This is a genomic window from Streptomyces atratus (assembly GCF_900119365.1).
Lineage (GTDB): Bacteria > Actinomycetota > Actinomycetes > Streptomycetales > Streptomycetaceae > Streptomyces > Streptomyces atratus_B.
This window is the reverse complement of record NZ_FPJO01000037.1, coordinates 1-55,417: the sequence shown is the minus strand read 5'-3', so window position 1 is coordinate 55,417 and position 55,417 is coordinate 1. Positions and strand designations below refer to the sequence as shown.

The window sequence follows — 55,417 nt, the reverse complement described above, 5'->3', positions numbered from 1 at the left end:
CAACTTGATTGGTTAAGGCTCCCAGTAGACGACTGGGTTGATAGGCCAGATGTGGAAGCCCGGTAACGGGTGGAGCTGACTGGTACTAATAGGCCGAGGGCTTGTCCTCAGTTGCTCGCGTCCACTGTGTTAGTTCTGAAATAACGAACGGCCGTGTTGTTCCGGTGTTGTTTATTTCATAGTGTTTCGGTGGTCATTGCGTTAGGGAAACGCCCGGTTACATTCCGAACCCGGAAGCTAAGCCTTTCAGCGCCGATGGTACTGCAGGGGGGACCCTGTGGGAGAGTAGGACGCCGCCGAACTCCTTTTACGGGAAAGCCCCGTGCCCTTGTGGCACGGGGCTTTTCTGCGTTTGCGGAGAGATGAGAAACCCCTTTCCTCAAGGAAGGCTTGGTACGTCGTAGTGGTGGGTTGCGTCAGAGCCGCCCTGCGCTCTTGAGTGCCAGGTAGGCATCGGCGAGGGCCGGAGCGAGGTTGTCCGGAGTTGCGTCGACAACCACCGCGCCGTGTCGCTGGAGCTGCTCGGCAGTGCGGAGCCGCCTTGCTTGGGCCTGTGCCCCCGCGGCAGCTTCGTAGATCGCGGCCACTGTGCCTCTCGCACTCGCCATCTGCTCGACGTGCGGATCCGCCACCGAAGCCACCAGTACGGTATGGCGCTGGGTCAGACGACGGAGTACAAGAAGCAGGCCTTCTTCGACAGGGGCTGCATCCAGGCCCGTGAGAAGCACGATGAGGGAGCGACGAGGCGCACCGGCGAGCACGGCGGCGGCGAGACCTCGGGCATCCGTCTCCATGAGTGCCGGCTCGATGGGCGCCAGGGCGTTCACCATGGCCGACAGGACCTCTCCTGCGGACCGGCCCCGAACCTGTGCGCGGATGCGACGGTCGTAGGCGAGCAGATCCACGCGGTCGCCCGCACGAGTGGCAAGAGCCGTGAGCAGCAGGGCCGCGTCCAGAGAGGCATCGAGACGGGGTACGTCACCGACACGTCCCGCCGAGGTGCGGCCGGTGTCCAGGACGATGAGGATGTGACGGTCCCGCTCGGGGCGCCATGTGCGTACTGCGACGGCGGACTGACGTGCGGTAGCTCGCCAGTCGATGGAGCGGGTGTCGTCGCCGGGCACATACGCACGCAGGCTGTCGAATTCCGTGCCCTCGCCACGGGTGAGGACACTGGTGCGGCCGTCGAGCTCGCGGAGTCTGGCGAGGCGGGACGGCAGATGCTTCCGGCTGGTGAAGGGAGGCAGGACCCGAACCGTCCACGGGACCTGGTGATTCCCCTGCCGGGCGGCAAGTCCAAGAGGGCCGAACGAGCGGACGGTGATGCGTTCGGCCTGGCGGTCGCCCCGCCGTGTCGGTCTCAGGAAAGTGGTCAGCCGGCGGCGTTCGCCCGCCGGGACCGAAAGTGGGTGGCGTGAGGAAGCCTGGTCCGTGCCGGTGGGCCAGCTGCTGGGAGGCCAGGCGTCGCGAAGGTGTGCCCGCAGCTTGCGACGGGAAGGATTGGTTACGGTGAGTTGCACTTCGGCGGTTTCGCCAAGTCGAACGCTTGTATCACCAGATCGGGTGAACTGAAGCGTTCGCACTGGTGCTGCCAGGGCGTAGTCGCACAGAATTGCCAAAGAGAGCGGTGCGTTGACTGCCAGCATCCCGGTCCAGCTGGGGGCCAGGATGCCTACAGGGAGTGACCCCAGAGCGGCCAGCAAGGCGGTACGTCCAGTGAGGGCCACGGTCACCGCCTCATCGGGGTACGGGGACGTGGGCGAGGACGGCTGTGATGACGGAGTCGGGGGTGACACCCTCCATCTCCGCCTCGGGCCGCAGCTGGATGCGATGACGAAGCGTGGGGAGCGCCAGGGCTTTCACGTCATCCGGAATGACGTAGTCACGGCCGGTGAGCCAGGCCCAGGCGCGGGCGGTCGACAACAGGGCGGTGGCGCCTCGGGGAGAGACGCCGAGGGAGAGCGAGGGGGATTCACGCGTGGCACGGCAGATATCGACGACATAGCCGGCGATCTCGGGAGAGACCTTGGTCCGGGCGACTGCGTGGCGGGCGGCCTCCAGATCGGACGGGCCTGCGACGGGACGTATGCCGGCTGACCTGAGGTCACGTGGATTGAAGCCCTCGGAATGACGGGTGAGGACGTTGATCTCCTCTTCCCGCGAGGGCAGGGGCACTGTCAGTTTGAGGAGAAACCGGTCCAGCTGGGCCTCGGGGAGAGGGTAGGTGCCCTCGTATTCGACGGGATTCTGTGTGGCGGCAACGAGGAAGGGGTCGGGCAGTTGCCGGGGGGTCCCATCGACGGTGACCTGGCGCTCTTCCATGGCCTCCAGGAGGGAGGACTGCGTCTTGGGAGGGGTGCGGTTGATCTCGTCGGCGAGAAGCAGATTGGTGAAGACGGGCCCGGGCTGGAACGAGAACTCGGCCGTGCGGGCGTCGTAGACCAGTGAGCCGGTGACGTCGCTGGGCATCAGATCGGGGGTGAACTGGACGCGCTTGGTGTCGAGTTCGAGTGAGGCGGCGAGAGCCCGGACCAAGAGGGTCTTGGCTACTCCGGGGACACCTTCGAGGAGGACGTGGCCCCGGCAGAGCAGAGCGACGACGAGTCCGGTGACGGCAGGGTCCTGACCGACCACGGCCTTGGCGATCTCCGAGCGCAGCGCGTCCAGGGACGCGCGGGCTGTATCGCCGTTCCCGAGGGGATCGGTGGTCTCGGCGGGCACTGGGGGCGGGGCGCTCATGACGTGCGTACCTCTCTTTCGAGGGTGTCGAGTTGGTCTGCCAGTTGGACGAGAGCGGCATCGTCGGACGGGGCGGGTCCGAAGAGCAATGTCTGGACGCTGTCGTCAGTGCTGTTCAGGCGGGTGGAAACGGCAGGGACGAGTGTTGAGGGGGAGTGGGCGTCGCGTGAGGAGACGCCGATGAGCGGGGCAATGCGGGTGCGGGTGGCGGAGCGCAGCGAGTCGGCGGCCCGGTCCCGGGCGTTCGCCTTGCGGTAGAGGCGGGCACGGCCCTCGGTGGATTCAGAGGCGCGGATGGCCACAGGCAGTCGCTCGGTCACCAGGGGGCCGAGACGGCGGGCGCGCCAGATGGCGGCGAGCACGGCGGCCAGTGCGAGTTGCAGCGTGCCCCACAACCAGCCCCGGGGGATCAAGTCGGCGAAGCTGCGGTCGCCGGAGGTGCCGTCGCCACCGGTTCCCCCGTCCTCGGCGGTGGCCGATGAATCAGCGAGTGAGGGGAGGTACCAGATCAGATGACGGCGGGAACCGAGAAGCTGCAGGGCCAGGGATGCGTTGCCCTGGTTGGCGAGTCTGTCGTTGTGGAGAAGGTCGGGGGAACCGAGGAGCACGGTCTCGCCCGCTCCCTGTTCGACCAGGAGCACGGTGGGAAGGCCGCCGCTCGGGAAACAGCCGACGGTGTCGAGTCCGTACGAGGTGTAGCGGAAGCCTCCCGTTTCGACGTCGCCGGCGCTGCGGGCGGCGGGCAGGGAGCATTCGGGGGCACGGGGGGCTACCGGTCCGGCGGACTCTGCCGTGACGCCTGGGACCAGCGTGCGTACGGAGGGCGGGCCCGGTGCGAGCAGGACGGTGCGGCCGGCCGCGTTGTCGGTCGCGGCACGGAGTTCGCTCTGCCGGCGCGGTGCCAGCAGATTGGGGGACGTGACGAGCAACGTGGTGTCGGGGCCGAGCTTGGCGGTGGCGTCGTCGAGCGTGGTGACCACGTCGACGGAGACGCCGCGTTCTTTGAGGAGCTCGGCGACGGCCCGGCTGCCGTAGCGGTCGGCGGAGCGAGGATCGAGGCGGCCGTGCTGGTCGCCGGAGCGGACGGTTGCCAGGGCGATTCCGGCGACGACGAGTACCAGGAGGGCGAGGAGCAGACCGCGGACGCGGACCCAGATCTGGTGAGGGGTGAGGGCCGCTGCGGTGGGGGCGGCGGTGACCTCGGTCATTCGGCTGCTCCCCGGGCCGCGGTTGTCAGGAGAGGCTTGGCGGCTTCGAGATCGAGGTCCAGAGCTCGTACGGCCAGATACGCCTGCTGGTCGGCGGTGCGGCCGCCGTATGTGACGTCGTCGAATTCTCTGGCAGCGGCGTGGAGCCGCGTTGCGTGTGCGGGCAGTGGGCGGCCTGCTTCTGCGGCGGCCTCGTCGGCGGTGCGCCCGGGGCGGGGGTCGAGCAGGGCGCGCTCTTCCAGGGAGCGGACGATGGCACGCATCCGCTCCTGGACCGCCTCGTTCCAGCGTTGGGCGGCGGCGTGCGCCTCGGCGGCCTTACGGTGTTCGGCCGCGCTGCGGGGGCTGTCGTCGAAAAGGGCGTCCGCGGAAGGCACGGTGCGGCGAGGAGTGCCCAGTCGCCACCAGAGTGCGGCGACCAGGCCAATGACGAGCAGTACGAGCACGATCAGGCCGATCGGTCCACCCGGTGCTGCGCCGGAGGCTGTGGCCAGGAGGTCGCCGATCCAGTCCCAGAGCCGGTCGAGGCCCCGCTGGAGAAGGTTGGGATCATTCTCGTGGTACATCGGTTTGGACAGTTCGTGCTTCGCTGCCTCGCGGGCGGGGACACGTGGAGTGTCCACGGGTATGTCGCCGCTCGCATGGATCAGTAGCCGTACTGCTGTGGTGCCCCCCGCCCCCGACACGGCATCAGCTCCTGGTGTCGTATCCCGGCAGGCCTGCTGCCCGGGCGAGTTCGAGGTCGAGTGCTTCGCGGCGGATGCGCTGGTCGATGTAGAGCAGTGCCATCACACCGGCGGAGAGCGGGTAGGTGATCGTCGCGACGATCACCTTGCCGATGCCGGAGACGATCAGGAAGGGCCAGCCGAAGTCCGCGGAGCCGTTCGTGAGGGCGGAGCCGATCCCCTCGCCGTCCACAGCCATCGCGATGACACCGAACGGGATGGCAATGATCAGGGCCACGACGAAGGTCAGCAGCCCGGTCAGCGCCAGGACGCCGAAGGTCCGCCACCAGGCGCCCCGGACGAGCTTCGCGGAACGGCGCATGGAGGCCGTGATCGACTGCCGCTCCAGCATCAGGGCCGGCGAAGCGAGGCAGAAGCGGACCATCAGCCAGATGACGACGACGAACGCGGCCATGAACCCGACAAGGACGAGTCCGGCGCCCGCGGCGGAGCCGATGAGCATGCCCGGCAGCAGGCCCACCGCCATGATGGCGGCGCTGATCAGGGTCAGCAGCAGCGTCAGCCCCAGCAGCTGAGGAAGCCGGGGCCGGGCCTCGGCCCAGGCGTCGGAGAGCGTCACGGGACGGCCCAGCACCGAGCGGCTGATCACCACGGTCAGCACAGACGTCGTGATCAGCGTGGCGATCATGGTGATGAGCATGGACGGCACGCTGTTGAACACGGTCGACTGGGCCGAGTCGGCGGCCTGCCGCAGCGCTTCCGTGCCGGTGGCGTTCGGATCGATCTGCGCAGGCTCCGGCAGCAGGAAGCGTTCCACGAGGGTGATCGCTACCTGGGCGATCACGGACACGGTGAGTGTGATGCCGAGGACTGTGCGCCAGTGGGCGCGCATCGTGGAGACCGCGCCGTCGAGGATCTCGCCGACGCCGAGAGGCCGGAGCGGGATGACACCGGGCTTGGCCGCAAGGGGCGGCTGTCCCCAGCCGGGCCCCTGCGGCCCGCCGCCCCAGCCCGCAGTGGGGGGCGGTGCGCCAGGACCTGTGCCGGGAGCGCTCGGTGGGGACCACTGCCCTGCGGGCGGCTGCGTGGGAGACCAGTTCCCTGCCGGGCCGCTGCCGTCGACGGGCTCGGAGGGCCGGGGGACGCCGGCGCCCTGGCCGTCGGAGGGGGCAGATCCGGGCGAGGCCCAGCCCGGAGTGTCGTTCATTCTCGCTCCTTCATGGTCCTGTCCGCTCATCGGCGCGGCAGGTTGGCAGCCATCGTGCCACGCGTTGCTCCGCTATGTGCCGGGCGCTCCATCTCCTTCGTACCTTCATTTGTGGGCGGCTCACCGGGCAGACTGGACGGATGGCTGATCAGGACGCGCAACCGCCGGTGGGCACCGAGCCTCCCTCGCTTCCCGTACTTCGCTGGGCCGAGCCTCCGGAAGGTCCCGCGCTGGTGCTTCTCGACCAGACGCGGCTGCCGGCGGAGGAGGCCGAGTTCGTGTGCACCGATGTGCCCGCTCTGGTGCGGGCGATCCGGACGCTCGCGGTGCGAGGCGCCCCGTTGCTGGGTATCGCGGGTGCCTATGGTGTGGCGCTCGCGGCCGTGCGGGGGGACGACGTGGCGGAGTCCGCGGGGCTGCTGGAGCGGGCGCGGCCCACCGCGGTGAATCTCGGTTACGGGGTGAGGCGGGCAGCCGCGGCGTATCGGGAGGCCATCGGGAAGGGGGCGGATCCGGAGCGGGCCGCGGCGGTGGCGCTGGCCGAGGCCAGGGCGCTGCACCGGGAGGACGCCGAGGCCAGTGGGCGCATGGCGGGGTACGGCCTTGCCCTGTTGGACGAGCTGCTGCCCGGTGGCGGTGGGCATCGCCTGCTGACGCACTGCAATACCGGGGCGCTCGTCTCCGGTGGTGAGGGCACCGCCTTCGCGGTGGCGCTCGGGGCGCACCGGGAGGGGCGGCTGCGGCGGTTGTGGGTGGACGAGACGCGTCCGCTGCTCCAGGGGGCCCGGCTGACGGCGTACGAGGCGGCGCGCAACGGAATGCCGTACAGCCTGCTCACGGACAACGCCGCGGGGTCGCTGTTCGCTGCGGGGGAGGTGGATGCCGTGCTCATCGGGGCGGACCGCATCGCCGCCGACGGGTCGGTGGCGAACAAGGTGGGGAGCTATCCACTGGCGGTGCTCGCGAAGTACCACCACGTACCGTTCATCGTGGTCGCGCCGACCACGACCGTGGATCTGGACACCGCGGACGGGGCGTCGATCGTCGTTGAGCAGCGGCCGGGCGCCGAAGTGACGGAGTTCACATCGCTGCAGGTCGGGGTGGTGGGTGCGGATGCCGGCGGACTGCTCGTGGCACCGGTGGGAACCACCGCGTACAACCCCGCGTTCGACGTCACGCCGCCGGAGCTGGTCACGGCGATCGTCACGGAAGAGGGCACGATTTCCCCGGTCACGGGGGTCGGGCTGACAGAGCTGTGTGCCAGATCATCGCAGGTAACGATTAGCTAATGGGATGATGTCGATTATGAAGGGACGCGTCCTTGTCGTCGACGACGACACCGCACTGGCCGAGATGCTCGGGATTGTGCTGCGTGGTGAAGGGTTCGAGCCGTCGTTCGTAGCGGACGGCGACAAGGCACTTGCCGCATTTCGTGAGGCCAAGCCGGACCTGGTCCTGCTGGATCTCATGCTGCCCGGTAGGGACGGCATCGAGGTCTGCAGGCTGATCAGGGCCGAGTCGGGTGTGCCGATCGTCATGCTCACTGCCAAGAGCGACACGGTTGACGTGGTGGTGGGTCTGGAGTCCGGGGCCGACGACTACATCGTCAAGCCGTTCAAACCTAAGGAGTTGGTCGCCCGGATCAGGGCACGTCTGCGGAGGTCCGAGGAACCGGCGCCGGAGCAGCTGGCCATCGGGGACCTGGTCATCGATGTGGCCGGTCACTCGGTGAAGCGGGAGGGGCAGTCGATCGCCCTCACTCCGCTGGAGTTCGACCTGCTGGTCGCGCTCGCCCGTAAGCCGTGGCAGGTCTTCACCCGTGAGGTGCTGCTCGAGCAGGTGTGGGGATACCGCCACGCAGCCGACACCCGGCTGGTGAATGTGCATGTCCAGCGACTGCGCTCCAAGGTCGAGAAGGACCCGGAGCGGCCGGAGATCGTGGTGACCGTCCGAGGGGTCGGTTACAAGGCCGGACCGAGCTGACATGCCCCCGAGTAGCGCTGCTCCGCAGCCCGGGGAGCCGGGAGCCCGTGCGGAGCGGGCTGCCGGTCCGGGACACAGGGTGTTCCGGATCGGGCGCTTTCTGCAGGGCGGCCGGTTGTTCCACGACCGGGCGCCCGGCGGACCTGTGCCGCGATTGCTGATGCGTTGGGTGCGGCGTCCGCTGCTGCCCGCCGTAAGGCTCTGGCGGCGCAACCTGCAGCTGCGGGTTGTCGCGGGCACGCTGCTCATGTCGCTCGGTGTGGTGCTGCTCCTCGGGCTGGTCGTGATCGGGCAGGTGCGCAACGGCCTGCTCGAGGCCAAGGGCAAAGCCGCCCAGACGCAGGCGGCCGGTGGTTTCGCCGCTGCGCAGGAGAAGGCGAACGCTCCACTCACCCCAGGTGGTCAGGGCGGCGACACGACGGACGGCACCACTGCCAACAACTCCTGGCGGACCGAGCTCGTCGACCAGCTCGCCAGCGGCGGGAAGAACGCCTTCAACGTGGTGGCGCTCAGCGCCGACGAGGGAACGCGTGCCCCGCGCGGCTCGGGCAGCGTGGAGGCGGTGAGCATTCCGCAGCGCCTGCGGGACGCCGTGAACAAGGGGCCCGGGGCATTCCAGACGTACTCCGAGATCCAGTACGCGAACGGGCAGGACCCGCAGCCCGGACTTGTCGTGGGCAAGCGGCTCTACGACATCGACCACAATCCGTACCAGCTCTACTACCTCTTCCCGCTGACACAGGAGGAGAAGTCACTGACGCTGATCAAGGGCACGCTGGCGACCGCGGGGCTTTTCGTGGTCGTGCTGCTCGGGGCCATCGCCTGGTTCGTGGTGAGGCAGGTCGTCACTCCCGTACGCATGGCGGCCGGCATTGCCGAGCGGCTCTCCGCCGGCAGGCTCCAGGAACGGATGAAGGTCACCGGCGAGGACGACATCGCCCGACTCGGCGAGGCCTTCAACAAGATGGCGCAGAACCTGCAGCTCAAGATCCAGCAGCTGGAGGAGCTCTCCCGGATGCAGCGGCGCTTCGTCTCCGACGTCTCCCACGAGCTGAGGACGCCGCTGACGACCGTACGGATGGCCGCCGATGTCATCCACGAGGCCCGCAGTGACTTCGACCCCGTGACGGCGCGCTCGGCGGAGCTGCTGGGGGACCAGCTCGACCGGTTCGAGTCGCTGCTCTCCGATCTGCTGGAGATCAGCCGGTTCGACGCGGGCGCCGCGGCGCTGGAGGCGGAGCCGATAGATCTGCGGCAGGTCGTACGACGGGTGATCGGCGGGGCCGAGCCGCTGGCCGAGCGCAAGGGCACCCGGATCCGGGTGGTCGGCGACGAGCAGCCGGTGATCGCGGAGGCCGACGCGCGGCGCGTCGAGCGCGTCCTGCGCAACCTTGTGGTCAACGCTGTCGAACACGGTGAGGGCCGGGACGTCGTGGTGCGGATGGGGGTGGCCGGAGGTGCGGTCGCCGTGGCCGTCCGGGACTACGGAGTGGGGCTCAAGCCGGGCGAGGCGACGCGGGTGTTCAACCGCTTCTGGCGGGCGGACCCGGCCCGCGCGCGGACGACCGGCGGTACCGGTCTCGGGCTCTCCATCGCGGTGGAGGACGCCCGGCTGCACGGCGGGTGGCTGCAGGCATGGGGCGAGCCCGGCGGCGGTTCGCAGTTCCGGCTGACTCTGCCGCGTACGGCGGACGAGCCGCTGCGCGGATCGCCGATACCGCTGGAACCCGAGGACTCCCGTCGCAACCGGGAGAGCCGTGAGCGGGTCCCGGCCGCGCCGAAGACCGGGAGCGAGCACCGGCTGACGGCTGTGCCGTCCCAGCCCGGCGGAAGTGACCGGCCCGCACTGCCCGTACCGTCCCGTGTTCCTGTGGCTCCGCGGACAGCGCCGGCCTCGGTGCATCCGGCGGCCCTTCCGGGGAGCGGCGCACGGGTGGTCGCGCGCCCTGCCGAGGACCGGCCGGGCGGCGAATTCGACACCGGGGCGCAGAGCCCGGAGCGGGGGGACACGAATCGTGGGCACTGACCGTCGCAGGGACGGCCGTGGGCGGGTGCTGGGGCTGTTCGCGCTGCTCGGATGCGGCACGGTGCTGCTGTCCGCGTGCGGCTCGATGCCCGTCACCGGGGACGTCAAGGCCGTCGACGCCTCGCAGCCCGGCGACTCCCAGGTGCAGGTGTACGCCGTCGCGCCGCGTGACAACGCCACGCCCAACGAGGTGGTCGACGGCTTCCTGGAGTCCATGACCAGTGATGACCCGCGCTTCAGGACGACCCGTCAGTACCTGACGAAGAAGGCGGCCGAGACGTGGAAGCCGAACGCGTTCACCACCGTGCTCACCAAGGCGCCGAACAGGAACGACCGCCCTCTGCGCGACAGCGACCGCAACATCACCGAGGTCACCTACACCCTGACCGGTGAGAAGGTGGCGACGGTCGACGCCCAGAACGCCTACCAGCCGCTCGCGCCCACCGACTACAACCAGACCCTGCACCTGGTGAAGGAGAACGGGCCGGACGGCAAGGAGTGGCGGATCGACCTGGTGCCGGACGGTCTTCTGCTCGGGCAGTCCGACTTCAAGCGCCTCTACCGCTCCGTCAACAAGTACTACTTCGCGACGGGGCGGCCCGAGGTGCAGTCGACCCTCGTCGCCGACCCCGTCTATCTCCGCAGCCGCACGGACCCCGTCACGGGGATGGACACCGTGACGCAGTCCGTGCGCAGCCTCCTTGCGGGGCCGACCAGTTGGCTGCGGCCGGTGGTCGCGTCCCGGTTTCCTCCCGGTACGGCGCTGAAGAAGGGGGTCACTTCGCTGGCGCCCGACGACCGCAACGTACTGAAGGTCCCGCTCGACAAGAAGGCGGACGGCGTCGGGCAGCGTTCCTGCCGCATGATGGCCTCGCAGATCCTCTACACCCTCAGGGATCTGACGTCCGCACGGGTCGAGCAGATCGAGCTGCAGCGCTCAGACGGCTCCCCGTTGTGCCTGCTCGGAGCAGACCAGGCGGAGGAGTTCGCGCCTGACGGTTCGTCGAGCGGTCCGGACAGCCAGTACTTCATCGATGCCAAGGGACATGTGGAACGAATTCCCGGCAGCACCAAGGGAAGCGGAGCCCCGGAGGCGGTGACCGGCCCGTTCGGTGACGGACCGGTGCAGATGGGCACGGTCGGTGTGGCCAGGGACGAGCAGTCGGCGGCGGCGGTCTCGCGCGACGGGGCGTCTCTCTACGTGTCGTCCATCGTCTCGGACGGCGAGCTTCCCGCGGCCTCGGTGACCAGCGGGGCCCACGACGTGAAGAACCGTCTGTCGACACCGAGCTGGGACGGCCGGGGCGACCTGTGGGTGGCCGACCGGGATCCCGGCAACACCAGACTGCTGCGGCTTGCCGGTGGTACCGGCAAGCCGCAGGAGGTTGCCGTGCCCGATCTGGGCGGCGGGCGGATCGAGGCGCTGCGCATGTCCGCGGACGGAGTGCGGATAGCCCTGCTGGTGAACCAGGACAAACGCACCACGCTGAAGATCGGCCGGATCGAGCGGCGCGGGCCGGCGTCGGAGCAGCAGGTGTCGGTGGTGGAGCTGCGTCAGGCGGCGCCGCAGCTGACGGATGTGACCGCGATGTCGTGGTCGGGCCGCAGCCGCCTCGTGGTGGTCGGCAAGGAGCAGGGCGGCGTCCAGCAGGTGCGCTATGTGCAGGCGGACGGTTCGACGTCCGCGTCGGGTGTGCTGCCCGGCGTGAACCAGGTGTCGTCGGTCGCGGCGGCGGACGACGAGCAGCTTCCGTTGATGGCGGCCACGTCCAGCGACGGGATCGTGAAGCTGTCGCCTGGCGACAACTGGCAGACGGTGGTCAAGGAAGGCTCGTCGCTGGTCTACCCGGGCTGAGGCGCCGCAAGGCCCGTTCCGCGCTTTCCGCAGGGGTGGCCTGCTGTTTTCCACAGGGGTGGCCCGCTCGCGCCGGGAAGAGCACAGTGGAGTGATGCGGGGGTGGTGGCGGGAGATCTCCGGCCTGGTGCTGCCGGTGTCCTGCGGCGGCTGCGGCAGGCCGCGCGTGCAGTTGTGCGAGGAATGCCGTGCGGAGCTCCACGGCGGGATGCCGCGCCGGGTGCGGCCCGTTCCGGAGCCCGTGGGCCTGCCGGTGGTGTACGCGGCCGCCGCGTACGAGAACGCGGTACGTGCGGCGCTGCTGGCTCACAAGGAGCGGGGTGAGCTGGGGCTGGCCGGGGCGCTCGGCAAGGCGCTGGCGGGGGCCGTGCGGGCCGGGACGGGGCATGTAGGTGGTGTCGGCCCGTTGCTGCTCGTGCCGGTGCCGTCGGCGCGGCGGGCGGTGGCGGCACGGGGACATGATCCGACGCGCCGGATCGCGCGTGCCGCGGCGGGAGAGCTGAGATGCGGCGGCATCCGGGCCCAGGTGGTCGCGGTGCTCCGGCAGCGGCGCGCGGTGGCCGACCAGGCGGGGCTGGGAGCCCGTCAGCGGCAGGCGAATCTGGCGGGGGCGCTGGAGGTCGTGGCCGGGGGCGAGCGGCTGCTTGCGGCCGGACGGGTGGTGCTGGTGGACGACCTTCTGACGACGGGGGCCTCGCTCGCCGAGGCGGCCCGGGCGGTGGGGGCGGCGTGCGGGCACGCGCGCGCTCCTGGCAGCGGTCGGGCGGCCGTTGTCGCAGTCTCTCCCTCGGCCTTCGAAATAAACCGGAACTGTCAGTGAACTTGCATCGTTGCAGGTAGTGAGTGGCGAAAACAGCCCGAACGGAGGTACGCGCGAGTAGCGGGTGCCGACATCCGGCCAGGCAGGCTATGTTCGGTTGTGAGGAATGGTGAATGCCAGACCTCGATGAATGCACCACCAGGTTTCGGGCAGGCAACACACCAGTAGTCCAGAGGCTGGAAATTCGGTGGGGTGGAGACCTCACCGATGGGGGAGGAGGAGGTGGAAGTCACCGAGTCCGCGGCTCCGGTTGTCACCGGGGCCTGGTGCAAAAGGGAGATGCTCCGCCCCTGAGCGGAGCGATCCGGGAACGGAGTTCTGCGTGGACATCGTCGTCAAGGGCCGCAAGACCGAGGTGCCCGAGCGGTTCCGCAAGCACGTGGCCGAGAAGCTGAAGCTGGACAAGATCCAGAAGTTCGACGGCAAGGTGATCAGCCTCGACGTCGAGGTGTCCAAGGAGCCGAACCCCCGTCAGGCCGACCGTTCCGACCGGGTGGAGATCACGCTCCGCTCGCGTGGTCCGGTCATCCGGGCGGAAGCGGCCGCAGGCGACCCGTACGCAGCGCTGGACCTGGCCACCGGAAAGCTGGAGGCGCGGCTGCGCAAGCAGCACGACAAGCGCTACAGCCGTCGTGGCAATGGCCGGATTCCCGCTGCCGAGGTCGCCGAGACCGTGCCGGGTGCGGCGTCGTTCAACGGCGAGGGCGACCTGATCGCCAATGAGTCGGCCGAGTCCGTGCCCACCACCAGGTTCGGCTCGCTGGAGGTTCAGGGCGAGGGTCCGCTGGTGATGCGCGAGAAGACGCATGTCGCCGCACCGATGTCGCTCGACCAGGCGCTCTACGAGATGGAGCTGGTCGGGCACGACTTCTATCTGTTCGTCGACTCCGAGACCAAGGAACCCAGTGTCGTCTACCGACGGCATGCCTATGACTACGGTGTCATCCACCTGAGGACCGACCCGCTGGCCGCCGACGAGGCGGGCGGCGCAGGCGGTGCGCTCGGCGGCTGACGCCACGCTTCCGCGGTGCCCCTGGAGTGCCTGTGCGCCCCCAGGGGCACCCGCGTGCGACCACGGGATCACCGCTTCGTCGTCCAGGCATGGAATCATGGCGTTCCAAGCCAACCGGTGCTCTGTGAACTGCCGTTGGTGGACAGTATGTGAACTTCAGGCCACGGCCTTCAGGGGGAGGAACGATGGCGGACACCTTCGGGCCCATGCGCGATGCGAATGATCCCGACGAGATCGCCGGAGCCGGCACCGGCGCGGACATGGACAGTGGTTTCCGCAAGGAGCCGATCAGGGTCCTCGTGGTCGACGACCACGCGCTCTTCCGCAGAGGCCTGGAGATCGTCCTCGCCCAGGAGGAGGACATCCAGGTCGTCGGAGAGGCGGGTGACGGGTCGGAGGCGGTCGACAAGGCCGCCGATCTGCTCCCCGACATCGTGCTGATGGACGTACGGATGCCCAAGCGCGGCGGCATCGAGGCCTGCACATCCATCAAGGAGGTGGCCCCCAGCGCGAAGATCATCATGCTGACGATCAGCGACGAGGAGGCCGACCTCTACGACGCGATCAAGGCCGGCGCCACCGGCTATCTCCTCAAGGAGATCTCCACGGACGAAGTGGCCACGGCCATTCGCGCGGTCGCCGACGGGCAGTCCCAGATCAGCCCCTCCATGGCGTCCAAGCTGCTCACCGAGTTCAAGTCGATGATCCAGCGGACCGACGAGCGCCGACTGGTACCCGCGCCCCGGCTCACCGACCGGGAACTCGAAGTCCTCAAACTCGTTGCAACGGGCATGAACAATCGCGATATCGCGAAGGAACTGTTCATTTCCGAGAACACCGTGAAGAACCACGTCCGCAACATTCTGGAGAAGCTGCAGCTGCACTCCCGGATGGAAGCCGTGGTCTATGCCATGCGGGAGAAGATCCTCGAGATCAGGTGAGGGCGGGCGAACGCGGGCTCAGGCCAGGGCGCGGGCGATTTCCTGAGTGAGCGGTCCGCGCAGTTCCGGCGCGTCGACCCGCTCCAGCCGGATATCCGTACAGCCGACCCAGGACGCGGCTTCCACCAGGGCCTCGGCCATCGGCACCACGGCCTTCCTGTCTGCCAAGGAGACCTGCCGGGCGACCAGCGCGCTGCCCTCGCGCGCCGGGTCGACGCGGCCCTGCAGCTTTCCGCCCGCCAGCAGCGGCATCGCGAAGTATCCGTGGACCCGCTTGGGCTTGGGGACGTAGGCCTCCAGGCGGTGGGTGAAACCGAAGATCCGCTCGGTGCGTGCCCGCTCCCAGACCAGTGAGTCGAACGGCGACAGCAGCGTCGTACGATGCCGCCCGCGCGGCTCCGAGGCCAGCGCCGCGGGGTCCGCCCAGGCCGGTTTCGCCCAGCCCCGCACCGTCACCGGCACCAGTCCGGAGTCCGCCACCACCGCGTCGAACTGCTCACCCTTCAGCCGGTGGTAGTCCGCGATGTCCGCCCGGGTGCCCACCCCCAGGGACTGCCCCGCGAGGGCGACCAGCCGGCGCAGGCACTCGGTGTCGTCCAGATCGTCGTGCAGCACGGCATCGGGCAGGGCCCGCTCGGCGAGGTCGTACACCCGCTTCCAGCTGCGGCGCTCGGTGCACACCACCTCGCCGTACATCAGGGCGCGCTCGACGGCGACCTTCGATGCCGACCAGTCCCACCACTCGCCGCCGTTCTTCGCGCCGCCCAGCTCCGTCGCCGTCAGCGGGCCCTCGGCGCGCAGCTGCTTGATCACCGTGTCGTACGCGCCGTCCGGCAGGTCGTGGTGCCAGTGCGGGCGCGAGCGGTAGGCGCGGCGGCGGAAGGCGAAGTGCGGCCACTCCTCGACCGGCAGGATGCAGGCCGCGTGCGACCAGTACTCGAAGGTGCGGCCGCCCGACCAGTACGCCTCCTCGACGGTGCGTCGGCCGACCGCGCCGAGGCGCGCGTAAGGAATCAGCTCGTGCGATCGTGCGAGCACCGAGATCGTGTCGAGCTGTACGGCGCCGAGATGCCGCAGCACACCGGGAACCCCGGCCCGACGGTCCGGAGCGCCGAGGAAGCCCTGGGCGCGCAGGGCGATCCTGCGCGTCTGGTCGGCGGAGAGTTCAGCGGCGGGAGGCGGCACAGACGTCATGCCCCGCACCCTAGAGGCAGCCACTGACATCCGGCCGGGGAGTCGTGGAGTCCGTCAGGGGGCCGGCAGACAGGCGTGGGTGCCGGGCAGGCCGAGATCGGAAGGGAGCAGCGCGCCGATCCAGGAGTCGCGCCGTACTCCCTTGTTGAGCAGGCCCGACCACTGCTCGCCCTCCATCCGGAACCCCGTCCTCGGCGCCACGGCACGCGAGGGGATGTTGCCCACCTCGGCGCGGCTGTACGGGGAGGGCGCCACCGTCCACCGCTGGATGGCCGGGTCCTGACAGGCGGCGTGGATCGCGTCCGTGTCGCCGCCGGTGAAGGGGCGCGGCAGCAGACGGTCGTTGGTGAGGGTGATCGGCTCCATGTACGGATTCTGGTGAGGTGGCGTGCGTGAAGCGAACACTTTTCGGACTTCCCGGCACCTTCGGGGCTCTCCGGCCGTTGACTCGTGAGGGAACGGCGGGGCCAACGGGGCGGCAGCACTCCCTGCGCGGCGGGGTCCTCGCTTACGATGGCCGTTGCGGTGGGGCCCACCTGCCGTGCCCGCGCCAGAGTCCATAACACGACCCAGTGCCAGGCCCGACCGGCAAGGAGACCAGCCTCAGTGTCCGTCTTCAACAAGCTCATGCGTGCAGGCGAAGGCAAGATCCTGCGCAAACTGCACCGCATCGCGGACCAGGTCAGCTCCATCGAAGAGGACTTCGTCAACCTCTCCGACGCCGAGCTGCGGGCGCTCACCGACGAGTACAAGGAACGGTACGCGGACGGCGAGAGCCTGGACGACCTGCTCCCCGAGGCATTCGCGACCGTCCGTGAGGCCGCCAAGCGGGTCCTCGGACAGCGCCACTACGACGTTCAGATGATGGGCGGCGCAGCCCTCCACCTCGGCTACGTGGCCGAGATGAAGACCGGCGAGGGCAAGACCCTGGTCGGCACCCTGCCGGCGTACCTCAATGCGCTCTCCGGCAAGGGCGTGCACCTGATCACGGTCAACGACTACCTGGCCGAGCGCGACTCCGAACTGATGGGCCGCGTCCACAAGTTCCTGGGCCTGACCGTCGGCTGCATCATCGCCAACATGACGCCGGCCCAGCGCCGTGAGCAGTACGCCTGCGACATCACGTACGGCACGAACAACGAGTTCGGCTTCGACTACCTCCGCGACAACATGGCGTGGTCGGCCGACGAGCTCGTCCAGCGCGGTCACAACTTCGCCGTGGTCGACGAGGTCGACTCGATCCTCGTCGACGAGGCCCGTACGCCGCTGATCATCTCCGGCCCGGCCGACCAGGCCACCAAGTGGTACGGCGACTTCGCCAAGCTGGTCACGCGGCTGACCAAGGGCGAGGCGGGCAACCCGCTCAAGGGCATCGAGGAGACCGGCGACTACGAGGTCGACGAGAAGAAGCGGACCGTCGCCATCCACGAGCCCGGTGTCTCGAAGGTCGAGGACTGGCTCGGTATCGAGAACCTCTACGAGTCGGTGAACACCCCGCTCGTCGGGTACCTCAACAACGCGATCAAGGCCAAGGAACTCTTCAAGAAGGACAAGGACTACGTCGTCATCGACGGCGAAGTCATGATCGTCGACGAGCACACCGGCCGTATCCTCGCCGGCCGCCGCTACAACGAGGGCATGCACCAGGCGATCGAGGCGAAGGAAGGGGTGGACATCAAGGACGAGAACCAGACCCTTGCCACGATCACCCTGCAGAACTTCTTCCGCCTCTACGACAAGCTCTCCGGCATGACCGGTACGGCGATGACCGAGGCCGCCGAGTTCCACCAGATCTACAAGCTCGGTGTGGTGCCGATCCCGACCAACCGGCCGATGGTCCGTGCCGACCAGTCGGACCTGATCTACCGCACCGAGGTCGCGAAGTTCGCGGCGGTCGTCGACGACATCGCCGAGAAGCACGAGAAGGGGCAGCCGATCCTCGTCGGCACCACCTCGGTCGAGAAGTCCGAGTACCTCTCGCAGCAGCTCTCCAAGCGCGGTGTCCAGCACGAGGTCCTCAACGCCAAGCAGCACGACCGTGAGGCGACGATCGTCGCCCAGGCCGGCCGCAAGGGCGCGGTCACGGTCGCGACGAACATGGCCGGACGAGGCACCGACATCAAGCTCGGCGGCAACCCCGACGACCTCGCCGAGGCGGAGCTGCGCCAGCGCGGCCTCGACCCTGTCGAGCACGTCGAGGAGTGGGCGGCCGCGCTGCCCGCCGCGCTGGAGAAGGCCGAGCAGGCCGTCAAGGCGGAGTTCGACGAGGTCAAGGAGCTCGGCGGGCTGTACGTCCTGGGCACCGAGCGGCACGAGTCGCGGCGTATCGACAACCAGCTGCGCGGTCGTTCCGGCCGTCAGGGCGACCCGGGCGAGTCCCGCTTCTACCTGTCGCTCGGCGACGACCTGATGCGGCTGTTCAAGGCGCAGATGGTCGAGCGCGTCATGTCGATGGCCAATGTGCCGGACGATGTGCCGATCGAGAACAAGATGGTGACGCGGGCGATCGCGTCGGCGCAGTCGCAGGTCGAGCAGCAGAACTTCGAGACGCGGAAGAACGTCCTGAAGTACGACGAGGTGCTCAACCGGCAGCGTGAGGTCATCTACGGCGAGCGTCGCCGGGTCCTGGAGGGCGAGGATCTGCAGGACCAGATCCGCCACTTCATGGACGACACGATCGACGACTACATCCGCCAGGAGACCGCCGAGGGCTTCGCGGAGGAGTGGGACCTGGACCGGCTGTGGGGCGCGTTCAAGCAGCTCTACCCGGTGAAGGTCACCGTCGACGAGCTGGAGGAGGCGGCCGGCGACCGGGCCGGGATCACGGCCGAGTTCATCGGCGAGTCCATCAAGGACGACATCCACGAGCAGTACGACGAGCGCGAGAAGCAGCTCGGCTCGGACATCATGCGTGAGCTGGAGCGGCGTGTGGTGCTGTCCGTCCTGGACCGCAAGTGGCGCGAGCACCTCTACGAGATGGACTACCTCCAGGAGGGCATCGGCCTCCGTGCCATGGCGCAGAAGGACCCGCTGGTCGAGTACCAGCGCGAGGGCTTCGACATGTTCAACGCCATGATGGAGGGCATCAAGGAGGAGTCCGTCGGCTACCTGTTCAACCTGGAGGTCCAGGTCGAGCAGCAGGTCGAGGAAGTGCCGGTGCAGGACGAGGCGGCCGAGCGGACCTCGCTGGCCAAGGAGGACGCCGTGCCGGCGGCACGTCCGGAGATCCGGGCCAAGGGGCTCGATGCTCCGCAGCGGCCGGACCGGCTGCACTTCTCCGCTCCCACGGTGGACGGGGAGGGCGGGGTCGTCGAGGGCGACTTCTCCAACGGGGACGGTGTGACGGGATCCGAGTCCGACGGGCTGACCCGGGCGGAGCGGCGCAAGGCCCAGAAGAGCGGTGGGGGCGGGCGGCGCCGTAAGAAGTAGCAAGAGGCAGCCGAGCGGTAGCTACGGCGGTAGGAGGCGCGGGTGCCAGTGACGTCTTTGGACGTCGGTGCGGTGGTCGGGCTGTAGGTGGGTTCTAGCCGGGGTCGGGCGCGTGGTTTGGGCGTCCGGCCCCGGCTTTTGGTTTGTGGCGCGTGTGGTGTGGGGCGGGGGCGGCGGTGGGTGGGTGGGCTTGCTCGGCGTGTGTGGTGGGCAGGGGCTGTTCCCCTCCCCGCCCCTTCCCGAAACCGGGGCTCTGCCCCGGACCCCGCTCCTCAAACGCCGGAGGGGCTGAAGGGCCGGGCAGAGCCTCGTGGGCAGGGGGCGGGCGGTGGGCAGAGCGGGCTGGGGAGGTGAGGAGCTGAGAACGGGGCTTGGGGCGCGGGAGTGCTGGGAAGGCCAGGAAGGGGCCGGGGAAAGAAGCGGAGAGGCCGTTAGGCCGGGGTGGACGGGCAGCCGGGGCGGTCTGAGACGGGGGGCGGGAGTGTGGGAGTCCGGGGGTGCTGGGAAGGGCGGAGAGGCGGCAGGGGGCCGTGCAGGCCGGCTTTCGGGCGGGGGAAAGGCGTCGGCGCACCGGCCAGAATGGAGCGCATGCCAATTGGACCAGGCGATTTCGAGCTGACCATGTGCGAACTGCGGGTCGTGGCCCGCTACGCAGTCGAGAGCGCACAGGAAGTCCTTGCGATCTTCGAGGATGCTCATCCCGAAGACGCGCGGCCTCGCGCTGCCGTCGAAGCTGCATGGACGTTCGCGAACGGCGCTCCACGAACAAAGCTGCAGCGCGTTGCCTCGCTGGATGCGCACCGCGCGGCAAAAGCTGCCGCCAGCGAAGCCGCCAGGCATGCTGCGCGTGCTGCGGGCGACGCGGCATCCGCTGCGTACCTGCACCCTCTTGCGCAGGCGACCCAGGTTGGCCACATCCTGCGCGCGACCGCAAGCTCGGCGCGGGCAGCCGAGCTTTGCGCAGGCGATGATCCCGCCGTGGGAGACGCGCTGATCCAGCAAGCGCGTCAGCGCGCTACGCCTGTGCTGATCGACGTTCTCGGCCGATACCCCCTCGCCCCCATCGGAAAGAGCCGCGTCGCGCACCTGATGAAGGCCTTGGACAGCTCGCTTCGGACACCGTAGAGCAGACCACCCCTGCGCCCGCTGCAGCCCAGACGAGGGCGCGTTCGGGTCGGCTGGAACATCCACTTCGAGCTCCGCACGCTTGCGCCGCACAGCCTCGTCGAACTCGGGTGCTTCCAGCAGCGGACTCTGGCCACGGGCGACCAGGTGACCCGAAAACCCCACGGGAACTCCTCCTCGGAGACGTTTCGCGGACCTTATGGGTTGCCACCGACACAGCGGGCTTGGGCCGGCTCGGTCGTTCGATGACCCAGCGGTGGCGGACCAGGCGCCGGGAAGGGGCAGGAGGGGCTGGGGGCGGGCCTGGAGGGGGTTGGTGAGGGCCGGGGCGGGACTGAGTGGGGTCCGGGGTCGGAGACGCGTGGTGCGGGCCTCCGGGGTCGGCCTCGGTTTCTGCCTCCCGTCACACTCTCCTGCCCCGGCCTGACCGATCCGGGGTCTAGCGGGCTGGGGACGGGCGTAGGTGTTCGTCGCCGAGTTCCACTGCTGCGCAGCGCCAGCGGAGGTCGGTGCCCTGTTCCAGGCGGAAGGCCATGGCCCGTACCTGTTCGCCCGCCGCGATGCTGGCGCATGCCTCCACCACCCCGGGAGCCGGCTGGGCGCCGTGGCACATGCGGATGACGGGGCGGGCGCCGCGGGCCCTCAGCGGGGTGCGGGGGGCCAGCTCGGCCAGCTGGTCGTAGGCCTCGCCGATGGTGTGGCCGAGCATCCAGTGCACCGGGCGCTGGCCGCTCAGGACCGCCAGGAGGCGCTCGGCGAACCAGTGGTGCGGGCGTACGCGCCGGGGAGTCCGTGTGCGCTGCGGTGGTACGGCTTCGGGCCTGCGCTGGTCGCGTCGTCCAGTGGGCCGGGTCCTGTTCGTGCTCATCGATCATCGCCCCCGTGCTTCAGAGGCCCGGTTCATACCGGGCGGTAACTTCTGCTGTGGACCTTCTACGGCCACGGCCGAGGCGGCCGCAAGCGCCGGCAGGGCGCCGGGAGCGATCGGGAGGAATCACCTATCCGGGTGATGTGTCCGGCACCGGGCGGGGCGTGAGGCGGGCATGGGGAGGGTGAGGGGCGGTTGCCGGGTGGACGGAGCGGTATCGGTGCACGTGACCCCAAAGGGGGACGTCACACGTATCCTGAGGGCGTTTCCGACTACGAAAGCGACCCGGCCATGCGCGTGTACGTCCCTCTGACCCTGTCCGGTCTCGCAGCGGCGCACCGGGCGGGCGAGATCGGCCCCGGTCCGCTCACCGCCTACGCGGTGACCCCCGCGCTGCGCGAGTGGTACGTCTCGGACGACATCGAGGAGCTGGAGTACGCGGCGCTCAACCGGGCCGCCTCCGCCTCGCTCCGCATGATCGCGCAGAACCCCGACGCGGTCCGCAGGCGCGTCGTCGTGGCCGTCGAGGTGCCGGACGGCGCGGCCGTCGCGGACCCGGACCACAGCTTCGACCCGTCCTCGCTCGGCGAGGTGCGGATCGCCGCTCCCGTGGCGCTCGCCAAGGCCGCCGCGGTGCATGTCGACGGGGACGACGCGACGAAGGACGTCACGGCCGCGGCCGCGGCGCTGGGCGCGGCGGACCTCGGGGACGACGACGCGCAGTTCACCGTGGACGGCGCCGAGGACCACGAGCTGCTGTGGTTCGGCATCCAGGAGATTCCGAACCTGATCGGCTGAAGCCGAAGCCGAAGCCGAAGCCGAAGCCGAAGCCGAAGCCGAAGCCGGGAGAGTCCGAACGGGTGTCGGAGGCGGCGGGTACTTTCTATGCATGGGGACGCATGGGAAGCACCGCACTCATCTGGTCTGGGACTGGAACGGCACACTGCTCGACGACAACGAAGCGGTCGTCGGCGCGACGAATGCCGCGTTCGGCGAGGTCGGCCTGGAGCCGATCACGCTTGAGCAGTACCGCGAGATGTACTGCATCCCGATCCCCCGCTTCTACGAACGGCTGATGGGCAGGCTGCCCACGGAGGCCGAGTGGGAGCGGATGGACGGGATCTTCCACCAGTACTACACCGAGCAGCGGGCCGCCTGCGGACTCACCGAGGGTGCCGAGGAGCTGCTCACGCAGTGGCAGCTGGCCGGGCGCAGCCAGTCCCTCCTGAGCATGTACGGGCACGACCAGCTGGTCCACGTGGTGCGGGGGTACGGCATAGAGCGGCGCTTCGTACGGGTCGACGGGCGCACCGGGCCGTCCGGCGGCAGCAAGACCCGGCACATGGAGCGGCACATCGCCGCGCTGGACGGGATATCCGTCGAGTACACAGTGGTCATCGGCGATGCGGTGGACGACGCCGTGGCCGCGGCCCACGTCGGTGCGAAGGCGGTGCTCTACACCGGCGGATCGCACAGCAGGGCCAGCCTGGAGGCGGCCGGGGTGCCGGTGGTGGACAGTCTGGCCGAGGCTGCGCAGCTTGCCGAGCAGATCGCCGGGTGAGGGAGGACCCGACGGGGGAACGTCAGGTGGTCACCGGGGCCTTTGTACGGAGGATCTTCAGGAATTCGCGCATCCACGCCGAGTGGTCCGGCCACGCCCGGGACGAGACCAGGGTGCCGTCGACCACCGCCTCGTGGTCCTCGAAGGTGGCGCCCGCCGTCTGCATGTCGAGTTCCAGCGCGGGATAGGCGGTGACATGCCGGCCGGCCAGCGCGCCGACCGCCGCTGTCATCAGCGGACCATGGCAGATCTGGGCCACCGGCCGGTCCGAGTCGAAGAAGGCCTTGAGGAGCTTGCGCAGCTCGGCGTCGTTGCGCAGATACTCGGGCGCCCGGCCGCCGGGGACGACCAGCGCCACGTAGTCCCCGGGGTCGACCTCGGAGAAGGCCAGGTCGGCGGGCCAGGTGTAGCCCGGCTTCTCGGTGTACGTGTCGAAGCCGGGCTCGAAGTCGTGGACCACGAAGCGGAGCGTCTTGCGCGCGGGGGCCGCGATGTGGACGTCGTACCCCTCCTCGCGCAGCCGCTGGTAGGGATAGAGGACTTCCAGGGACTCGGCGGCGTCGCCGGTGACGATCAGGATCTTCGGTGCCATGGCGGGGCTCCCACGGTTCGTCGGCCTGTTTCCGTCTACCAGAGTGCGGCAATACGGACCCGCGCGCTGTCCAGAGTGTCAAAGTTCGGGCTCATCTTTGTACACAAACGGCTCGTGACGGTCATGGGGGCAGGCGATATAGCCTGGACCCCGTGATCAGCGCGATACGCCTCGGGGGCAGTGAAGCCCCCGGCCTGCGCCCGGAGTGCCACCGCACCCGGGCCTTCGCTGATTCCCGCAGCCCGGATCGACTGCCAAAAATGGCCAATATGGTCCCGGGCGTCTCTCATAGCGGCATAGCGTCGACTCAGACCGGAAACCCCGTGTCGTGGCGGTACGTCGTCTTTTTCACCTACGTCTCGCAACGGCGCGCGACAGGAGCCAGAGGACATGCAGACCAAGCTGGACGAAGCCAAGGCCGAGCTGCTCGCACGGGCCGCCAAGGTAGCTGACAACAGCCCGGGCGGTGGTGTCGGTGGCCCGGGAGGTACCTCCCGGGTGCATGTTGCGGCCGCCGGGGCCGGGCAGGAGCGTCCCGGGCAGGACGTGCTCCTCTCCTACCTCCAGCGCTACTACCTGCACACCGCTCCGGAGGACATCGCGGGCCGCGACCCGGTGGACGTCTTCGGTGCTGCCTCCTCCCACTACCGGCTCGCCGAGACGCGCCCGCAGGGCACGGCGAACGTCCGGGTGCACACCCCGACCGTCGAGGAGAACGGCTGGACGTGCAGCCACACCGTCGTCGAGGTCGTCACCGACGACATGCCGTTCCTGGTCGACTCCGTCACCAATGAGCTGTCCCGGCAGGGGCGCGGCATCCATGTCGTGATCCACCCGCAGGTCGTCGTACGCCGCGACGTCACCGGCAAGCTCATCGAGGTCCTCGCCGAGGGCAACGGCATCGCCGCAGACCGCAAGGGCGCCGAGGACAAGAAGAGCGAGCTGCCGCACGACGCGCTCGTCGAGTCCTGGATCCACGTCGAGATCGACCGCGAGACCGACCGCGCCGACCTCCAGCAGATCGCCGCCGACCTGCTGCGCGTGCTGTCCGACGTACGGGAGACCGTCGAGGACTGGGACAAGATGCGCGACGCCGCGCTGCGCATCGCCGACGACCTGCCCGGCGAGCCGCTCGACGGCCTCGGCGACGAAGAGGTGAACGAGGCCAGGGAGCTGCTGCGCTGGCTCGCCGCCGACCACTTCACCTTCCTCGGCTACCGCGAGTACGAGCTGAAGGACACCGACTCGCTGGCCGCCGTCCCCGGCACCGGCCTCGGCATCCTGCGTTCCGACCCGCACCACAGCGTCGACGAGGCGCACCCGGTCAGCCCGTCCTTCGACCGGCTGCCCGCCGACGCCCGGGCCAAGGCCCGCGAGCGCAAGCTCCTCGTCCTCACCAAGGCCAACAGCCGCTCGACCGTCCACCGCCCCAGCTACCTCGACTACGTCGGCGTGAAGAAGTTCGACGCGGACGGCAACGTCATCGGTGAGCGCCGCTTCCTCGGACTGTTCTCCTCCGCCGCCTACACCGAGTCCGTGCGCCGGGTGCCCGTCATCCGCCGCAAGGTCGCCGAGGTGCTGGAGGGCGCGGGCTTCTCGCCCAACAGCCACGACGGCCGCGACCTGCTGCAGATCCTGGAGACGTACCCGCGCGACGAGCTCTTCCAGACGCCCGTCGACCAGCTGCGCTCCGTGGTCACCTCCGTGCTGTACCTCCAGGAGCGCCGCCGGCTGCGGCTCTACCTGCGCCAGGACGAGTACGGGCGCTACTACTCCGCGATCGTCTACCTGCCGCGCGACCGCTACACCACCGGTGTGCGGCTGCGCCTGATCGACATCCTGAAGGAGGAGCTGGGCGGCACCAGCGTCGACTTCACCGCCTGGAACACCGAGTCGATCCTCTCCCGGCTGCACTTCGTCGTCCGCGTCGCACCCGGCACCGAGCTGCCCGACCTCACCGATACCGAGGCCGACCGCATCGAGGCCCGCCTCGTCGAGGCCGCCCGCTCCTGGGCCGACGGCTTCCAGGAGGCCCTGGGCGCCGAGTGCGGCGAGGAACGCGCCGCCGAGCTGCTGCGCCAGTACGGCCACTCCTTCCCCGAGGGCTACAAGGCCGACCACACGCCGCGCTCCGCCGTGGCCGACCTGGTCCACCTCGAAGCGCTCAAGCAGGACGGGACCGACTTCGCCCTCAGCCTGTACGAGCCGGTCGGCGCCGCCCCCGGCGAGCGCCGCTTCAAGATCTACCGGACCGGCGAGCAGGTCTCCCTCTCCGCCGTGCTCCCGGCGCTCCAGCGGCTCGGCGTCGAGGTCGTCGACGAGCGTCCGTACGAGCTGCGCTGCGCGGACCGTACGCACGCCTGGATCTACGACTTCGGGCTCCGGTTGCCGCAGGCCAACGGCAACGGCAACTACCTCGCCGACGACGCCCGCGACCGCTTCCAGGACGCCTTCGCCGCCGTGTGGACCGGTGAGGCCGAGAACGACGGCTTCAACTCGCTGGTGCTGGGCGCCGGTCTGAGCTGGCGCCAGGCGATGGTGCTGCGCGCCTACGCGAAGTACCTGCGCCAGGCCGGGTCGACGTTCAGCCAGGACTACATGGAGAGCACGCTCCGCAACAACGTCCACACCACCCGGCTGCTGGTCTCGCTCTTCGAGGCCCGGATGTCCCCGGAGCGGCAGCACGCCGGCACCGAGCTGATCGACGGCCTCCTCGAAGAGCTCGACGGGGCCCTGGACCAGGTCGCCTCGCTCGACGAGGACCGCATCCTGCGGTCCTTCCTCACCGTCATCAAGGCCACCCTGCGCACCAACTTCTTCCAGCGCTCGGACAGCGGCAAGCCGCACGGCTACGTCTCGATGAAGTTCGATCCGCAGTCCATCCCGGACCTGCCGGCGCCCCGCCCGGCCTTCGAGATCTGGGTCTACTCGCCGCGCGTCGAGGGTGTGCACCTGCGCTTCGGCAAGGTCGCCCGAGGCGGTCTGCGCTGGTCGGACCGGCGCGAGGACTTCCGTACGGAGATCCTCGGCCTGGTCAAGGCGCAGATGGTGAAGAACACCGTCATCGTGCCGGTCGGCGCCAAGGGCGGCTTCGTCGCCAAGCAGCTCCCGGACCCGGCTGTCGACCGTGACGCCTGGATGGCCGAGGGCATCGCCTCGTACCGCACCTTCATCTCGGCGCTGCTCGACATCACCGACAACATGGTGGCCGGCGAGGTCGTGCCGCCCACGGACGTCGTCCGGCACGACGAGGACGACACCTACCTGGTCGTCGCCGCCGACAAGGGCACCGCGAGCTTCTCCGACATCGCCAACGAGGTCGCCGTCGGGTACGGCTTCTGGCTCGGCGACGCCTTCGCCTCCGGCGGCTCCGCGGGCTACGACCACAAGGGCATGGGGATCACCGCCCGCGGCGCCTGGGAGTCCGTCAAGCGGCACTTCCGCGAGCTGGGCCACGACACCCAGACCGAGGACTTCACCGTCGTCGGCGTCGGCGACATGTCCGGTGACGTGTTCGGCAACGGCATGCTGCTCTCCGAGCACATCCGGCTCGTCGCGGCCTTCGACCACCGGCACATCTTCATCGACCCGTCCCCGGACGCCGCCACCTCGTACGCAGAACGCCGCCGTCTGTTCGAGCTGCCCCGCAGCTCCTGGGCCGACTACAACAAGGACCTGCTCTCCGCGGGCGGCGGCGTCCACCCGCGCAGCGCCAAGTCCATCCCGATCAACGCGCACACCCGCGAGGCGCTCGGCATCGAGCCGGGTGTCACCAAGATGACGCCCGCCGACCTGATGCAGACCATCCTCAAGGCCCCCGTGGACCTGGTGTGGAACGGCGGCATCGGTACGTACATCAAGTCCTCCGCCGAGTCGAACGCGGACGTCGGCGACAAGGCCAACGACGCGATCCGGGTCAGCGGCGAGGACCTGCGGGCCAAGGTCGTCGGCGAGGGCGGCAACCTCGGCGCCACCCAGCTCGGCCGGATCGAGTTCGCCCGGGGCGGCGGCCGGATCAACACCGACGCGATCGACAACAGCGCCGGTGTGGACACCTCCGACCACGAGGTGAACATCAAGATCCTGCTCAACGGCCTGGTCCGGGACGGCGACATGACCGTCAAGCAGCGCAACAAGCTGCTCGCCGAGATGACCGACGAGATCGGCCGTCTGGTGCTGCGCAACAACTACGCGCAGAACGTCGCGCTCGCCAACGCCACCTCCCAGTCCCCCTCGCTGCTCCACGCCCACCAGCGCTTCATGCGCCGGCTGGGCCGGGACGGGGACCTCGACCGCGGTCTGGAGTTCCTGCCCAACGACCGCCAGATCCGTGAGCTGCTCAACGCCGGCAGGGGGCTCAGCCAGCCCGAGCTGGCCGTGCTGCTCGCGTACACGAAGATCACCGCGGCCCGGGAGCTGATCCGGACCAGCCTGCCGGACGACCCGCACCTGCAGAAGCTGCTGCACGCCTACTTCCCGGAGCAGCTGCGCGAGCAGTTCCCCGAGGCGGTCGACGGGCACGCGCTGCGGCGCGAGATCATCACCACGGTCCTGGTCAACGACACCGTGAACAGCGGTGGTTCGACCTTCCTGCACCGGCTGCGGGAAGAGACCGGCGCCTCGATCGAGGAGATCGTGCGGGCGCAGTTCGCGGCCCGCGAGATCTTCGGCCTCGGCCAGGTGTGGGACGCCGTCGAGGCGCTCGACAACGAGGTCGCCGCCGATGTGCAGACCCGGATCCGGCTGCACTCGCGCCGGCTCGTCGAGCGCGGTTCGCGCTGGCTGCTCGGCAACCGGCCGCAGCCGCTGGAGATCGCCGCGACGATCGACTTCTTCAAGGCGGGCGTCGACCAGGTCTGGGCCGAGCTGCCCAAGATGCTGATGGGCGCCGACCTGGAGTGGTACCAGTCGATCCTGGACGAGCTCACCGAGGCGGGCGTGCCGGGCGAGCTGGCCCAGCGGGTCGCCGGATTCTCCTCCGCCTTCCCGGCGCTGGACATCGTGGCGATCGCGGAGCGCACGGGGAAGGACCCGCTCTCCGTCGCCGAGGTGTACTACGACCTCGCGGACCGGCTGGGCATCACCCAGCTGATGGACCGGATCATCGAGCTGCCGCGGGCCGACCGCTGGCAGTCCATGGCCCGCGCCTCCATCCGCGAGGACCTGTACGCCGCGCACGCCGCGCTCACCGCGGACGTGCTGTCGGTGGGCAACGGCACCTCGACGCCGGAGGAGCGGTTCCAGGCCTGGGAGGAGAAGAACGCGGCGATCCTGACGCGGTCCCGCTCCACCCTTGAGGAGATCCAGGGCTCGGACGCGTTCGACCTGGCGAACCTGTCGGTGGCGATGCGGACGATGCGCACCCTGCTCCGTACGCACGCGTAGCCGGTCGAGAGGGGAGGTGGCCGCCGGGTCTTCCGGTGGCCGCCTCCCCTTCGCGTTGCCGGGATGTGCGCGGGCCCCGCGTCAGTACATGCGGATCTCGCCGCCGCGTCCGGGCCCCGGTCCGCCGTCCCCGCCGAGCGCCTCCCGGCACAGCCCGGCGACCTCACGGGCGGCGGGGCGCTCCTCGGGCCGGGCGGCCAGACAGCCTTCGAGCAACTGCCGCAGCGGCTGCGGGTGATGGTCCAGGCGCGGGGGTTCGCGGTCGGTGCCCGCGATCCGGGCGGCGACGGCGAGACCGTGGCCCCGGCCGTACGGATGCTGCCCGGTGGCGGCCTCGGCGGCCAGCAGCCCGAGCGCGAACACATCGGACGCGGGGGTGAGGCCCCGGCCCAGCGCGTGCTCGGGCGACATGTGCTTCGGGCTGCCGATCAGCCGACCCGCCGTGGTGAGGGTCAGGGCGCCGGCCGCCCGCGCGATCCCGAAGTCCAGCAGCCAGGGGCCGCTCGCGGCGAGCAGCAGATTGCCGGGCTTGATGTCCCGGTGGATGACCCCGGCGGCGTGGACGGCGTCCAGCCCGGGCCCGCAGAACGTAGCCCGAGATCTCCCGCGGGTCGTCCGCCCGCAGCGGTCGCGGTACGCCGTCCTGCATGTGCCCCCTGAGCGGTTCGAGCGCAACCCCGTGGTGCGGCAGGGGAGTTTATCGCCCCTCCCGTTTGTCGCCCCTGCCGCGACGCCCTACTTCTTGCCGGAGGTGAACTTCTCGTACGCCGCGACGACCTCGCCCGCCGGACCGTCCATCCGCAGCGTCCCGGCCTCCAGCCAGATCGCCCGGTCGCAGGTCTCGGTGATCGACTTGTTGCTGTGGCTGACCAGGAAGACCGTGCCGGCCTCCTTGCGCAGCTCGATGATCCGTTCCTTGCTGCGCCGCTGGAACCTGGCGTCCCCGGTGGACAGCGCCTCGTCGATGAGGAGGACGTCGTGGCTCTTGGCGGCCGCGATGGAGAAGCGCAGCCGGGCGCCCATGCCGGAGGAGTACGTACGCATCGGCAGGGTGATGAAGTCGCCCTTCTCGTTGATCCCGGAGAAGTCGACGATCCCCTGGTAGCGCTCGCGGATCCGGGCGCGCGTCATGCCCATCGCGAGGCCGCCGAGCACCACGTTGCGCTCGCCGGTCAGATCGCTCATCAGCGCGGCGTTCACCCCGAGCAGCGAGGGCTGGCCCTGGGTGTGCACCCGGCCCTTCGTCGCGGGCAGCAGACCGGCGATGGCCTTGAGCAGGGTCGACTTCCCCGAGCCGTTGGAGCCGATCAGGCCGATGGCCTCGCCCTTGTACGCGGCGAAGCTCACCCCCTTCACGGCGTGCACCTCGCGCACCCCGGGGGCCTGCCGGCGCGAGACGATCCGGCTGAGCGCCGAGGTGGCGCTGCCCTTTCCGGTACGGGCGCCGTTGACCTTGTACGTGATGTGGACGTCGTCCACGACGACGGTCGGAACCCGCTCGTTGTTGTCAGCCACGTCCGTACCGCTCCTCCGCCTGCCAGAAGTACACGAATCCGCCGACCCCGCACACCAGCGCCCAGCCCGCGGCGATCGCCCACACATGCGGCGGGAGGTGGGAGGCGCCGAAGCTGTCGATGAGCGCGAACCGCATCAGATCGATGAAGACGGCGGCCGGATTGCACTCCAGCATCACCATCACGAAGTGCGGAACCCGGTCCCCCCTGAGCATGGTGTCCACGCTCCACATGACCCCGGACGCGTACATCCAGGTGCGCAGGACGAACGGCATCAGCTGGGCGATGTCGGGTGTCCGGGCGGCCAGCCGCGCCACCACCATGGAGACACCGGTGTTGAACACGGCCTGGAGGAACAGCGCCGGGACCGCCAGCAGCCAGGACGGCTTGGGGAACTGCCCGAACCCGACCAGGATCAGCACCAGCGCGCCCAGCGAGAACAGCAACTGCTGGAGCTGTTGCAGGGCCAGGGCGATCGGCAGCGAGGCGCGCGGGAAGTGCAGCGCCCGGACGAGCCCCAGATTGCCGCTGATCGCACGGGTGCCCGCGGTGATCGAACTGCTGGTGAAGGTCCAGATGAACACGCCGGTGACGAGGAAGGGCACGAAGTCCTCGACGTTGCGCTTGGTGTTCATCAGGACGCCGAAGATGAAGTAGTAGACCGTCGCGTTCAGCAGCGGCGTCATGATCTGCCAGATCTGGCCCAGTTTCGCCTGGCTGTACTGGGCGGTCAGCTTGGCGGTGGCGAACGCCGTGATGAAGTGCCGGCGCCCCCACAACTGCCGGACGTACGCCACCAGCGAGGGCCGGGCCCCGCTCATCGTCAGTCCGTGCCGGGCGGCGAGCGCGGCGAGCTCGCCCGGCGCGTACACCGGGAGGGCCGCACCGGCTGGGGTGTCGGCCGGGGCCGGCGGGGTTGCTGTCTGGCTCACCACGATCGCTTTCGACGGGAGGGCAGGGGAGCGACGACCGACGGAACGGGACCGTATCGTCGCAACGCCGAGGGTAGGACGCACTTACGTCGCAACGCAACCGTTCCGTCGCTACGGACTATGATTCGGCCATGACCACCGACCCGGGAACCCGCCGCCGTGTCCCCGCCGGAGCCGCCGTGCTGCGCGAGGACGTCACCGATGCGATTCGGGGCGCCGTCTTCGAGGAGCTGGCCGCGGTGGGCTTCGCCCGGATGTCGATGGAGGGGATCGCGCGGCGCGCGGGCGTCGGCAAGACCGCCGTGTACCGCCGCTGGAAGTCCAAGCTGGCCCTGGTCCTCGACCTGGTGTCCGCCGTCGCGGTCCAGGGCATGCCGGCCCCGGCCACCGGGTCGCTGTACGGGGACGTCCGGGCCGTGCTCGAACTGGCCTCCTACGCCCTGCGCCACCCCGTCGCCTCGCAGGTCATCCCGGACCTGCTGGTCGAGGCGGCCCGCAATCCGGAGATCTCCGACACGATCAAGGCCGCCCTGCTGGACCCGCAGCAGGGCATCGCCGCCGTCGTCGTACGGGACGCGGTGGCCCGCGGCGAGCTGCCCGGGGGCAGCGATCCGGACCGGGCGCTGGACCTGATCGTCGGCCCGCTCTACTGGCGGCTCGCCGTCGTCCGCGCCCCGCTGCCCAAGGGCTACCTGGACGACCTGGCGGCCTCCGCCGTCGCCGCCCTCAAGGCGAACTAGGACCTGTCGTTCGGATCAGGCCCTAACCCTCGGCCAGCAGCCGGTCCGCGACGCGGGCCGCCGCCCCGCCGTCGTCCAGGTCGCAGAAGTCCCGGCGGAAGCTCTCGTACGCGTCCGCGTGCCGGGCCGCCGCGGCGGCCAGGGTGTCGGCGTCGCGCAGGAGCGCGGCGATACCGTCCGCACCCGCGAGCAGCGGGCCCGGCGCCCGGGCCTCGAAGTCCAGGCAGAAACCGCGCACCGTGTCGCGGTAGTGCGCCAGGTCGTAGGTGTGGAAGAGCATCGGGCGGCCCGTGTGCGCGAAGTCGAACATCAGGCCCGCGTAGTCCGTGATCAGCACATCGGCGATCAGCAGCAGCTCCGCGGTGTCCGGGTGCGCCGACACATCGCGTACGCCGGGCCGCTCGGGCACGCTCCCGGTCACCCGCGGATGGCGGCGCACCAGCACCGTGTGGGCCTCACCGACGGACCGGGCCAGCGCCGCCGGGTCGAGCGCCGGGTCCCAGCGGTAGCGGGGCCGCTCGCCGTCGGCGCCCGGCGGATGGGCCAGCTGGTCGCGGTAGGTCGGCGCGTACAGCGCGATGCGGCGGCCGTCCGGGATGCCGAGCCTGCGCCGTACCCGCTCCGCGGTCTTGGCGCGGTCGGCCGAGAAGAGCAGGTCGTTGGCGGGGGAGCCGGCCTCCAGGACCTCGCCCCCGTAGCCGAGCGCGCGCCGCAGCAGCGGGGTGGAGTGGCGGCTGGGGGAGACCAGGACGGACCACTGGGCCGAGCGGTGCGCCAGCGTGGCGAGCTGCTGGTGGTCGGCGTACAGGGTGCCGTCCAGATCCGTGCCGAAGCGGCCGAGCGGGGCGCCGTGCCAGGTCTGCACGACGGCCTGGCCGGGCCGCCGCTCGAACCACTCGGGCAGCTGGTCGGCGGTGACGATGCGGCGGGACCGCGCCAGCGCCTCGTACCAGGCGGCGCTGTGCTCGACGACCGGGACGGCGGTGGACGGGACGTGACCGTGGACGCCGTCGGTGACCCAGAGGTGCTCCGACTCCACGCCCCGGCGCAGGAGTTCGGCGTGGACGGCGCGCGGCGAGTCGCCGCCCGTGTAGAGGACCGCGTCCCGCAGCGGCATCGCGCGCCGGGCCGGGTAGTGCCTGCCGCGCAGTTCGGCCCGGCGGTACGCACCGCGTTCGGCGGGCGCGAGCACCGGCCCGGCCAGCACGGTCAGCCGGTCGCCGAACCGGCGGTCCAGGGCGAACTCCCGGCCGGGCACGGGTGTCGCCGCGACCGGGACGCTCCGGCGCAGCGGCAGCCGGGCGGCGAGCGCGGTCAGCACCCGGACCGGCCGACCGCCCAGATACGCCTCCCAGCGGCCCTCGTGCAGCCCGGCGGCCACCGAGGGTGCCAGGAACGCGGAGAAGCGGCACCCCCCGTACGCAGTCCCGCGCGCCCCCGCGTTCCGTCCGTCCGGCATCCCCGCGCGCCGCTCGTCGTAGGTGACGGGCACCGACACCGTCTCGCGCAGCGCCTCGTGCCGCAGGACGAGCCGGTCCGGGCCCTCGTCCTGCCGTACGCCCGTACCGGCGCCGGTCACCCCCTCCACCCGCAGCGCACCGTCCGGCGTCCACACGGCCCCGTCCACGAACGGCTGCCCGCTCAGGTCCAGCACCAGCTCGCCCGCCGCGTCGGCCACGACCGGCGGCGCCGACTCCCCGGCCGCCGCGAGCGGCACCCGCTCCCCGTCGGCCAGGACCAGCACCGCCCGCCACCGCCCGCCGGGCTCCGGCTCGACCTCGCGCGGCGCCCGGTGCGGGGCCGGTGGCGCGGCCGCCATCCCGGCGAGGTCGGCGAGCGGGACCCGTACCGTGAAGCGGCCGTCCGGACGGCACTCGACGGGGTGGCCGAACTCCTGGTCCGCCACCCCGTCGCAGGTCAGCACCAGGGCCTTGGGCCGGGCGCCCCCGTACAGCCTGCCGGTCAGCTCCAGGTCCTCGCCGAAGCGGTGGTTCTCGCAACGGGCGGGCAACTGCGCCAGGTTCAGCCGGAGCCGCCCGCCCCGGAAGTCGAGCACCGCCCGCCGTCCGTCGCCCAGGTCGTGGACGAGCGGCTGGACGGCCCCCGCCTCCACGGCCCGCACCGCCACCCGGCGGACCGTGCCCTGGGCGGCCACCATCATGCCCACCAGCCAGCCGCCGGGCCGCAGCCGGCGCGGGTCGACGAGCATCTCGAAGCCGGAGTGGTCGTAACCGTGCACCTGCTGGCCGGAGTCGACGGTCGCCTCGGGCGCGGGCACCCCGCGGACCGGCACCGTCCGCAGCTGCTGGCCGTGGGTCGCGCGCACCATGCCCACCTTCAGCGCGTGGCGCGGCGTCGCGGCCGGCAGATTGCGGAGGTACGCGTAACCGCGCAGCCGCAGCTTGCCGTCGTCGCCCCACCGCGCCTCCAACAGCCGTGCCACGGCCGGGAGATCGCTGCGGGACATGCGGGCGGTGTCCGGGATGCCGGGGAAACCGGCCTGCCGCCGCCCCGGCACCCCGCAGACGGTGAACGTCCCCGCGCCGTTGGCCCGTTCGAAGGCGAGCACCTCCAGCAGCTCCGGGAGCCGGCGCTCCTTCACCAGCTGCCACTTGATCCGCAGCTCCACCGGCAGCTCATGGGCCACGGCCCGGTCCGCGCGGCCCGCCCCGTCCATCCGCTCCATCCGGTGCAGGAACGCCCCGGCGTCCGCCATGAACGCCTCCCGGTACCCGGGCGCGCCCATGGCGAGTCCCTCCAGGAAGTACACGAGGTCGTCGCGCAGGCACGAGAGGTCGTAGCGGCGCCGCGCACCGCCGTTCGCCACCCCGCCCCGGCCCGACAGGAACGCGCTGACCTGCTCGCACGCCGAGATCCGGTCCCGTACGCCCTGCACGTCCGTACGCCGCCGGGTGATCGAACCCTCCCGCACCCGCCAGTAGTGGACGTGCTCGTGCAGCACGTCCACCGAGCCGGCGAGGTAGTGCGCCGGGATCACCACCGGGGCGTCCTCGTAGAGCTTCCCCTCCGGGAAGGCGAAGGCGTGCCGGTCCCAGAAGGAGCGCCGGAACACCTTGTTCCAGGCGAACCGGTCGGCGAGCAGCCGGGGATCGCGGCTGATGTGGGTGCGCGCCCGGGTGCGGGTCAGCCACCGGTACTGCGAGGCCTGCTGCCGCCCCTGCTCGTTCAGCTGCCACACATTGCCGGTCGCGAGGTCGGAGCCGGTCGACTCCAGCGAGGCCAGCATCCGTGCGTAGGCGTCGTGGACGACGATGTCGTCGCTGTCGGCGAACGCCAGGTACGGCACGTCCGGTGTGGTGTGCCGCACGCCCGTGTTGCGGGCCGCGCCCGGCCCGCCGTTGGGGCGCCGCACGAGGCGGAATCGGCGGTCGTGGGCGGCGAAGTTCTCGGCGATGGCCGTACTGCCGTCCGTCGAACCGTCGTCCACGAGGACCACCTCGATGTCGGTGACCGACTGTTCGGCCACCGAGCGCAGGCAGTCCTCCAGGTAGTCCTCGACGTTGTGGACCGGGACGACGACACTGAGGCGCGGCTTCATGACCGGTCAACCGGGGCGGACGCCCCGGGTCACCGGGACTGCCCCGAACGGGTGAACACGGGATTCGGCACGGAGCGGGACCGGACGGCAACCGGGGCGCGGCCGATCTCACCCGTTCGGGAGAGACCGTTGCCGGTGACCCCCGCCCCGTCACGGGGTTGAGCCGTACGAACAACCAGGCCCCGATGAACGGACGTGCCCAACATGCCGCCACGGCTGAGTGTCGTCGTACCCGTCCACAACGTCGAGCTCTATCTGACGGACTGCCTGAAGTCCCTCGCGGAGCAGACCATGGGCGATCTGGAGGTGGTGATGGTCGACGACGGGTCCACCGACGACAGCGCGGCCCTGGCCGCCGCCTTCGCCGGGCAGGACGGCAGGTTCCGGCTGGTGAGCCAGGAGAACGGCGGGCTCGGGCACGCCCGCAACACCGGGGTCCGCAACTGCGATCCGGGCGCCCGCCATCTCGCCTTCGTCGACAGCGACGACGTGCTCCCGCCCCGCGCGTACGAACTCCTCGTCGGCGCCCTGGACGAGACCGGCTCGGACCTCGCCTCCGGCAATGTGCTGCGGCTGCGGGCCTCCGGCAGGCTCCAGCAGTCGCCCGACCTCCGCAGACCGATGGCCACCACCCGGCTGCGCACCCACATCTCCCGGGACTGGGACCTGGCCGCCGACCGGACCGCCTGCAACAAGGTCTTCCGCCGGTCCTTCTGGGACGAGCACGCCTTCGCCTTCCCGGTCGGCGCCCTCTACGAGGACATCCCGGTCGTCCTGCCCGCCCACTTCCTGGCCCGCTCCGTCGACGTGCTGAAGGACCCCGTCTACCACTGGCGTGACCGGCCGGGCCCGATCACCACCCGCCGCGCCGTCGTCCGCGGCGTCCAGGACCGGGTCTCGCACGTGCTGGGCGTCTCCGCCTTCCTCGACGAGCACCGCGACGCCGCCGACAAACGGCAGTACGAAGCGCATGTGCTCGCCAACGACCTCTGGTGCTTCATGGAGGCGCTGCCCGACGGCGACGAGGAGTACCGGCGCGCCTTCCTCACGTACGCCAACGAGTTCACCGACCAGGTCGACCCGGTCGTCCTCGACGCGCTGCCGCTGCGGCTGCGCCTGATGTGGCACCTCGTGCGCGAACGGCGGACCGGCGAACTGCTGGACCTGCTCGCCTTCGACAAGGCCGAGCCGGGCGCCTTCGAGGTGCGGGGCCTGCGCCGCCGCCGCGCCTCCTTCCCGGCCCTCACCCGGCCGGTGCCGCGCCCGGTGCTGCGGGTGGGCGAGCGGGACCTGCCGCTCGTCGCCCGGCTGCGGGACGCCCGCTGGCAGGGCGGCAGGCTGCACCTCAAGGGGTACGCGTACATCCGCAACCTGCCCGCCGGCCCGCGCGCCGCCGAGTTCCGGGCCGGCTGGCTGCGGGCCGGGCGCCGGCACGTGGTGCCGCTGCGGCTGCGCACGGTCGACGAGCCGGAGGCCACCGCCCGGTCCCGGCAGAGCCTGCACGACTACGACCGGTCGGGCTTCGAGACCGTCGTCGACCCGGCCAGGCTCCGCATCGACCCGGGCGGCAGCATCGAACGGCTCACCTGGCGCCCGGAGATCGGCATCGCCGGACACGGCATGCTGCGCCGCTCCGGGCTCTCCACCGACGAGGCGGCCGCACCGCCGCCGGTGCACCGCCCCGACGGCGACCACCGGATCGTGCCCGCCTTCGACGGCGGCAGGCTGGTGCTGCACGCCGAGCGGATCGACGCCCGCTTCGAGACGCACCGCGCGGGCGACACCGGCGACGGGACCGCCGCCGTGGTCATCGACGGAATGATCCGCGACCGCCTCGGCAAGGGGCCGCTGCGCCTCGCGCTCACCCATCGCCCCTCCGGCACCACCGTCGACCGCCCGGTGACGGTGCACGAGGGGACCGTGCCCTCGGCGGCGGGGTGGCGCAGGTTCACCGCGGACATCCCGCTCGGCGCCTTCGCCGACGCCCGGCCGGACACGGCACCGGGGCCGGGGCGCGCCCAGATCCCGTACGGCCTGCATCTCGTCGGACCGGACGGGCGCCGGACGCCGGTCGACGTGCCGGGGCCGGTCCTGCCCGGCCGCTACCCGCTGGCCGGGGACGGCGACGAGCGGCGCGAACTCGGCCTCACCACCAGCTCCCGCGGCAATCTGCTGATCACCGACCGCACCGTGCAGCCCGCCGTCGACCTGGCGACCTGGACCGAGGACGGACAGCTCCTCCTGGAGGGAAGCTTCCCCGGCCTCCCGGAACGGCCCGTCGAGCTGGTCGCCAGGCACAGCGGCCACGGCGAGGAGGCCGCCTTCCCCCTCGCCCTCTCCGGGTCCGCCGACGCCCGCCGGTTCAGGGCCGCGCTCCGGCCGGACGCCGTCGAGGGCCCCGGCGGGAAACTGCCGCTGGGCCAGGGGCACTGGTACCTCTTCCTCCGCGAGCGGAGCGCGAGGGGCGAGACGGACGGCGCCCCGCTGCGCATCCCCGCCGCCGCCCACCGCACCCTGCCCGCCGCCCGCACGCTTGCCGGCCGGAGGTACACCGTCGAACGGCGCTTCCACGACCAGCTGCTGATCGCCAGCGCCCCGGTGCTCACCGCCGGGGAGCGCGGCCCGCGCGGCGAGCGGCTGCTGCGCGCGGCGTACCGGACCCGGCGCACCGCACCACTGCGCGACACGGTGCTGTACAGCAGCTTCGACGGCCGCCAGTACTCCGACTCGCCGCGCGCGATCCACGAGGAAGTGGCCCGGCGGGGCGCCGAGCTGGAACACCTGTGGGTGGTGCGCGACCAGCAGGCCCGGATCCCGGCGGGCGCCGCGGCCGTCGCGCAGGGCTCCGCCGCCTGGCACGAGGCACTGGCCCGCAGCCGGTACGTGGTCACCAACACCCAGCTCCCGGAGTGGTTCGAGCGGCGCGAGGGCCAGTGCGTCGTCCAGACCTGGCACGGCACCCCACTCAAGCGCATCGGCCTCGACCTCGCGGGCACCGCGCGGGCCGACGCCGCCCATATCGCCACCCTTGAGCGGCGCGCCCGCCAGTGGAGCTTCCTGGTCTCCCCGAACAGCTTCTCCACCCCCGTGCTGAGGCGCTCGTTCGGCTACCGGGGCGAGATCCTGGAGTGCGGCTACCCCCGCAACGACCTCTTCCACGCCCCGGACCGGGCCAAGGTCGCAGCAGCGGTACGGGAACGGCTCGCCCTCCCCGAGGGCAAGCGGGTCGTGCTGTACGCGCCGACCCGGCGCGAGGACCAGCCGCTCGGCGACGGCCGCTACGGCCTCGCCCTGCGACTCGACCTGGCCGCCGCCGAACGCGAACTCGGCGCGGACACCGTCCTGCTGGTGCGCCGCCACTACCTGGTGACCGACCGCCTCCCGGACAGCGGCAGCGGCTTCGTCCGGGACGTCTCGCGCTACGGGGACGCCGGCGAGCTGATGCTGATCAGCGACGCCCTGGTCACCGACTACTCCTCGCTGATGTTCGACTTCGCCCGGACCGGCCGCCCGATGCTCTTCCACACCCACGACCTGGCGCACTACCGCGACACCCGCGGCTTCTGCTTCGACTTCGAGGCCCGCGCTCCCGGCCCGCTGATCCCCGGATCCACCGGCCTGGTCGAGGCGCTGCGCGACCCGGAACGCGCCGTCGCGGGACACGCGCAGGCGTACGAGGCATTCCGCCGGGACTTCTGCGACCTGGACGACGGGCACGCCGCGGCCGCCGTGGTCGACCGAATGCTGTAATCCGCACCGCCCGGCCGGTACCGCCGCCGGCCGGGCGAGAGCACCGGAATCCGCACTCCACCCCTGAACCGTTCGAGTGGTTCAGGGGTGCGAGTGTTTGCGCGAGTGCGCGGCGCATTCAAGTAATAGTCCTTCTAAGTGTGACCATCGGTGCGTTGCTCAACGTCTTCGGGTTGCTACGTTCTGTTTTCATGGGTATCCGAATGCGATGCGAAACCTGGGACGTGCCACGGGCAAGAGCGATGGTGCTCATTGCCGCGGCCGCGGGTCTTGTCACCCGAATGCTGATCGCGGCGAATATGCCGGGCCCGGCCGATGTGCGGATCTTTCATGGCTTCGCAAAGGCGATCGTGCGTTACGGGCCCATTCGGATTTACGAACAGCCGCTGCCGGGACTTCCCGTCTACAACCATCCGCCACTGGCCGGCTGGATGCTGCTCGGTCTGAATGAACTCTCCGAGCTGGGCATCCCCTTCGGAACGCTGATCAGATCGCCCGCCTCGATCGCCGACTTCTTCTGCGCGCTCCTCGTCTTCGAAATCGTGCGCCGGCGCGCCTCGACCGGCGCCGCCGTCGCCTGCGGAGTGGGCGTGGCCGCCAGCCCCGTACTGATCGCCACCTCCGGCTATCACGGCAACACCGACGCGGTCGCCATCACCTTCGCCCTGGCCGCCGCCCATCTGCTGGTGGACCGGAAGGCGCCGCTGGCCGCCGGGCTGGCCGCCGCACTGTCGATCAGCGTCAAGTTCATCCCCGTGGTGGTGATCCCGGCGCTGCTGCTCGTCGCGCTGCGGGCCGGCCGGCCGGTGTTCGTCCGCTTCTCCGCCGGGTTCGCCGCACTGGTCGCCCTCGTCTGGGGGCCGGTCCTGGTGACCGTGCCGGAGAGCCTCAAGGAGAACGTCCTGGAGTACGCGGGCGGCGGCTACCGGCTCTGGGGGCTCGTCCGGTTCGCCGACCTGTTCGGTCTGCCGCAGTCCTTCATCACCTTCATCGAGGGCAACGGCCACTTCCTGTTCGTACTGGCCTGTGTGGCGGCCGGGGTCTGGCTCGCGTTGCTGCGGCCCGCGCAGCTGCCGGTCGTCGTCGCCGTCACGATGAGCCTCCTGCTGCTGCTCTCCACCGCGTCCGCGCTCCAGTACCTGACCTGGGCCGCCGCCGGGCTGTTCGTCGTCGGGTTCTGGGAGGGCGCCGCGTACAGCTGCCTGCTCGGCCTGACAGCGGTCCTCGGCTACCGGGGACGCTCCGCCGTGCACTGGAGCGAAACGGTGCTGCATCTCGCCGAGGCCGGCTGGGTGGTCCTCGCCGCGGGCCTCGTCAGCGGGATCCGCAAGATCCTCGCCGCCCGGCCGTTCCCGCCCGGACAGCCCCCCGCCGGGTGCGGCACGCTCACCGCGCCCCGCACCTCGCAGCCCACCGGTTCCGCCGTCAACTGACCGCCTCCGAGAAGCAAGCACCAAGCACCGAGCACCGAGCGCAACTGGAGAACGCCCCGTGAAGGAAAGCCCGAGCCCCAGGATCGGCGTCCTGGTGGTCGCGTACAACGCCGAGACGACGCTGGAGAAGACCCTCGACCGTATTCCGGAGGACTTCCGGTCCAAGGTCGCCGAAATCCTTATTCTCGACGACGCGAGCCATGACGCGACCTTCACCGCGGGCTGCCGCTGGTCGCAGACGGAAGGAATGCCGCGGACCGTGGTGATGCGGCACACCAAGAACCTCGGATACGGCGGAAACCAGAAGGCCGGATACGCGCTGGCCGCCGAGCACGGACTCGACATCATCGTGCTGCTGCACGGCGACGGACAGTACGCCCCGGAATTCCTGCCCGACATGGTCGCACCCATCGAACGCGGCGAATGCGAGGCCGTCTTCGGATCACGGATGATGAAATCCGGATCCGCGCTCAAGGGCGGCATGCCGATGTACAAATGGCTCGGCAACTGCATTCTCACCCGCCTGGAGAACGCCCTTCTCGGCTCGCAGCTCTCCGAATTCCACTCCGGGTACCGTGCCTACAGCGTCGCGGCGCTCAAGAAGCTGCCGATCCACCGGAACACCGACGCGTTCGACTTCGACACCCAGATCATCGTCCAGCTGCTCAACGAGGGGATGCGGATCAAGGAGATCCCCGTACCCACCTACTACGGCGACGAGATCTGCTACGTCAACGGCATGAAGTACGCGAAGGACGTCGTCAAGGACGTCCTCGAATACCGGCTCGCCGTCAAGGGGTTCGGCACCTGCGGCTGGATCCCCAAGCCCGTCGAGTACGCGTTCAAGGAGGGCGACGGCTCCTCGCACGCCGTCATCCTGGAGAAGATGCGCAGCCTCCCGCCCGGCCGGGTCCTCGACCTCGGCTGTTCCGGCGGCCTGTTCGCCCAGCGCCTCGAAGCCCTCGGCCACGAGGTGACCGGCGTGGACTACATCGAGGTCCCCGGCGTACGCGAGAAGTGCACCCACTTCCACCTCGCCAACCTGGAGGACGGGCTGCCGGTCGAGATCGGCGACGGCTACGACTACGTGGTCGCCGGCGACGTCATCGAGCACCTCTCCCGCCCCGAGCGGGTGCTCGCCGAGGTCGCCGAGGTGCTGCGGCCCGGCGGCCATGTGCTGCTCTCCGTACCGAACTTCAGCCACTGGTACTCACGGCTGCGGGTCGCGCTCGGAGTCTTCGGCTACGACCGGCGCGGCATTCTCGACGAAACGCATCTGCGCTTCTTCACCCGGGCCAGCCTGCGCCGCACCGTCAGGGAGGCGGGCTACGACGTCCTCCACATCGCGTCGACCGGGGCCCCGTTCTGGGCGCTGCTCGGCGGCGGACCGCTCCCCGCGGTCCTGGGCGGAGTGTCGAAACTGCTCACCCGGATCCGGCCGACGTTGTTCGGCTATCAGCACGTCGCACTGCTCACCCCGCATGCGGCCGAGACGATCATCGCTGGAGAGCACGTCGATGTACAGGACATCCTCAACCGACAGTACGTCCCTGCCGACCGGGTCGGCGTCTGAGGCCGCCGTCCCCGGTCCCGCCCCCGCCCCGGAGCCGCAGTCCCCGGGCGCCGCAGTCAGGAGCAAGGCCTTGACCCTCCCCAGTCTGACGCTGCTGCTGTTCGCCGTTTTCTCGTCGGCGGGCGGCCAGATCATGCTCAAGCACGGGATGAAGAGCGCCGCGGCCGCCGCGGGACATGGTGGCGGATCCGTCGCCCTGCGCGCCGCGACCAGCCCCTGGGTCGTCCTGGGCCTGGTGGTCTTCGCGGTCTCCGCCCTCGCCTGGATGGCGACCCTGGCCAAGGTGCCGCTGTCCATCGCCTACCCGTTCAACGCCCTCGGGTATCTGCTGATCGTGCTGGCCGGGGCGACCGTGCTGCACGAACGGACCTCGATGTGGACCTGGGGCGGCTCGCTGCTCGTGGTCGTCGGCCTCGTCACGGTGATGGCGGGCCAGCAACGCTGACCGCGCCGCCGTCGGACGGGCCTGCCCTCAGGCCCGTCCGACGACCGGCTGCCGCTCGCGGCTCACTTCACCGCGCCCGCCATCACGCCGGAGACGAACTGGCGCTGGAAGGCGAAGAAGACCGCCAGCGGAATCACCATCGACACGAAGGCGCCGGGCGCCAGCACGTCGATGTTGTTGCCGAACTGCCGTACCTGCTGCTGGAGGGCCACCGTGATCGGCGGTGAGTCCGAGTCGGCGAAGATCAGCGCGACCAGCATGTCGTTCCACACCCAGAGGAACTGGAAGATCCCGAGCGAGGCGATCGCCGGACCGCCCAGCGGCATCACGACCCGGGTGAAGAGCCGGATCTCGCCCGCCCCGTCCAGCCGGGCCGCCTCCAGCAGTTCCCTCGGGATCTCCGCGAAGAAGTTCCGCAGCAGGAAGATCGCGAAGGGCAGACCGAAGGCCGTGTGGAAGATGATCACGCCGAAGGTCGTCTCGAAGATCCCGACCGCACCGAAGAGCTTGGAGACCGGGACCAGGGCGACCTGCACCGGGACCACCAGCAGCCCCACGACCACCAGGAACCACCAGTCGCGGCCGGGGAACTCCATCCAGGCGAAGGCATATCCGGCCAGTGAACCGATCACCACGACCAGGACGGTGGCCGGGACGGTGATCATGACCGTACTGAGGAGGGAGTGGGTGATGGTCGAATTGTCCAGCAGTGTGGCGTAGTTGTCGAAGGTGAGCTGCGACGGGGCCGTGAAGACCTTCCACCAGCCGGTCGCCGCGATGTCGTCCGCGCCGCGCAGCGAGGACAGCAGCAGCCCCACCGTCGGCATCAGCCAGAACAGGCCCACCAGGACGAGGAAGATCCGCATCGCACCGCCGCCGGCGCGGGCGGCGATGCGCGCGCCGAGGGACCGCTCGGCCTTCACCGGAACGTCTTCGGCCGATGTGCTCGTGGCCGTGGTCGGCGCTGTCGTCATCGGCGCCCCTCCTTCCGGATCCGGCGGATGTTGACGTACATCACCGGGAGTACCAGCAGCAGCAGGAGTACGGCGATGGCGCTGCCGATCCCGAGATCCGCGTCCGTGCCGAACGAGGACCGGTAGAGCTGGAACGCCAGCACGTTCGCGTCGTCCTGCGAGGAGCCCGGCGCGATGATGAAGACCAGGTCGAAGATCTTCAGCACGTTGATCATCAGCGTGACCAGCACCACCACGAGCACGGGCGCCAGCATCGGCACCGTGATCCGGCGGAACACCTGCCACTCGTTCGCGCCGTCCACCCGGGCCGCTTCGAGGAGTTCACGGGGCAGCCCCGCGAGCCCCGCCGCGATCAGCACCATCGCGAACCCGGCCCACATCCAGACGTAGGAACCGATGATCCCGGGGGTGACGAGGGCCGGGCCGAGCCATTCGACCCCGTTGTACGGCTCCTTGAAGTTCGAGTCGGGCAGCCGGAGTCCGGCGCCGTCCGCCGAGGCGGGCAGGGTGAACGTACCGTCCGCACCCGCCGTCGCCGAGGCGACCACCTTGCCGTCCTTGACCGCCTCGACCTTGAGGCCCTTGAGCCCCAGCTCCTTGGCGTCGATGACATTGGGCCGGCCGCCGCCGCCCTTGGTGAAGTCCAGCCAGGCGGTGCCGGCGATCTCGCCGTCCTTCGCCACGGCGGCCTTCGCCGGCTTCGCGTCCTTCGGCATGTTCGCCGGGATCACACCGACCAGCGGCAGCCGCACCGGCTGCCCGGCCCGTACCGGCGCCTTGGTGACGAACGAACCGCCGGGGCCCGCCTTGAGCGGGTGGACGGGCAGCGGATGCGCCTTCGGATACCCCGCCGACTCGGCGAAGGTGTCGTGCACACCCACCCATACGGCGTTGGCGACCCCGCGCTCCGGAGCGGCGTCGTACACCAGCCGGAAGATGATGCCGGCGGCGAGCATGGAGATCGCCATCGGCATGAAGACGACCAGCTTGAACGCCGTGCCCCAGCGGATCCGCTCCGTGAGCACCGCGAAGATCAGCCCGAGCGCCGTGGAGACCGTCGGCGCGAGCACGACCCAGATCGCGTTGTTCTTGACCGCCGTACGGATGGTGTCGTCGGTGAACAGCGCCTTGTAGTTGTCGAGCCCGGCGAAGCCCGTCCCCGCCTGGTCGAGGAACGACCGGTAGACGGAGTACACGATCGGATAGACCACGAGCGCGCCCAGCAGCACCAGCGCGGGGGCCAGGAAGAGGGCCGCGATGAACCGGCGGGTGCCGGTCACGCTCCGGCGGCTGCGCCCCGGGCCGCCGGACGGCGGGTCGGACGGCTTCCTGGGCGCGGGCACCGACGGCTCCGCGGACGATTGCTTGTCGGCGGGGGGCACCGCGTCGGCGCCCCCCGCTGCGGCTGTCGTCATCGCGTCAGCTCTTGTACGCCTTGGCCGCGTCGGACTCCAGTTTCGCTTGAGTCCCCGCGATGTCCTTCGGGTTCTTCAGGAAGTCCTGGAGGGACTTCCACTCGCCCTTGCCGGGCGTCCCGCCGAAGGACTGCGGCGCCTGGTCGGACATGTCGAACCGGACGGCGTCACCGGCCGAGATCAGCGCCTTCGCCATCGTGCGCTGCACCTCGTTCGGGTACGCGGAGGCGTCCAGGGCCTTGTTCGGAGAGATGAACCCGCCCTGCTCGGCCATGATCTGCGCGGCGTCGGTCGAGCCCAGCCAGGTCAGCAGGGCCTGGGCGCCCTTGCCGTCCTTCAGCGCCACCGCGGCGTCGCCGCCGGTCACGACGGGGGACTCGGCGCCGACCGCCGGGAACGGGAACACCTTGGCGTCCGTCCCGATCTTCGCCTTCGTCTGCGCGATGTTGACGCCCACGAAGTCGCCTTCGAAGACCATCGCGGCCTTGGGCTGGTCACCGCCGGTGAAGGTCTGGGTGACCGAGGCGGGGAACTCCGTCTGCAGGGCGCCGTCGGCGCCGCCCGCGATCAGCGACGGCTTGCCGAAGAGCTGCGCGAGTGTGGTCAGCGCGTCCTTGACGGACGGGTCCGTCCACTTGATCTTGTGCTGGGCCAGCTGGTCGTACTTCTCCGGACCGGCCTGGGAGAGGTAGATGTTCTCGAACCAGTCGGTGAGCGTCCAGCCGTCCGCGCCGCCGACGGAGACCGGGGTGACACCCGAGGCGGAGACCGTCTCGGCCGTCTTCAGGAAGTCCTTCCAGGTCTTCGGCTCGGCCGCGCCCGCGTTCTCGAACGCCTTGGCGTTGTACCAGATCAGGGACTTGTTGGCGGCCTTGAAGTAGACGCCGTACTGGGTGCCGTCCACCGCGCCGAGGTCCTGCCAGACCTTCGAGTAGTTCTTGCTCAGCTGGGCCTTGGCCTCGGCGCCGACCGGCTTCGCCCACTTCTTCCGGGCGGCCTGCTGGATCGCTCCGACCTGCGGGATCATCGCGACGTCCGGCGGCTGACCTCCCGCGATCTTCGTACCGAGGAAGTTGACGATCGGGTCCTGCGCCGGGACGAAGGTGACCTTCGCGCCCGTGCGCTTCTCGAACTCCTTGAGGACCTTGACGAAGTTGGCCTGCTCGGCACCGGTCCAGACGGCCGCGACCGAGAGCTTCTCGCCGTCCAGCTTGGGCAGTACGACGCTGGAGGGACTTCCCTTGCCGCTCCCCGAGCTCTTGTCCGACTCGTCTTTTCCGCCGTCGTCACTGCAACCGGTGAGGGCCAGGGCGCTGACGGCGGTGAACACCGCGGCGGCCCTGCTGATCCGAAGGGTTGTGCGCATTGCTTCCCCGTCTCTCACATCGTTGTGTGCGCACAGTCCTACGCCCGGTGTACGGGCGCCGCAATACCGCTTCTCGTGTCAACTCCTTGATCGTGATGGGCTCGTGACGTGATGTCAGTGGATGTCCGGACCCGGTTTCCCTCAGGAGTGGACGGGCCCGAACGGGGCTATCGGCTCGGCGTTCACCGACCGGGCCGCCCGCTCCAGCGCACTGGCCAGCAGGGCCAGGTCGGTCGGCCCGTTGCCCAGCTCGCGGACCGGGCGCCGGGTCGGCGGATCGCCCATCCGCTCCCACTCCAGCGGTACGACGGTGGGCCGCAGCGTGGCGGTGCGCGGGATGCGCCCGGTCACCCGGCCGCCCTGGAACGGGGTCACCCGCCCGTCCGGATGCCCGAGCCTGCCCCGTCCGGGCGCCGGGTCCTCCGGAGACGACTGGACCACCGGTGCGTCCAGCACGATGCGCAGCCGGGCCCCGTGCGCCAGGTCCGTGTCCTCGGTACGGTCCGGGCGGGCGGACGCGGCGACCAGGTGGACGCCCAGCCGGCCGCCCTCCCGCGCCACGGCCTCCAGGGCCCGCACCACCGAACCCGCGGCGGGGCGGCCGGGGCTGCCGAGCGCCGGGGCGACCAGCGCGTCGAAGTCGTCGACCAGGACGACGAGCCGGGGCAGCGGGGAGGGCCCGGGGTCCGAGGAGCGGGCGGCGGGGCGCAGCCGGAGCGTCCCGCTCATCGGGGCGTCCACGTCACCGCGCTGTTCCGCAGTGGCCGACGGGCGCTGGCCGACCATCCGCCGCGCCACCTCGTGCCGGTGGTGCCACTCGGTGAAGTCGTACGCTCCGAGCAGCTCGGCCCGGCGCTTCAGCTCGCCGCCCAGCGCCTGGGCGAACTCCCGCATCCGCACCGGATCGGAGGCCACCAGGTGCGTGAACGCGTGCGGCAGTTCGGTACAGGGGCCAAGGCCCTCGCCGCGGTCGCCGCCCGCGCCGTCGACCAGCAGGAGGCCCAGCAGGTCGGGACGGGCGGCCGCGGCGAGCGAGGCGGCGACGGCCCGCAGCAGCTCCGTGCGCCCGCTGCCGGCCGGTCCCTCGATGAGGAGGTGGGGGCCCTCCTCCGCCAGATCCACGCTGACCGCGCCCCGGGGCCCGGCTCCGAGCACCACCACGGGCCGCCCGACGGCCGCGGATGTGCCGGTGCCCGCCTCCGCGGTCGCCCCGGCGGCGGTGCGTCCGGCCGGGGCGGCGTTCTCGGCGCCTCGCGCGGCGACCCGGGGCACGTCGCCGCCGCGCGGCCCGCTGACCCGGTTCGAGCCGCGCCCGGATCCGCCGGGGTACGGGGTGCGTCCGGAGCCGGGGTGCGGGGTGCGGCCCGAGTCGGGGGTGTTGTGGCCGTCGTCGCCGGGGGCGAGGGGGCGGACCGGGGTGCCGATGTGGGTGGCGTTCTCGCTGCCGGGGTACGGGGTGCGGCCCGAGCCGGGGACGTAGCCGTCCGGGCCCGCCGAACCGCCCATGCGCTGGGCGCCCACGCGGGGGCCCGCGCCGCGCGGGTACTCCGTACGACCCGAACCGCGGCTCTCCGCATCGGCGCCGTCGTCAGCGCCGCCGCCCGCCGGTCCGCCCGTCCAGCGGCCCGAGCCGCGCACCGTGGCGCCCGGCTGGTCGTCCGCGGTGGAGGCCCAGCGGGCCATCAGGGAGGCCGGGGTGGCACGGGCCAGGCCCAGCTCGTCCAGCAGCCGGGCGGTCGTCGGGAGCGAGGCCGACGCCGACCGGCCGTGAGCCGTGGAGGAGCCCTCCGTACGCAACGGGGCCAGCGCCCGGCCGAACCGCTCGGCCCAGTGCGCCGACACCGCGTCCACCGCGGCGACCGTGCCGCGGCCCGCGGCCCGGCCGTCCGCCGTCCGCAGCAGCCGCAGGGCCGTCGCCACATCGCCGCTGAGCATCGCCACCGCCCCGCACTCGCGGAAGGCGATCGAGGCGTGGCAGGCGGCCTCGTACGTCGCCGCGACCGGTGAGGTGGGCGTGGCGGCCGGGGTCTCGGCCAGACAGATCAGGTGGATGCCGGCCGCGGCTCCGGCGGCGGCCAGCCGGGCGGTGTTCTCGCGCAGCGCCGCCGAGCCGGGATCGCCGTCGACGATCACCACGGTGTACGGACCCGTGTACCGCTCCGCGGCCTCGGCGACCGTACTCCGGTCCAGGCTCGCCCAGCCGGGCCCGAGCGGACCTTCGTCCAGCCGGCGCACCAGCTCCGCGACCCGGGCGGTGGCCTGTTCACGGTCGTACGCGAGAAGCAGTCGGCAGTCCTGGCCGTGCGTCGGCCGCAGATGGGGCAGCCAGCCGAGCCAGGCCCACTCGCGTCTGCGCTCGTCCGCGCCACGGGCGCGGTCCGTGGCGATCAGCACGATCTCCAGATCGGCGGGGGAGTGCAGCGCGGCGAGCTGCGCCACCGTCGAGCGGGCGAGCCCGGCCAGCCGGGTCCTCGGCCCGGCGAGCCCGAGCGAACCGGCCTCCCGCAGCCCCACCGTCACCGGTACGGCGGGAAGCTCGGCCCGGTCCGTCGTCCCCAGGCGCACCACGAGCGCCTCGGGGTGGGCGGTGCCGCGCTCCCACAGCCGGGGGCCGGGGCCGAGCGCGGTCAGCAGCACGGCCGCCGGGTCGGGCCAGGCGCTCTGCGCGGCGGACCCCGACGGTGCCGAAGGGGTGGCCGGGAACGGCGGCCCGGCGGCCCCCGCCCCGTCGGGCGCGGCCTCGTGCACGGGCTCGCCCCGGTTGCCCGTGAGCCTGCGGGCCCAGGCGCCTATTCCGCCCCGCCGGGGCGCGCCGTCGTCCGGGACGGGGGCGGGGTGCCCGGGGGCGTACGGCCGGCGCCCGTCGTCCTCGCCCCCGTACGCGTGACCGGCGCCGGGGTCCTCCTGGAGGGCGGGCGCGGGGGAGACGGGCGCGGCGCAACCGTGCCCCGAGCCGTCGTCGGCACCCGCCGTGCCGGACACCCGCAGATGACCCTCGCCGTCCGGTGCCGTGGCCAGCGTCGGCGCGGGCGCGCCGGAGGTCAGCCGGAGCGTGGACTCGCCGAGCCGCAGCAGCGCACCGCGCTTCAGCCGGACCGGGCGGTCGCGGACCTCCGTGCCGTCGAGCAGGGTGCCGTTGGTGGAGCCGAGGTCCGCCACCGAGACCAGGCCGTCCGGGGAGACCGTCACCGTGCAGTGCAGCCGGGACACATCGGGGTCGTCGAGCGGGACGTCCGCGTCGGCGGAGCGGCCGATCCGGATCCGTCCGCCGTGCAGCAGATGGACCCCGCCCGCGTCCGGCCCCGCGACCACGTGCAGCCGGGCCGGGACGGCGTCGTCCACCGCCTCGTCCTCGCCCGGGACCTGGAGCGAGAGCACCGCGCCGTCCACCAGCGGCGGCTCACCCAGCGCGCACCGCTGGGCGTCGAGCCGCTCACGCCCGGCGAACAGCACCACCGCGCCGCTGCCGAGCGAGCCGTCGGGCCCCAGGACGGCCGCGGCCAGGTGGGACGCCACGGTGGCGAGCGCCGTCCCGGGCGGGGCGGTGACCAGCACGTCGCACGCGCGCGCCGGGGTCTGGCCGCTGCGCGGCGCGAGGACGGTCAGCCGGATCTGCATCGCCGTCAGCGGTCCCTTCTGCGCGGGGCGCCGGGCAGGGGAAACGCCCTGTGATTCCCCCCACCCGACACGGACGCGTCGTCCGGTACAGGTTCGTCACGTGCCGCGGGGCTCCCGACCCCACAGTCCGTGCTGGAGGCATCCTCGCACCTGCGACTGACAACGCGCCCGGGGGTCACCGCTAAGTGATCATGAAACGTCGGCTGTGCGCCCATAAATGCCTGCTTGGAACCTCGTCCGCGAGGACGGAACCGTTCCGGAAGAGCGCCCGGAGCGGTTCGTCGCACATGCGTACGGCAACCATTGGCCCGATGTGAGCGTCTTGTTCCGCAACCGGCCGGATGCCTCCTCGGGGCGGCATCCGGCCAACGGCGGGCAGGGCGACGAAAGCAACCGGACGGAGCCGCCCGGCCCCGCCGGTCACCCCACTAGAGTGGGCCGGAAACTCCCGGGCGGATCCGGGAGCACCGCAATCACCACGATCTGCAGGGAGCGCATGACGTGCGGCCGGTAGGCAGCAAGTACCTCCTGGAGGAGCCGCTGGGACGCGGCGCCACGGGCACCGTCTGGCGTGCCCGCCAGCGGGAGACCGCGGGCGCCGAGGCGGCCGTCGCCGGCGAGCCCGGCGAGACTGTGGCGATCAAGGTCCTGAAGGAGGAGCTCGCCAACGACGCCGATGTCGTGATGCGGTTCCTGCGCGAGCGCTCCGTGCTGCTCCGGCTCACCCACGAGAACATCGTGCGCACCCGCGACCTGGTCGTCGAGGGCGACCTCCTCGCTCTCGTCATGGACCTGGTCGACGGCCCCGACCTGCACCGCTACCTCCGCGAGAACGGCCCGCTCACCCCGGTCGCCGCCGCACTGCTCACCGCGCAGATCGCCGACGCGCTCGCCGCCAGCCACGCAGACGGCGTCGTCCACCGCGACCTGAAGCCCGCCAACGTCCTGCTCGACGAGCGCGACGGCCAGATGCACCCGATGCTCACCGACTTCGGCATCGCGCGCCTGGCCGACTCCCCGGGCCTCACCCGCACCCACGAGTTCGTCGGCACGCCCGCCTATGTGGCGCCCGAGTCCGCCGAGGGGCGCCCGCAGACCTCCGCCGTCGACATCTACGGCGCGGGCATCCTGCTGTACGAGCTGGTCACCGGCCGTCCGCCGTTCGCCGGCGGCACCGCACTCGAAGTGCTGCACCGGCACCTCAGCGAGGAGCCCCGCCGCCCCAGCACCGTCCCGGCCCCGCTGTGGACGGTGATAGAGCGCTGCCTGAGCAAGGACCCCGACCGGCGGCCCAGCGCCGAGAACCTGGCCCGTGGCCTGCGCGTCGTCGCGGACGGGATCGGCGTGCACGCCAGTTCCGCCCAGATCGCCGCGGCCGACGGTGTGGGCGCCCTGCTCGCACCCGACCCGGCGCCCGCGGCCGTTCCGCAGACCCCCGGCGCGGCGGACCCGACGCAGGTGCTGCCGAGCAACGCCGGCTCGTACGACCCGAACGCCGCCACCAGCGTCATGCAGCAAGCCCCCGGCCAGGGCCCCGCCGGGCACGCCGACCCGACCTCGGTCCTGCCGCCCGTGCCGCCGCGTCCGGACGGCCCTCCGCAGCCCGAGGGGCCGCACCCCTGGCAGTCCCAGCTCCAGGCGGCCCGCGACCGCAACGAGCAGACCCAGGTCCAGTACCTCGACCCGAACCAGGACCCGCTGCGCCGCCGCCCCCAGCGCGCCCAGCCCCAGCAGCCACAGCCGCAGCAGCGGCGTCAGCCGCCGCCACAGCATCAGCAGTACCAGCAGCCGCAGCAACAGCAGTACCCCCAGCGCCACCAGCAGCAGTACCAGCCGCAGCACCAGCCCCAACAGCAGCCCCAGCACCAGCGGTACGCGCCCCCGCAGCAGCCGGTGGCGCCCCAGCCGCCGGCCCCGCGTCAGCCCCGCGAGCCGAGGCAGCGCAGCGCCAACCCGATGAGGATCCCCGGCCTCGGCTGCCTCAAGGGCTGTCTGTTCACCCTGGTGCTGCTGTTCGTCGCGGGCTGGCTGATCTGGGAGCTGACCCCGTTGCAGGACTGGATCGGCCAGGGCAAGAGCTACTGGCAGGCGATCAGCGACACGGTCTCCACCGTCGGCGACTGGATCTCGAAACTGGGCGGCGACGGCGGCAACAGCACTGGCAACACCGGCCCCTGAGGGGCCGCAACACCATCAACTCTGTAGCTATATCGACTTCCGCGGGCCAGTTTCCACCGCATATCGCCCGCGGAAGTGAAGGTTGGCACCATCCCGGGCACTCAACCCCCCGGCCGACGCGTAACTTTGTCGACCGGGGGTCATGAGCGACGGTCCATCGCCAGCCGCTGAGGGAGCAGTCTTGGCACGGAATATCGGCAGCCGGTACACCGCACACCAGATCCTGGGGCGCGGCAGCGCCGGCACGGTCTGGCTCGGCGAGGGGCCCGAGGGCCCGGTGGCCATCAAGCTGCTCCGCGAGGACCTGGCGTCCGACCAGGAACTCGTCGGCCGCTTCGTCCAGGAGCGCACCGCCCTGCTCGGTCTCGATCATCCCCATGTCGTCGCCGTCCGCGACCTCGTGGTGGACGGCAACGACCTGGCACTGGTCATGGACCTGGTGCGCGGCACCGACCTGCGCACCCGTCTCGACCGCGAACGCCGTCTCGCCCCCGAGGCCGCCGTGGCGATCATCGCCGACGTCGCCGACGGCCTCGCCGCCGCACACGCCGCCGGAGTGGTCCACCGCGACGTCAAGCCGGAGAACATCCTGCTCGACATGGAGGGCCCGCTCGGCCCCGGCGGCTCGCACCCGGCGCTGCTCACCGACTTCGGTGTGGCCAAGCTGATCGACACCCCGCGCCGCACCAAGGCCACCAAGATCATCGGCACGCCGGACTACCTGGCCCCCGAGATAGTCGAGGGGCTGCCGCCGCGCGCCGCCGTCGACATCTACGCCCTCGCCACGGTCCTGTACGAACTCCTCGCCGGCTTCACGCCCTTCGGCGGCGGACACCCCGGTGCCGTCCTGCGCCGCCACGTCACGGAGACGGTCGTACCGCTTCCCGGCATCCCCGACGAGCTCTGGCAGCTCCTGGTCCAGTGCCTGGCAAAGGGCCCCGCCTCCCGGCTGCGCGCCTCCGAGCTCGCGGCCCGGCTGCGCGAGCAGCTCCCGCAGCTGGCCGGCATCCCGCCGCTCGACGTGGACGAGCCGGGCACCGAGCCGGAACCCCAGACCTACGACGAGCAGCAGTACACCCCCGCCCCCGAAAAACCCCGCCGCCGCGGCGCGGTCCCGCTGGTCCCCGGATCGTCCGCCGACTCCAACCGCGACACCCACACCAGCATGCGCGTCCCGGCCCCCGACGAACTCTCCGGCGGCCCCCGGGGCACCGCCAGGGCCCCCCGCTCCCCGGGCACGCCCCGCCCCGGCTCGGCCCGCAACAAGTCCGCGGCCGTCCGCAAGCGCCGCCTCACGCTGGGCGCCGCCGCCCTGGTGCTGGTGGCGGCGCTGGGCGTGGGCGGCGCGCTGGCGCTGGGCGGCGACGACGAGGGCGCCCCCGCACAGGACACGGAGAACTCGGCGCCGGCAACGCCCTGACCCGAGGCCCCGCAAGGGCGGCCCCGGCGGTCCCCGGGCGGCTCGGGCACCCCCGGAACCCCTGTATCCGTACGGCCCGCGAGGGCACGGCGCACCGGTTCGCCGGAACGTGATCGGACGGCCCGAGGTACGTCCGTGCCGACAGCCGTTACGCTGGACCCGTGGCAGTCGTCGATATTTCCGAAGAGCTGAAGTCCCTCTCCTCGACCATGGGGTCGATCGAGGCCGTCCTGGACCTGGATGCGCTGAGGGCGGACATCGCCGCGCTCGAGGAGCAGGCGGCCGCGCCTTCCCTCTGGGACGACCCCGAGGCGGCGCAGAAGATCACCAGCAAGCTTTCGCACCTCCAGGCCGAGGTCCGCAAGACCGAGGCGCTCCGCGGCCGGATCGATGATCTCGAAGTCCTCTTCGAGCTCGCCCAGGACGAGGGCGACGCCGACGCCCTGGCCGAGGCGGAGTCCGAGCTGGAGTCCGTCCGCAAGGCGCTGGACGAGATGGAGGTCCGTACTCTCCTGTCCGGCGAGTACGACGCCCGTGAGGCCCTGGTCAACATCCGGGCCGAGGCCGGTGGCGTGGACGCCGCCGACTTCGCCGAGAAGCTCCAGCGCATGTACATCCGCTGGGCCGAGCGGCACGGCTACAAGACCGAGGTCTACGAGACGTCGTACGCGGAAGAGGCCGGCATCAAGTCGACCACCTTCGCCGTCCAGGTGCCGTACGCCTACGGCACGCTCTCCGTCGAGCAGGGCACCCACCGGCTCGTCCGGATCTCGCCCTTCGACAACCAGGGCCGCCGCCAGACGTCCTTCGCGGGCGTCGAGGTGCTGCCGGTGGTCGAGCAGACCGACCACATCGAGATCGACGAGTCCGAGCTGCGCGTGGACGTGTACCGCTCCTCGGGCCCCGGCGGTCAGGGCGTCAACACCACGGACTCCGCGGTCCGTCTGACCCACCTCCCGACCGGCATCGTCGTCTCCTGCCAGAACGAGCGCTCGCAGATCCAGAACAAGGCATCCGCGATGAACGTCCTCCAGGCGAAGCTCCTCGAGCGTCGCCGCCAGGAGGAGCAGGCCAAGATGGACGCCCTCAAGGGCGACGGCGGCAACTCCTGGGGCAACCAGATGCGGTCGTACGTCCTGCACCCGTACCAGATGGTCAAGGACCTGCGTACGGAGTTCGAGATGGGCAACCCGGAAGCGGTCTTCAACGGCGAGATCGACGGCTTCCTGGAGGCGGGCATCCGCTGGCGCAAGCAGCGGGAGAAGTAGGCGGGAACGAGCGTTCACGGCGGTGCCGGAGGCCCCACGGGGTTTCCGGCGCCGCCGTTTTGGTCGGAGCCGTCACGAGGTCACCGCCGAAGGGGAGTTGGGGCTCCTGGTTGCGCGGGCGCTGTGGCGAGTGCGTCACAGTCGTGATTCCGAATGAAGGTCAACTGCGAACAAAACAGTTCATATTGCACGGAACGGCCTTGACGTAGTCCTTAACTGTGGACAGGCTGCTAGGGCAGCATGCGTATGTCTGGGACGGGTGTGAACGGGGGCGGGCGGCATGACCACGGCTCTGTGTGGCGCCGTTCGGAGCGAACTCCGGAGAGCCGGGGCCCGCATATGGCTGCTCCACTGACGAGAACAGCTACTGGGGGTAGCAGCACATGACGAAGAAGACGCGAGTCCGCGTCGCGCGGATCGCCGCGGGTGCGGTCATCGCCGCAGGCGCCTCGCTCACCGCCGCCGGTGTGGCTTCGGCCGTCGGCGTCGATGTCGACGTTGCCGGGCTGTCGGCCAAGGCGGAGGCCGGGGGTGACACCGGGGGCGGCGACGGCGAGTGCAGCCCGATCGACCCGCGCTGTAACGAGACCGGCGGCGGCGA

37 protein-coding genes, 2 rRNA genes and 1 pseudogene are annotated in these 55,417 nt (G+C 71.0%); 23 read left to right on the top strand and 17 right to left on the bottom strand.

Annotated features, from left to right (window positions below; genetic code table 11):
- Positions 1-109 (top strand): 23S ribosomal RNA (locus tag BT364_RS34895); the annotation flags it as partial.
- Between the two features lie 76 nt (positions 110-185).
- Positions 186-302 (top strand): 5S ribosomal RNA (rrf, locus tag BT364_RS34890).
- A gap of 114 nt (positions 303-416) precedes the next feature.
- Here rrf and BT364_RS34885 read toward each other — a convergent pair.
- The 5 genes from BT364_RS34885 to BT364_RS34865 are packed head-to-tail and all read right to left on the bottom strand — an operon-like array spanning position 417 to position 5,840.
- Positions 417-1,727, bottom strand: coding sequence for a DUF58 domain-containing protein (locus tag BT364_RS34885; protein WP_072489215.1), 1,311 nt, complete (start codon positions 1,725-1,727; stop codon positions 417-419).
- 10 nt (positions 1,728-1,737) lie between these two features.
- A complete protein-coding gene (locus BT364_RS34880) occupies positions 1,738-2,739 on the bottom strand; it encodes an AAA family ATPase (RefSeq protein ID WP_072489211.1) in 1,002 nt (333 codons plus the stop codon).
- Positions 2,736-3,947 (bottom strand): DUF4350 domain-containing protein, encoded by a 1,212-nt coding sequence (locus BT364_RS34875; RefSeq protein ID WP_072489210.1) that lies wholly within the window; start codon positions 3,945-3,947, stop codon positions 2,736-2,738. Before BT364_RS34875 ends, BT364_RS34880 begins: the two co-directional genes overlap by 4 nt.
- Complete coding sequence (locus BT364_RS34870) at positions 3,944-4,633, bottom strand: DUF4129 domain-containing protein (RefSeq protein WP_072489209.1); 690 nt, start codon at positions 4,631-4,633, stop codon at positions 3,944-3,946. The genes BT364_RS34875 and BT364_RS34870 overlap by 4 nt, the downstream gene beginning before the upstream one ends.
- Positions 4,634-4,637: 4 nt before the next feature.
- A complete protein-coding gene (locus tag BT364_RS34865; RefSeq protein WP_072489208.1) occupies positions 4,638-5,840 on the bottom strand; it encodes a DUF7847 domain-containing protein in 1,203 nt (400 codons plus the stop codon).
- A 140-nt stretch (positions 5,841-5,980) separates the two neighbouring features.
- Between BT364_RS34865 and mtnA the strand changes: the two genes are divergently transcribed.
- The 7 genes from mtnA (at position 5,981) to BT364_RS34825 (ending at position 14,477) form a co-directional block, all read left to right on the top strand.
- Positions 5,981-7,129: an S-methyl-5-thioribose-1-phosphate isomerase gene (mtnA, locus tag BT364_RS34860; RefSeq protein ID WP_072489207.1), complete on the top strand. Its 1,149-nt coding sequence runs from the start codon at positions 5,981-5,983 to the stop codon at positions 7,127-7,129.
- Positions 7,130-7,133: 4 nt separating this feature from the next.
- Positions 7,134-7,823, top strand: a complete 690-nt coding sequence (mtrA, locus tag BT364_RS34855; RefSeq protein ID WP_187438793.1) for a two-component system response regulator MtrA — start codon at positions 7,134-7,136, stop codon at positions 7,821-7,823.
- A gap of 1 nt (position 7,824) precedes the next feature.
- Positions 7,825-9,849: an MtrAB system histidine kinase MtrB gene (gene mtrB, locus BT364_RS34850; protein WP_177328359.1), complete on the top strand. Its 2,025-nt coding sequence runs from the start codon at positions 7,825-7,827 to the stop codon at positions 9,847-9,849.
- Positions 9,839-11,704 carry an LpqB family beta-propeller domain-containing protein gene (locus BT364_RS34845; protein WP_256260354.1) on the top strand — a complete coding sequence of 622 codons (1,866 nt, stop codon included), beginning with the start codon at positions 9,839-9,841 and terminating at the stop codon, positions 11,702-11,704. The genes mtrB and BT364_RS34845 overlap by 11 nt, the downstream gene beginning before the upstream one ends.
- A 94-nt stretch (positions 11,705-11,798) precedes the next feature.
- A complete protein-coding gene (locus tag BT364_RS34840; RefSeq protein WP_072489205.1) occupies positions 11,799-12,524 on the top strand; it encodes a ComF family protein in 726 nt (241 codons plus the stop codon).
- A 322-nt stretch (positions 12,525-12,846) separates the two neighbouring features.
- Positions 12,847-13,536: a ribosome hibernation-promoting factor, HPF/YfiA family gene (gene hpf / locus BT364_RS34830; protein ID WP_072489204.1), complete on the top strand. Its 690-nt coding sequence runs from the start codon at positions 12,847-12,849 to the stop codon at positions 13,534-13,536.
- Between the two features lie 185 nt (positions 13,537-13,721).
- Positions 13,722-14,477, top strand: coding sequence for a response regulator (locus BT364_RS34825; RefSeq protein WP_072489203.1), 756 nt, complete (start codon positions 13,722-13,724; stop codon positions 14,475-14,477).
- Positions 14,478-14,495: 18 nt separating this feature from the next.
- On the opposite strand, the gene BT364_RS34820 is transcribed toward BT364_RS34825, so the two are convergent.
- Positions 14,496-15,671: a winged helix-turn-helix domain-containing protein gene (locus BT364_RS34820; RefSeq protein ID WP_072489202.1), complete on the bottom strand. Its 1,176-nt coding sequence runs from the start codon at positions 15,669-15,671 to the stop codon at positions 14,496-14,498.
- Between the two features lie 54 nt (positions 15,672-15,725).
- A complete protein-coding gene (locus BT364_RS34815; RefSeq protein ID WP_072489201.1) occupies positions 15,726-16,037 on the bottom strand; it encodes a GNAT family N-acetyltransferase in 312 nt (103 codons plus the stop codon).
- Positions 16,038-16,277: 240 nt separating this feature from the next.
- Here BT364_RS34815 and secA point away from each other — a divergent pair, with 240 nt between their 5' ends.
- Entirely contained in the window at positions 16,278-19,100 is a 2,823-nt protein-coding gene (gene secA / locus BT364_RS34810) for a preprotein translocase subunit SecA (protein WP_072489200.1), read from the top strand.
- Positions 19,101-19,688: 588 nt separating this feature from the next.
- Entirely contained in the window at positions 19,689-20,225 is a 537-nt protein-coding gene (locus BT364_RS34805) for a putative immunity protein (RefSeq protein ID WP_072489213.1), read from the top strand.
- A 439-nt stretch (positions 20,226-20,664) separates the two neighbouring features.
- Here the strand turns inward: BT364_RS34805 and BT364_RS34800 are convergent, their stop codons facing one another.
- Positions 20,665-21,093 carry an Rv3235 family protein gene (locus BT364_RS34800; protein ID WP_072489199.1) on the bottom strand — a complete coding sequence of 143 codons (429 nt, stop codon included), beginning with the start codon at positions 21,091-21,093 and terminating at the stop codon, positions 20,665-20,667.
- A gap of 291 nt (positions 21,094-21,384) precedes the next feature.
- On the opposite strand from BT364_RS34800, the gene BT364_RS34795 reads away from it, so the two are divergent.
- Positions 21,385-21,891: a DUF6912 family protein gene (locus BT364_RS34795; RefSeq protein WP_072489198.1), complete on the top strand. Its 507-nt coding sequence runs from the start codon at positions 21,385-21,387 to the stop codon at positions 21,889-21,891.
- A gap of 91 nt (positions 21,892-21,982) precedes the next feature.
- Positions 21,983-22,654 (top strand): HAD family hydrolase, encoded by a 672-nt coding sequence (locus tag BT364_RS34790; protein ID WP_072489197.1) that lies wholly within the window; start codon positions 21,983-21,985, stop codon positions 22,652-22,654.
- 22 nt (positions 22,655-22,676) lie between these two features.
- On the opposite strand, the gene BT364_RS34785 is transcribed toward BT364_RS34790, so the two are convergent.
- Positions 22,677-23,246 carry a DJ-1/PfpI family protein gene (locus tag BT364_RS34785; RefSeq protein WP_072489196.1) on the bottom strand — a complete coding sequence of 190 codons (570 nt, stop codon included), beginning with the start codon at positions 23,244-23,246 and terminating at the stop codon, positions 22,677-22,679.
- Positions 23,247-23,636: 390 nt separating this feature from the next.
- On the opposite strand from BT364_RS34785, the gene BT364_RS34780 reads away from it, so the two are divergent.
- On the top strand, positions 23,637-28,631 hold the full coding sequence (locus BT364_RS34780) for an NAD-glutamate dehydrogenase (RefSeq protein ID WP_072489195.1): 4,995 nt from the start codon (positions 23,637-23,639) through the stop codon (positions 28,629-28,631).
- A gap of 81 nt (positions 28,632-28,712) precedes the next feature.
- On the opposite strand, the gene BT364_RS34775 is transcribed toward BT364_RS34780, so the two are convergent.
- Genes BT364_RS34775 through BT364_RS34765 form a run of 3 tightly spaced genes read right to left on the bottom strand, consistent with a single transcriptional unit; the run spans position 28,713 to position 31,080 of the window.
- A complete protein-coding gene (locus BT364_RS34775) occupies positions 28,713-29,306 on the bottom strand; it encodes a protein kinase domain-containing protein (RefSeq protein ID WP_107408386.1) in 594 nt (197 codons plus the stop codon).
- Positions 29,307-29,366: 60 nt separating this feature from the next.
- Complete coding sequence (locus tag BT364_RS34770; RefSeq protein ID WP_371268684.1) at positions 29,367-30,233, bottom strand: ABC transporter ATP-binding protein; 867 nt, start codon at positions 30,231-30,233, stop codon at positions 29,367-29,369.
- The gene (locus BT364_RS34765; RefSeq protein ID WP_072489193.1) at positions 30,139-31,080 is read right to left on the bottom strand and encodes an ABC transporter permease; all 942 of its coding nucleotides are present in this window, start codon (positions 31,078-31,080) and stop codon (positions 30,139-30,141) included. Before BT364_RS34765 ends, BT364_RS34770 begins: the two co-directional genes overlap by 95 nt.
- 128 nt (positions 31,081-31,208) lie before the next feature.
- Here BT364_RS34765 and BT364_RS34760 point away from each other — a divergent pair, with 128 nt between their 5' ends.
- Complete coding sequence (locus BT364_RS34760; RefSeq protein WP_072489192.1) at positions 31,209-31,817, top strand: TetR/AcrR family transcriptional regulator; 609 nt, start codon at positions 31,209-31,211, stop codon at positions 31,815-31,817.
- Positions 31,818-31,839: 22 nt separating this feature from the next.
- Here BT364_RS34760 and BT364_RS34755 read toward each other — a convergent pair whose 3' ends face one another.
- On the bottom strand, positions 31,840-35,376 hold the full coding sequence (locus BT364_RS34755) for a bifunctional glycosyltransferase/CDP-glycerol:glycerophosphate glycerophosphotransferase (protein ID WP_072489191.1): 3,537 nt from the start codon (positions 35,374-35,376) through the stop codon (positions 31,840-31,842).
- Between the two features lie 204 nt (positions 35,377-35,580).
- Here BT364_RS34755 and BT364_RS34750 point away from each other — a divergent pair, with 204 nt between their 5' ends.
- The 4 genes from BT364_RS34750 (at position 35,581) to BT364_RS34735 (ending at position 42,577) form a co-directional block, all read left to right on the top strand.
- The gene (locus tag BT364_RS34750) at positions 35,581-39,126 is read left to right on the top strand and encodes a bifunctional glycosyltransferase/CDP-glycerol:glycerophosphate glycerophosphotransferase (protein WP_072489190.1); all 3,546 of its coding nucleotides are present in this window, start codon (positions 35,581-35,583) and stop codon (positions 39,124-39,126) included.
- Positions 39,127-39,368: 242 nt separating this feature from the next.
- A complete protein-coding gene (locus BT364_RS34745; protein ID WP_256260353.1) occupies positions 39,369-40,559 on the top strand; it encodes a glycosyltransferase family 39 protein in 1,191 nt (396 codons plus the stop codon).
- A 58-nt stretch (positions 40,560-40,617) separates the two neighbouring features.
- Positions 40,618-42,132 (top strand): bifunctional glycosyltransferase/class I SAM-dependent methyltransferase, encoded by a 1,515-nt coding sequence (locus BT364_RS34740; RefSeq protein WP_072489188.1) that lies wholly within the window; start codon positions 40,618-40,620, stop codon positions 42,130-42,132.
- A 70-nt stretch (positions 42,133-42,202) separates the two neighbouring features.
- Positions 42,203-42,577, top strand: coding sequence for a DMT family transporter (locus BT364_RS34735; protein ID WP_256260352.1), 375 nt, complete (start codon positions 42,203-42,205; stop codon positions 42,575-42,577).
- 62 nt (positions 42,578-42,639) lie between these two features.
- On the opposite strand, the gene BT364_RS34730 is transcribed toward BT364_RS34735, so the two are convergent.
- The 4 genes from BT364_RS34730 to BT364_RS34715 all read right to left on the bottom strand — a co-directional run bounded on the left by BT364_RS34730 (position 42,640) and on the right by BT364_RS34715 (position 49,950).
- The gene (locus BT364_RS34730) at positions 42,640-43,551 is read right to left on the bottom strand and encodes a carbohydrate ABC transporter permease (RefSeq protein WP_072489187.1); all 912 of its coding nucleotides are present in this window, start codon (positions 43,549-43,551) and stop codon (positions 42,640-42,642) included.
- Positions 43,548-44,966, bottom strand: coding sequence for a carbohydrate ABC transporter permease (locus tag BT364_RS34725; protein ID WP_072489186.1), 1,419 nt, complete (start codon positions 44,964-44,966; stop codon positions 43,548-43,550). Before BT364_RS34725 ends, BT364_RS34730 begins: the two co-directional genes overlap by 4 nt.
- Before the next feature lie 4 nt (positions 44,967-44,970).
- On the bottom strand, positions 44,971-46,332 hold the full coding sequence (locus BT364_RS34720; protein ID WP_072489185.1) for an ABC transporter substrate-binding protein: 1,362 nt from the start codon (positions 46,330-46,332) through the stop codon (positions 44,971-44,973).
- Positions 46,333-46,473: 141 nt separating this feature from the next.
- Positions 46,474-49,950 carry an FHA domain-containing protein gene (locus tag BT364_RS34715; RefSeq protein ID WP_072489184.1) on the bottom strand — a complete coding sequence of 1,159 codons (3,477 nt, stop codon included), beginning with the start codon at positions 49,948-49,950 and terminating at the stop codon, positions 46,474-46,476.
- Positions 49,951-50,451: 501 nt separating this feature from the next.
- Between BT364_RS34715 and BT364_RS34710 the strand changes: the two genes are divergently transcribed.
- The 4 genes and pseudogenes from BT364_RS34710 to BT364_RS41210 all read left to right on the top strand — a co-directional run.
- A complete protein-coding gene (locus tag BT364_RS34710; protein WP_072489183.1) occupies positions 50,452-52,128 on the top strand; it encodes a serine/threonine-protein kinase in 1,677 nt (558 codons plus the stop codon).
- Positions 52,129-52,309: 181 nt separating this feature from the next.
- Complete coding sequence (locus tag BT364_RS34705; protein ID WP_072489182.1) at positions 52,310-53,548, top strand: serine/threonine-protein kinase; 1,239 nt, start codon at positions 52,310-52,312, stop codon at positions 53,546-53,548.
- A gap of 161 nt (positions 53,549-53,709) precedes the next feature.
- Entirely contained in the window at positions 53,710-54,816 is a 1,107-nt protein-coding gene (gene prfB, locus BT364_RS34700) for a peptide chain release factor 2 (protein ID WP_072489181.1), read from the top strand.
- A 383-nt stretch (positions 54,817-55,199) separates the two neighbouring features.
- A pseudogene (locus tag BT364_RS41210) lies at positions 55,200-55,417 on the top strand (hypothetical protein); the annotation flags it as partial.

Coding starts and splice junctions, on each gene's coding strand:
- BT364_RS34880 (WP_072489211.1), bottom strand. CDS start 2,739: ATGAGCGCCCCGCCCCCAGTGCCCGCCGAGACCACCGATCCCCTCGGG.
- BT364_RS34875 (WP_072489210.1), bottom strand. CDS start 3,947: ATGACCGAGGTCACCGCCGCCCCCACCGCAGCGGCCCTCACCCCTCAC.
- BT364_RS34865 (WP_072489208.1), bottom strand. CDS start 5,840: ATGAACGACACTCCGGGCTGGGCCTCGCCCGGATCTGCCCCCTCCGAC.
- mtnA (WP_072489207.1), top strand. CDS start 5,981: ATGGCTGATCAGGACGCGCAACCGCCGGTGGGCACCGAGCCTCCCTCG.
- mtrA (WP_187438793.1), top strand. CDS start 7,134: ATGATGTCGATTATGAAGGGACGCGTCCTTGTCGTCGACGACGACACC.
- mtrB (WP_177328359.1), top strand. CDS start 7,825: ATGCCCCCGAGTAGCGCTGCTCCGCAGCCCGGGGAGCCGGGAGCCCGT.
- BT364_RS34840 (WP_072489205.1), top strand. CDS start 11,799: ATGCGGGGGTGGTGGCGGGAGATCTCCGGCCTGGTGCTGCCGGTGTCC.
- BT364_RS34825 (WP_072489203.1), top strand. CDS start 13,722: ATGGCGGACACCTTCGGGCCCATGCGCGATGCGAATGATCCCGACGAG.
- BT364_RS34820 (WP_072489202.1), bottom strand. CDS start 15,671: ATGACGTCTGTGCCGCCTCCCGCCGCTGAACTCTCCGCCGACCAGACG.
- BT364_RS34815 (WP_072489201.1), bottom strand. CDS start 16,037: ATGGAGCCGATCACCCTCACCAACGACCGTCTGCTGCCGCGCCCCTTC.
- BT364_RS34805 (WP_072489213.1), top strand. CDS start 19,689: ATGCCAATTGGACCAGGCGATTTCGAGCTGACCATGTGCGAACTGCGG.
- BT364_RS34800 (WP_072489199.1), bottom strand. CDS start 21,093: ATGAGCACGAACAGGACCCGGCCCACTGGACGACGCGACCAGCGCAGG.
- BT364_RS34795 (WP_072489198.1), top strand. CDS start 21,385: ATGCGCGTGTACGTCCCTCTGACCCTGTCCGGTCTCGCAGCGGCGCAC.
- BT364_RS34790 (WP_072489197.1), top strand. CDS start 21,983: ATGGGGACGCATGGGAAGCACCGCACTCATCTGGTCTGGGACTGGAAC.
- BT364_RS34785 (WP_072489196.1), bottom strand. CDS start 23,246: ATGGCACCGAAGATCCTGATCGTCACCGGCGACGCCGCCGAGTCCCTG.
- BT364_RS34780 (WP_072489195.1), top strand. CDS start 23,637: ATGCAGACCAAGCTGGACGAAGCCAAGGCCGAGCTGCTCGCACGGGCC.
- BT364_RS34770 (WP_371268684.1), bottom strand. CDS start 30,233: ATGTGTGGGCGATCGCCGCGGGCTGGGCGCTGGTGTGCGGGGTCGGCG.
- BT364_RS34760 (WP_072489192.1), top strand. CDS start 31,209: ATGACCACCGACCCGGGAACCCGCCGCCGTGTCCCCGCCGGAGCCGCC.
- BT364_RS34755 (WP_072489191.1), bottom strand. CDS start 35,376: ATGAAGCCGCGCCTCAGTGTCGTCGTCCCGGTCCACAACGTCGAGGAC.
- BT364_RS34750 (WP_072489190.1), top strand. CDS start 35,581: ATGCCGCCACGGCTGAGTGTCGTCGTACCCGTCCACAACGTCGAGCTC.
- BT364_RS34745 (WP_256260353.1), top strand. CDS start 39,369: ATGGTGCTCATTGCCGCGGCCGCGGGTCTTGTCACCCGAATGCTGATC.
- BT364_RS34730 (WP_072489187.1), bottom strand. CDS start 43,551: ATGACGACAGCGCCGACCACGGCCACGAGCACATCGGCCGAAGACGTT.
- BT364_RS34725 (WP_072489186.1), bottom strand. CDS start 44,966: ATGACGACAGCCGCAGCGGGGGGCGCCGACGCGGTGCCCCCCGCCGAC.
- BT364_RS34720 (WP_072489185.1), bottom strand. CDS start 46,332: ATGCGCACAACCCTTCGGATCAGCAGGGCCGCCGCGGTGTTCACCGCC.
- BT364_RS34715 (WP_072489184.1), bottom strand. CDS start 49,950: ATGCAGATCCGGCTGACCGTCCTCGCGCCGCGCAGCGGCCAGACCCCG.